We start from the raw sequence: 42,765 nt of genomic DNA on the forward strand, positions 1-42,765 counted from the left end.
GATGTCGCAGGCCTTCCACAGCGCCGCCGGGGTCTTGATGATCTCCACCCCCGCGGCCTCATAAGCCGCATCGGAAAACCCCGCCGCAGCCCCCGCCCCGGTCTCGATCGCGCAAGTGTACCCCAGCTTCTGCAGCTGCGCCGCAGACTCCGGCGTCATCGCTACACGGTTTTCACCTGGCGCCAGCTCTTTTGGCGTTCCAATCAGCACGGCCGTTCTCCTCCCATTGCGCCGGACCCGTCTCACGGGTGAGTCGGATGGCGTCATTCATCATGTTTCTTGTTTTTTACCAGCTAGTCAAATTTTTAGCATACAGTCAATTAAAATATACCGCCGCACCACGCAATGCGCATTGTTTCTTTTAATTTCATATTGTTAATAAGCATTCGGGTGATACTTTTTATCTAGTAGTCAAAAATTTTGTTGACAGAATCCGGGACTCCCACAAACCTAGATGCAGGAGGAGCCCATGAACATTCAACTGACCAAACCGAGTGAATCCTGGGCGGTGACCGGGGACCTGCACGCCTTGATGGCCCACGCCCGCCAGATCCGCGATGCCCATTGGGGGCGCACCGTCACCTATTCCCGCAAGGCCTTTGTGCCGCTGACCAACATGTGCCGTGACACCTGCGGCTACTGCACCTTCGTCAAGCATCCCGACTCGCCCGAGGCGAACATCATGACGCCGGAGCAGGTGCTGGCCACCGCCCGCCGCGGCGAACGGGAAGGCTGCAAGGAGCTGCTGTTCAGCCTCGGCGAGAAACCGGAACTGCGCTACGAGAAGGCGCGCAAAGCGCTGGAGAGGCTCGGCTATTCCAGCCTGACCGCCTATCTGGCCGAGATGTGCGCGCTGGTGCTGCGGGAAACCTCGCTGTTGCCGCACGTCAATGCCGGCACGCTGACCAGCGAAGAGATCGACCTCTTGCGGCCGGTGTCAGCCTCGATGGGCATGATGCTGGAAACCGTCAGCCGCCGCCTGACCCGCAAGGGCCAGCCGCATTATGCCTGCCCCGACAAAGTTCCGGTGCAGCGGCTGCGCACCCTGGAGCGAGCAGGCGAGAAAAGGGTGCCGTTCACCACTGGCCTTCTGATCGGAATCGGAGAAAACTTCGAAGAGCGGATCGAGGCGCTGCACGCGATCAATGACGCCCACGCCCGCCACGGCCACATCCAGGAAGTGATCATCCAGAACTTCCAGCGCAAGCCGGATATCGCCATGGCGAACCACCCGGAGCCGCCGCTGGAAGACATGCTGCGCACCATCGCGGCAGCCCGCATCATCCTGTCGCCGGACATCAGCCTGCAGGCGCCGCCGAATCTCAGTGCCCGCCACCTGGCCTACCTGGACGCAGGCATCAACGACTGGGGCGGGATCTCACCGGTCACCATCGACTTCATCAACCCCCAGCATGAATGGCCGGAGATCCGCCAGCTTGCCGCCTCCTGCACCCAGGCCCGGTTCCAGCTGCGCGAGCGGCTGACGGTCTACCCCAGCTACCTGGCCGCCGGAAGCGGCTTCATCGACCCGGAAATTCTGGCCCGCGCCTCCGGCATGGCGCAGGCCAACGGCCTGGCACGCGACCAGCAGCACATGGGAGAAACAGCATGACCATCCAGCCCCCCGCAGAGAAGTTTGCCGCAGTCCCGGCCGCCGTCAGCGCCGCCTCTGCCCCGGTCCGCGCCATTCTGGAGATGGCTCTGGAAGGCGGAGAGGTTTCCGAAGCCGAAGGCACAGAGCTGTTCCGCGCAACGGGCGCCGATGCAGAAGCGGTCTATGCCACCGCCGACGAATTGCGCCGCCGCGCCAACGGCGACCGGGTGTCCTTCGTGGTCAACCGCAACATCAACTTCACCAACATCTGTTACATGGGCTGCCGCTTCTGCGGCTTTGCCAAGCGCAGCGAGGACAAGGACGCCGAATGGCTGGAGCCCGCGCAGATCGTGGCGCGCGCGCAGCAGGCCTGGGACCGCGGCGCCACCGAGGTCTGCATCCAGGGCGGCCTGCACCCAAAGATGGAAGGCACCTATTACCGCGACATCGTCCGTGCCATCAAAGCGGCGCTGCCGGACATGCACATCCACGCCTTCTCCCCGTTTGAGATCTGGTACGGCGCCTCCAAGACCAAGATGTCCTATCATGACTTCCTGGCCGATCTGAAGGAGGCGGGCCTCGGCTCGATGCCCGGAACCGCGGCGGAAATCCTCGATACCGAAGTGCGGATGCAGCTGACCAAGAACAAGCTGAGCGCCGAGAAATGGGTCGAGATCATCCGCGCCGCGCATGAGGTTGGCATCCCGACCACCGCCACCATCATGTACGGCCATATCGACGGGCCCCAGCACTGGGCCGCGCACATCCGCCTGCTGCGCGACATCCAGAAGGACACCGGCGGCTTTACCGAGCTGGTGCCGCTCTCCTTCGTGCACACGGAATCGCCCCTCTGGGCGCAGAACCCGGACAAGGTGCGCCCCGGCCCCACCGCGCTGGAGGTGGACCTGATGCACGCGGTCTCGCGCATCATGCTGCACGGCTGGATCGACAACATCCAGGTTAGCTGGACCAAGCTGGGCGCGGCGCGGGCGCAAGAGATGCTGTCGCGCGGGGTCAATGACTTGGGCGGCACGCTGATGAACGAAAGCATCTCCCGCGCGGCCGGATCGGACCATGGCCAGGAAATCACCGCCCGAGAGCTGGTGCAGATCATCCGCGCCGCGGGCCGGGTGCCGGTGCGCCGCGGCACGACCTACGGTGTCCGCGAGGTTTATGAACACCACGACCCCGAGGTGATCGCGCCGCTGGTGGACCGCCAGGGCCGCGACCCGCTGGCCTTTCTCGAGATGTTCCCGGAGCGCCCAGCGCTGGAGGCCGCGGAATGAGCAGCGCAGGCAAACATATGGTGACGCTGCTGGCCGGCGGCGTTGGCGGTGCCAAGATGGCCGAGGGCCTGGCAGCTCTGCCGGACGTGGCACTGTCGGTCATTGGCAACGTCGCGGATGACGATAACTTTCACGGCCTCTGGGTGTCGCCCGATATCGACACCCTGACCTACAGCCTGGCCGATGTGATCGACCGCACCCAGGGCTGGGGCGTCGCGGATGAGGGCCACCGGGCGCTGGAAACACTCAATAAACTGGGCGCGGACACATGGATGTCGCTGGGCGACCGCGACTTCGGCCTGCACATCTACCGCACTATGCGGCGGCGGCGCGGCGACCGGCACAGCGAGATCGCCCGCGACGTTGCCCACGCTTTTGGCGTCGCGGCAGAGATCGTGCTGCCCACCGATGATACCGTGCAGACCCGGGTGCGCACCGATGCGGGCTGGCTGAGTTTCCAGGAGTATTTCGTGCGCGAACGCTGCGCGCCGGAGGTCCGGGAACTGGCTTTCGAGGGCCTCGGCCAGGCCCGTCCGACGCCGGAGGCGCTGGAAGCGGTCCGCGCGGCAGACCTGATCGTGATTGCGCCGTCCAATCCGCTGGTCAGCATTGCCCCGATCCTGGGCGTGCCGGGCATAGCGGACGCGGTGCAGGCCTCCGCCGCCCCCAAGATCGCGGTCAGCCCCTTCATCGCCGGCAAAGTCGTGAAAGGCCCCGCCGACCGGATGATGCAGGCACTGGGGGAGCGGGCAGATGCAATTGGCGTCGCCCGCCGCTACCGCGGTCTCGCCGCGACATTGCTCATCGACCACGCCGATGCTGCGCTTGGGGACGCCATCCGCGCCGAGGGGCTGGAGCCGGTCTGCAGCCGCATCCTGATGAAAACCCAAGAGGACAAGGCCCGGCTGGCCCGCGAAATCGTGGACCTAGCCTTTGCCCCGGCCCATCTGGAGGCAAGCGCATGACCCGCGGAACGAACAGCGGCAAGCGGCTGGCCGTGATCCCGATGAAAGACCCGTCAAAGGCCAAGACCCGGCTTGCGGTTGCCTTGACGCCGCAAGAGAGAAAGGTGTTGGCAGAGGGCCTTTTCCAGGCCACCGTCTCGAAACTTCAAGAGGCCCTTGCCCGGCTCCCCGGCGATGCGGTTGACATCGCCGTGGTTTCCCACAGCCCGGTGATTGCCCGGATCGCCCACCAGGCCGGCCTGATCTGCATCGACGACCAGGACCCCGGCTCGCTATCGCTGGCGGTGGAAGCCGCCGCCGGCTGGGCGGCGCAGCAGGGATACGGCGCGCTCTGCGTTCTGCCCGGCGACCTCGCCGCCCCGTCCGTGGACGACCTCACCCGCCTGCTGGCGCACCCGCTGGATGAGGCCAGTGCGGTGTTTTGCCCGGCCAAGGATCTGGGCACAAATGCGCTGCTGGCGCCCCTGCCCTGCCCCTTCCCGTTCCGCTACGGGCGGAAATCTCTGATCGCGCATCTGCAGGCGGCTGAGGCCGCCGGGCTTTGCCCCAAGGTACTGCCGCTGGCCAGCCTGCGGATCGACGTCGACACCGCCGAGGATCTTGATCACCTGCTGGCCCATAACCCGCGGGCGCTGGTGCGGGAGGGCGCGCAATGAGCCTCTCCGTCTCTCTCACCGCTATTCCCGGCGTTCCGGATATCCGAAACGGCGACGATCTGGCCGCGGTCCTGGGCGATTGCCTGGACCGGGCCGGTCTGCCGCTGAAACGCGGCGACATCCTGTGTGTCGCGCAGAAGGTATTTTCCAAGGCGGAGGGCTGCATCATCCCGCTGGCCTCGGTGACGCCCTCGGCAGAGGCGCTGAAATACGCCGAAGAGCTGAACAAGGACCCCCGCAAGGTCGAGATCGTGCTGCGCGAAAGCACCCGCGTGGTGCGCGCCTTCCGCCGCCCGGACCAGAACGAGGGCACGATGATCTGCGAGCACCGGCTCGGCTTCATCTCCGCCAATGCGGCGGTGGATGAATCAAACTTCGGCGAGGAGGACGCGGCGATGGTGCTGCCGCCCGATCCGGATGCCAGCTGCGCCCGGCTGCAGCAGGATTTGTCGCACCGTTTTGACGCCGAAATCGGCGTGGTGATGACCGACACCTTCGGCCGCCCCTGGCGGCTGGGCCAGGTCAATGTGGCGATCGGCCTGGCAAAGGTGCCCGCAACCATCCGCGAACAGGGCAATACCGACGCCTGGGGCAGGCCGCTGCAGGTGACCGAACCCGCACTGGCGGATGAAATCGCCGCCGCCTCGGGGCTGGTGGTGCGCAAGAACGGAAAGACACCGGCGGTGCTTCTGCGCGGGCTAGACTGGCAGCCCGCCGACAGCCGCGGCGCCGACATACTCAGGAAAAAACAGGAGGATATGTTCCGATGAGGATCGCAATCATTGGCGGCACCGGGCCGCAGGGACAGGGGCTTGCGTTGCGCTTTGCCCGCGCAGGGATCAAAGTGGCGCTCGGCTCGCGCGATGGCGAACGCAGCGCCGGCATCGCGGCAGAGCTGATGGCGAAGCTGCCCGCGGGCGCCGCCGAAATCACCGGTCTCGACAACGAAACCGCCACCGCGGCGGCGGATGAGATGGTGATCCTGGCGGTGCCGTTTTCGGCCCATAACGCCACGCTGGAGGCGCTGAAGCCGGGCCTCGCGGGCAAGATCCTGGTCGACATCGTGGTGCCGCTGAAAGAAGGCGACCCCAAAAAGGTGGAGATGCCCCCCGAAGGCTCCGCCACCGAGGCCGCGCAGGCGCTTCTGGGCGACGAAATCCCGGTGATCGGCGCGCTGCACAACGTCTCTGCCACCACGCTCAACAATCTGGACTGGCCGATCAACTGCGACATCCTGGTGTGCGGCAACAGCCTGCCTGCCCGAAAGAAGGTGATCGAGCTGGTCGGCGCGCTGGATGTCCAGGCCTACAACGCCGGCGACGCCGAGGCCGCCCGCTGCATCGAGGCGATCACCCCGATCCTGATCCGCCAGAACATTTCCAAGGCGGTGCCCTTCACCCATGCGGGCATCCGCATCTGGGCCCCCGATCACTGAGATTCCAACGAGGAGGAAACACACATGGAATTCGGTATTTGCTTCAAGGGCTTCGTTGAGCCCGAACGCGCCCGCGCCCTGGTCCGCCAGGCCGAGAACGCAGGCTTCACCTACTGCTGGTTCTACGACAGCCACATCCTGTGGCGCGAAAGCTTTGTCGCGATGGCGATGTGCATGGAGCACACCACCAACATGCGCTTCGGCCCGCTGGTGACCAACCCGAACTCGCGCGAATGGTCGGTTGCGGCCTCGCTGTTCGGCTCGCTGGCGAAACAGTCCGGCGGCCGTTTCGACATCGGCCTGGGCCGCGGCGACAGCGCCGTGCGGGTTATGGGCAAGAAGCCCTCGACCATCAAGCGGATGGAAGAATTCACCCATGTGGTCAAATCGCTGATCCGCGGTGAGGAAGTGCAGTACGGCGAATGCCCCGAACCGGTAAAATTCCCTTGGGCCCAGGGCTATGAGCTGCCGGTCTGGATCGGCGCCTACGGCCCCAAGGCGTTGGCCTCGGCCGGCAAGGTCGGCGACGGCGTGGTGCTGCAGATTGCCGAGCCCAAGATCATCAAATGGCTGGCGGATCAGGCCAAGGCCGGCGGTGAGGCCGAAGGCCGCGACATGTCGAACTACCGCGTGATGGCGGCAGCGCCCGCCCATACCGGTTCGATTGAGGAAGGCATCGAAAAGACCAAGTGGTTCCCTGCCATGGTCGGCAACCATGTCGCTGACATCGTTGAGAAATACGGCACCGGCGGCGATCACGTCCCGACCAGCCTGACCGACTACATCAAGAACCGCAAGGGCTACGACTACTCCAAGCACGGCCAGAGCGATAACCCGTATCTGGACTTCATCACAGAAGACATCGTCAAGAGCTTCTGCGTGCTGGGCACCCCGGATGAGCATATCGCCAAGATCCGCGATCTCGAAGCGGCGGGCACCACCCAGTTCAACATCTACCTGGACAGCGGCGACGAGGAGAAGATCATCGCCGACTACGGTGATCACATCATCCCGGCCTTCCGCGAGGACAGCACCTTGTCGTCCCCGATGTTGGCTGCGTCGTAACCATCTCCCCTGACGGCACAGCCTTCCGGCGGGCAGCCTCCCCTGCCCGCCGGTTCTGACTCCGGCGCCCTTCTTCGGACCGCCCAACCGCCCGGCCCGCTGGCCTTCGCTCTCGAGTTGTGCCAAGACAGCGCCGATTCAGATTGATATGAAATGGCGGATTCCGCATGGCGCGCATGGCATCAGAGAAACCGAAGACCAAGATTCAGCGTCAGAAAACGGAACAGATCATGGCCGCCGCGCTTGAGGTCTTTGCCCGGCACGGCTCCTCCGGCGCATCGATCAACATGATCGCCAAGACCGCCGGGCTGACCACCCCAAACCTGCTCTACTACTTCGAAAGCAAGGACGCGATCCGGCAGGAGCTTCTCGGCCGCACGCTGCAGCTGTGGATGGCCCCCCTCAGCATGCTCAGCCCGCGCGGCGAACCGATCGACGAGATCTGCGAATACATCCGCCGCAAGCTTGAGGTGTCGCGGAACTTCCCCCGGGAAAGCAAGTTCTTCGCCAATGAGCTGCTGAGCGGCCAGCCGCAAAACCGCAGCGAGATCTTCGGTCCGCTGAAGGACCTCTACAACGCCAAGATCCTGATGCTTGAGGACTGGATGCAGGAGGGCAAGATCGCAACCGTCGACCCGCATCATCTGCTGTTCTCGATCTGGGCCACCACACAGCACTATGCCGACTTCGATGTCCAGATTGAGGAAATTGCCCCTGCCAAGGCGGAAGACCGCTACGCAGAAGCGGAGGTATTTCTTCTGGAGATGTACAAGAAGCTGCTCACGGTCTGAGACTTAGGCGCTGCCGCGCCTTTCCCCTTGCAGGACGCATTTCCAAAGCGAGGAGTTCCCTTACCCTGCCGCTATGAAAGCAAGAGCACGGGTCATGATGCCTGCCGAACGCTGGCTGGCAGCGCTGCGTGACGCGGAATTGAGCTGCTTCCCAAAGTTTGGGCAGTATGATGCGTAACTTAGATTTTTCACTGCTCTTGCTGATCGGGTTTGGTTTCCTTCTCCCAGCCGGAGGACTGCAGTTGGCGGCCCGCCAACATGGCTAAGTGGCGGCGCCTTCGATTGCAGAACTCGATCCAGTGCGGAAACCTGCGTTGGCTTCCGAACCATACTCCCAGGCGTGCAGGTGGATCCGTTCGTACTTCAGAGAGCGCCACAGTCGTCTGGCAACGGTATTTCCCGCGGCCCGGCAGGCGTCTGCGAAGAAATCTGCTGAGAACCAGCAAACCGCTGCTAAACGGCTTCGTGTACAGCTGAAATGGCTGCCCTTGGTATGAGTAGGTGTGAATGAACACCTGTTTGCGACCCTGCGCCTTGCCTGGCAACTGATCCAGTCTGGCGCGGTGAGAAATATCACCACTACCCGCATCATCGTGAGCGGAGGCCTCGGAGAGGCCGGCACAGCGCGGACGAAGTGGAAACCCGCTGCATGCGTGAGCGCACCCCTTACGAGCTAGAAACGGTCGCTCACAGTGCAAGGGTAAATTTCCCAATGCTTCAGGACGTACTAAAAAAAGCAGTGGGCGATTTCCCTATGTCTGAATAGGAGGCTCGGCCAATGAATTGCGGGAAACAACTCTTGTATTGATGCAGATTGACCGGCCTTCCGACTTACCTTCCACCATAGCTGTCAGTTCGCAGGCTGCCTTGCGTCCCATTTCACGGTGGGGAACATGAACAGTGGTCAGGGCGGGGCTGACGATCTCGGCCAGTTCGATGTCATCGAACCCCGTCACCGAAACTTGCTCAGGCACCTGGACCCCCAGTTTGCGCGCCTCGCGCAGAGCGCCGGCGGCCAGCACATCGTTGCCGCACATGACTGCCGTCGGGCGTAGCGTCAGGGCCATCAAACGCCCGAAGGCCTCGGCGCCCTTGTCAATCTCGTAGGCTGTTTCGATCAGTGTCAAGGCACTGGGGTCCAGCCCGCATTCCGCCATCGCCTGCCTGACGCCCTGCACCCGGCCCTGCGCCCGGTCGTTGCCCTGTGTCATGCCCGAGATCATGGCAATCCGCTGGTGGCCGGCTGAAATCACGCTCCGCGCCAGTTCGCACATGGCGTCTGCGTTTCTGAATCCGACAGAGGGCCGCTGCGCCTCGGGATCGTAGGACCAGGCGACCAGTGACCGGACCTGGTGGCGCTCCAGATACTCGTAGATTTCTTCGTCGCGCGCGTGCCCGATCAGCAGCAGCCCGTCGGCGCCGCGGGCCACCAGGGTGCGGATCTGCTCGCGTTCCGCCTCAGGGTCGTAAGCCGAGCTGGACACCAGGAGCGTATAGCCGTTCTCGTGCAGCTGGTCCTGAAAGGCCTGCAGGCCGCGGGCAAAAATGGCGTTGTCCATGGTTGGAATGATGGCGCCGATTGTGAAGCTGCGCTTGGCTGCCATCACGCGGGCCGCGAAATTCGGCGTATAGCCCAGTGATTCGACCGCCTGCATCACCCTCTGGCGGGTAGCCTCGATCACCCGGTCCGGAGAATTCAGGCAGCGCGACACCGTGGCGGTGGAAACGCCCGCGGCCTTTGCAACATCGTTAAGTGTCGGAGCTGAGCGGGTTTTTCCCATGTGACGTCTGCCATTTCCTTTGCCCCTCGTCATACCACAAAATGCAGCGCTTGCCAGCTGCCGATGTAAGCGCTTGCATTATTGATGTAAGCGCTTACAAATAGGGTTGGGATAACAAACCGGGAACTTGCGATGTTTCTCTGGGCTGCCGCTGCCGTCTTTGCCGTGTTCTTTGCCAATGTCGCCATGGGCGCCTTTGGCGGCGGCGGCTTCCTGGGCGATGTCGGAGAGATGCTGGTTCTGTTCGCTGCCTCGATCCTGTTCGTGGCGGCCATTCTCAAGCGCGAGGCTGACCACAAGAACAAGAACGGCAGCTGACGGATCTTTAGGGAGGAAGACAATGACGAATGGCAAGGATGGCCTCAAATCTGCTGAGCGCCGCAACTTTCTGAAACTGGCCTCGGCCGGCTCTTTCACCGCGGCGCTGGTGGCCGGCGCCGGCGGGGTGCTTTGGTCGTCCGAAGCCGCCGCGCAAACCGCCAAGGAAGAGAAAGAGCGGGAGCGCGCGGCCGAGCATATCATGACCGTTGCCACGGCCTATGTGCTGGGCGCGTCGCGCAGCTATCCGATCATGCAGCTGGATCTCAAGGAGAACATCCAGAACGCCACCAACGGCAAGATCTATGTCAAACTGGCCCCTGGCGGACAGCTGGGTGCGGGCGGTGCGCTGGTGCAGAAGGTGCAGGGCGGCACCATTCAGGCGGCGCAGCATTCGCTGTCGAATTTTGCGCCCTTCGCCTCCACCGTTGACCTGATCAACATGCCCTATCTCTGCGGCTCCAACCAGCGGTTCACCAATCTGGTGAACTCCGACTTCTGGAAGGCGGAAGTGCACCCCAAGGTGGAGGCCGCCGGCTTCAAGGCGCTGTTCTATGTCAATATCGACCCCCGCGTGGTGGCGGTGCGCAAGGGCGGCAACGCGGTAATGTCGCCGGGTGACATGGCCGGTGTGAAATTCCGGGTGCCGGGATCCAAGATGCTGCAGCAGTATTACCGCATGGTCGGTGCCAACCCGACGCCAGTGGCCTGGGGCGAGACGCCCTCCGCCATCAAGCAGGGGGTGGCGGATGCGCTCGATCCGTCGGTCGGGGCACTATATGTCTTTGGCTTCAAGGACATCCTGAGCCATGTGACCTTCACCCAGGCGGTGCCGGACAGTCAGGTCTATTCCTGCAATCTGGAATGGTTCAACGCATTGCCTGCCGACGTGCAGGACGGTGTGATGTGGGGGTCGGAAATGACCGCGCATCAGAACCTGTCCAAAGTGCCCTCCGCCCGCGCCTATGCGATGGCGGAACTGACCAAGGCCGGTGTCGAATTCCATACCCTCAGCGACGATCAACTGGGCGAGTGGCAAGAGGCCGGCGGCTATCAGCGCAGCGAGTGGGATTCCTTCAAGACCGAGCTGGCAGGCTCGATGGAGAGCTTCGCCAAGCTGGAAGAGGCCGCAGGCACCCAGGGCAAATACTACGTCCACGACGCCTGAGCCTCAGAGGGCGGGGGCACCTTCGTCCGGCCCCCGCATTTTTCAACAGCCGCCTTTGCAACAGCCCGCTGGGCTGGCTGCGGGGGTGTGCCTGAACCCCGGGAATGGAAATGCACATCCTGCGAAACATCGACAAGAACGCAGAACGCTGGCTGCTCCTGGTGTTCTATGTGATGCTGGTCATCACCATGGCGATCGAGGTGATCCGGCGCGAGCTGTTTGCCTTTTCCTCGATCTGGGGCGAGGAGATCGTCCGCTATTCCTTTATCTACCTGGCCTGGATCGGCGCCGCGGCGGCGGTCAAGGAGCGCGCCCATATCCGTATCGACGTGATCCTGCATTACCTGGGGCCCCGGCCCAAGGCGCTGATCTATATCTTCGGCGACCTGGTGATGTTCATCGTGGCCTTGGTGGCGCTTTACTGGTCGTTCGAGACGGTGCTGGTCTCGGCCAAATTCGGATCGGTCAGCCACGGGTTGCGGGTGTCGATGGTCTGGTTCCTGATGGCGGTGCCCGCGGGCTTTGCCCTGATGATCTGGCGCCTGCTGCAATCCTTCCTGCGCGATTACCGCAGCCTTCGCGACGGCACGCCCGTCTTTGAAGGCGACAAGCTGTTTGATTGAGGGGCCTGAGCGATGCTGTGGAATTCACTCAATCATACGGTCGAACTGGGCTGGGACTTCTTTCTGCCGGTGATCATGTTCGTGGCGCTGATTGCGCTGGCGGTGCCGGTCTGGGCTGCCATCGGCGCGGCGGCGATCACCATGCTGGTGATGTCCGGCGACCTGCCGCTGAGCGCCATCGGTGAAAGCCTGTTCACCGGCATCGACGCCTTTGCGCTGACCGCGGTGCCCTTGTTCATCCTGACCGGCGACGTGCTGGTCCGGACCGGCCTCAGCAAGAAGTTCCTGGATGTGGCCGAGGCGCTGACCTGCTGGACACGGGGCGGCTTCGGCTCTGCCACGGTGCTGGTCTGCGGCATGTTCGCGGCGATCTCCGGCTCTGACGCCGCCGGCGCTGCGGCCGTCGGGCGGATGACCATCGCGCGGCTGGTCGAAAGCGGCTACCCGCGGCCCTATGCCTGCGCGCTGGTGGCAGCGGGCGCCTGCACCGGCATCCTGATCCCGCCCTCCATCGCCTATATCATCATCGGCCTGGTGCTGGGCATTTCCGCCTCCACCCTGTTCCTGGCGGCGCTGATCCCGGGTCTGGCGATCCTGGTGTCGATCCTGGTCACCAACATCATCATGAACCGGCTCTATACCTATGAGACCGGCGGCAACATGGGGGTGGGCGAATGGCTGGGCAACCTGGGCCATGCGCTGAAATCCGGCTGGTATGCCTTCATCGTGCCGGGCATCATCTTCTACGGCATCTTCTCCGGCCGCCTGACCCCGACCGAGGCCGGCGCCACCGCGGTGGTCGTCACCATCCTGATGGGTTTCCTGCTCGGCACCCTGAAGCTGTCGGACTTCCCGGCGATGCTGGTCAGCTCTGCCAAGGTAAACGGGGTGATCCTGCCGATCATCGCCTTTTCCGCCCCGCTAGCCGAGGCGCTGGCAATCATGGGCGTGCCGCAGGGTTTCGTGACCGCGGTGACCGGGCTGACCGATGATCCCTCGCTGCTGATCCTCCTGATGATCTGCATCCTGATCGCCGCCGGCTGCGTAATGGAGACAACCCCCAACATCGTGATCCTGGCGCCGATCCTGAAGCCCTTGGCGGACAACATCGGCATGAACGAAATCCAGTTCTGCATCATGATGATCACCGCACTGGGCGTGGGCTTCATCACCCCGCCGCTGGGGCTGAACCTGTTCGTCGTCTCCGGCATCACCGGCGAATCCATCCTCAAGATCGCCGCCCGCGCCGTGCCCTTCGTGCTGACCATGCTGATCGTGGTGCTGCTGATCGCCTACATCCCGCCGATCTCGACCACGCTGCTTCCTGATATCTACAAGTAGGACCCCCTGGAAATGACCCGTGAATATCTGAAAAATGCCGCCTTGACCCCCAAGTCGGATGCCTCCGAGACCCATAAGATCGTGCAAGGCATCCTGGATGATATTGAGGCCGGCGGCGATGCCAAGGCGCTGGAATATGCTGCCAAGTTCGACCGTTACGAAGGCAATGTCCTGCTGACGGCAGAGGAGATCGAAGCCGCCTGCGCCCTGGTGCCTGAAAAACTGAAGGCTGACATTCAGTTTTCCCACGACAATGTGCGCCGCTTTGCCGAGCTGCAGAAAAGCACGATGCAGAATGTGGAGACCGAAATCTCTCCCGGGTTTGTCACCGGACAGAAGGTGATCCCGGTGGATGCGGCGGGCTGCTATGTGCCGGGCGGCCGCTACAGCCATATTGCCAGCGCCATCATGACCGTGACCACCGCCAAGGTGGCCGGCTGCAAGCACATCACTGCCTGCTCGCCGCCGCGCCCCGGCGTCGGCGTGGCACCGGCCATTGTTTATGCCGCCCACATCTGCGGCGCCGACAAGATCATGGCGATGGGCGGCGTGCAGGGGGTTGCGGCGATGACCTTTGGCCTGTTTGGCCTGCCCAAGGCCAACATCCTGGTCGGCCCCGGCAACCAGTTCGTGGCAGAGGCCAAGCGGATCCTGTTCGGCCGGGTCGGCATCGACATGATTGCAGGCCCGACCGACAGCCTGATCCTGGCCGACGGCACCGCGGATGCGCATATCGTCGCCACCGATCTGGTGAGCCAGGCAGAGCATGGCTACAACTCCCCGGTCTGGCTGGTGACGGACGACCGCGCCCTGGCGGAAGAAGTGATGCGGCTGGTGCCCGGCTACATCGACGATTTGCCCGAGGTGAACCGCGAGAACGCCACCGCGGCCTGGCGCGACTATGCCGAGGTGATCCTTTGTGCGGACCGCGAAGATATGGCCGCCTGTTCCGATGAATACGCGCCCGAGCACCTGACCGTGCAGGCCGAGGACCTGGACTGGTGGCTGGAGCAACTGACCTGCTACGGTTCGCTGTTCCTGGGCGAGGAGACCACGGTCTCTTACGGCGACAAGGCGGCGGGCACCAACCACGTGCTGCCGACCTCGCGCGCGGCCAGCTATACCGGTGGTCTCAGTGTCCACAAATACATGAAGATCGTCACCTGGCAGCGCGCCACCCGCGAGGGCTCCAAGCCGGTGGCGGAGGCCACGGCCCGGATTGCCCGGCTGGAGGGGATGGAGGGCCACGCCCGCGCGGCCGACGTGCGGCTGGCCAAGTATTTCCCGGATGAAACCTTTGACCTGACCGCCAATGGCTGACCCGCGAACCCTGTTCGATCTGGCAGGCCGGACCGCCTGCATCACCGGCGCTAGCTCTGGTCTGGGCCGGCGGGCAGCGATCGCGCTGGCCGCAGCCGGGGCGCAGGTGGTGGTGGTGGCGCGGCGGGCGGAGGCTTTGGAAAGCCTCTGCGCGGAGATCGGCCCGACGGCCGCATATGCGGCCGCGGATGTGGCGGACCGCAGCGGGCTGGAAGCGCTGCGGCAGGCGGTCTCCGCCCCCTTCGGGGCGCCGGACATCCTGGTGCATGCGGCGGGCGTCAACACGCGGCAGACCGCGGATGAGGTGACAGCGGAGGGTTGGGATCAGACCCTGGCGCTGAACCTCTCGGCGCCCTTCTTCCTGAGCCAGGTGCTGGTGCCGGCGATGAAGGAGCGGGGCTGGGGGCGGATCGTCAATTTCGCCTCGCTCCAGACAACCCGCGCCTTTCCCGGCGGCATTGCCTATGGCGCCAGCAAGGGCGGGATCGGCCAGCTAACTCGCGCCATGGCGGAAGCCTGGTCGTCTCATGGCATCACCGCCAACGCGATCGGGCCGGGGTTCTTCCCGACTGAGCTGACCCAGGCGGTATTCGAGGATGACGCCCGCGCCGCCCGCAATGCGGCTCAGACCTGCATCGGCCGCAACGGGCGGCTGGAGGATATCGACGGGCCGCTGCTGTTCCTGTGCTCGGAGGCGTCGGCCTATGTCACCGGGCAAATCCTGATGGTTGACGGGGGGTTCACGGCGAAATGAAAGCCTTGGTTTATGAAGGGGTTGAGACGCTTGCGCTGCGCGATGTGCCGATGGCCGCGGGCCAGCCGGGCGAGCAGCTGATCCGCATCCGCGCCTCCGGCATCTGCGGCTCAGACATGCACGCCTATCTGGGCCACGACAACCGCAGGCCTGCGCCGCTGATCCTAGGGCACGAGGCCGCCGGCGTGATCGAGGACGGCCCTCATGCGGGCCGCCGGGTGACGATCAATCCGCTGGTGACTTGCGGCAGCTGCACTGCCTGCGCGTCGGGGCGCGAAAACCTCTGCGCCAGCCGCCAGATCATCTCCATGCCCCCGCGCGAGGGCGCCTTTGCCCAGTTCGTGGCGATGCCGGAGTGTAACCTTGTGACCGTGCCGGAGGCGGTGCCTCTGGAAAAGGCCGCTCTTGCCGAACCGCTGGCGGTCAGCTGGCACGCCGCCCGGCTGGCGCTGGAGGCGCTGCAACCAAGCACAGAGCGCTGCGCGCTGGTGATCGGCGGCGGTGCCATCGGCCTGGCTGCGGCATTGGCGCTCAGGGCGATGGGGGTGGCGGAGGTGACCATACAGGAGCCGAACGAAGCGCGCCGGGCCTTCCTGACGGACCGCTGCGGGCAAAAGGCGGTAGCAGAGTTCCAGGGTATGGTACCGCTGGTGGTGGACGCCGTGGGCTATGCCGCCACCCGTGCCGCGGCCTCAGTAACTGCCGCGCCCGGCGGGGTGATTGCCCATGTCGGACTGGGCGAGGACACGGGCGGCCTGGATATCCGCCGCATGACGCTGCAGGAAATCACCTTCATCGGCACCTACACCTATACCGCGCAGGATTTCCGCGACACCGCGCAGGCAATCTTCGACGGCCGTCTCGGCCCGCTGGACTGGCCCGAGCAGCGGCCGCTGTCGGACGGCGCAGCTGCCTTCCGCGACCTGCGGTCCGGCGCGGTGGCAGCCCCCAAGATCATCCTCGACCCCTGGGCCTAGGCCCGCGCACGGAGCAAACGGAGAGCAACCATGTATGACAAAATCCTGGTTCCCATGGCCCTGGATCACGGCGTATCTGAGACCACGCTGAAGGCCGCCGCCACCCTGTGCAATCCGAGAGGGCAGATCACCGCGCTGCATGTTTATGAGGCGGTGCACAGTTCGGTCACCGCCTACCTGGACGAAGACACAGTGCGAGAAGGCTTCGACAAGGCCCGCCAGCTGCTCGCGGCAAAGACCGCAGGCCTGGACAATGTGACGGCGGAAATCGTCAAGGGCCGCTCTTACCGCGCCATCATCGATTACGCGGAGCAGCACGGCGTGGACTGCATCGTCGTCGGCTCCCACAAACCGGGGCTCAGCGACTTTTTCCTCGGCTCGACAGCCGCCCGCGTTGTCCGCCACGCACCTTGCGCGGTGCATGTCTGCCGCACCGCCTGACTCAGAAACACGATACCCGAAGCAAAGGCTACCCACCATGAACATAGACAAGAGGATCGCTGACGATCTGGCCGCCAACGGCGTCTCCTTCGTCACGACCGTGCCCTGCAAGCAGCTGGCCGGCGTGATCGAGGAGATCGACCAGCGCGACGATATCTTCCACATCCCCTCCAACAAGGAGGATGAGGGCATGGGGCTCTGCGCCGGCGCCTGGATGGGTGGCAAGCGCCCGGCGATCATCATGCAGAATACCGCCATCGGGGTCACCATCAACACGCTGGCGACGCTGATCCAATACTACCGGATGCCGTTGCCGATGCTGATCTCCTACCGCGGCGAGCTGCGCGAGCCGGTGGCTTGCCAGGTGGAAATGGCCGTGCATACCAAGGCGTTGCTGGCCCAGCTCAACATCCCGACATACCACTTCCACTGGCAGAAAGATGTCGAGGAGCTGGACAACATCCTGAAATACACCTTCATGTGCAACAAGCCCGTTGCCATCCTGACCGACGCCAATTTCTGGGGAGGCTATGGCGACCAATGATCCGTTCTGAAATCCTGAAAAAGATCGCGCCGATCCTGCGCAACGAACTGGTGGTCTGCAACATCGGCATTCCGTCACAAGAGCTGCACGCCATCGACGACCAGCCCAGCAACTTCTACATGCTGGGCACCATGGGGCTGGCGTCCTCCATCGGTCTGGGGCTGGCACTGGCGCAGCCGAAACCGGTCATCGTGATCGACGGTGACGGCTCGATCCTCACCAACCTCGGCACCCTGCCCACCATCGGCAACAACGCGCCCGGCAACTACATCCTGATGATCATCGACAACGGTTCCTATGGCTCCACCGGCGATCAGCCGACCTATACCAGCCAGCGCACCGATCTGGCGGGCATGGCGCGCGCCGCCGGCTGCGCCCGGGTGGTGGAGGTGCAGGACAAGGACACCGGCCCGGCGCTGGAGGAAGCCCTATCCAGCGGCGAGGCAACGGTGCTGGTGGTCAAATGCGACAGCGGCAACGCCAAGATGCCGGTGATCACCATGGATCCGGTGGTAATCCGCGACCGCTTCATGAAGGCCGTGGCCGGCTGATGGGCGCAGGCGCCATCCATTCGGCCGAGGATGCCCGCCGCCTGGCCCGGCGGCGGCTGCCCTGGATGGTGTTTGACTATATCGACGGCGCCGCAGGGCAGGAAACAGGGGCGGCGCGCAACCGCGCTGCCCTTGACGCCATCACCCTGCGGCCCCGTATCCTGCGCGATGTCAGCCGGCGCTCGCTTGCCACCCGGGTTTTCGGCGCCGAGGCAGACCGGCCTTTCGGGATTGCCCCGATGGGCATGTGCAACCTCGCAGCCCCCGGCGCCGACCTGATGCTGGCCCGGCTGGCAGCACGCTACCGGGTGCCGCATGGGGTATCCACTGTCGCCTCGACCCCTTTGGAAACCATCCTGGAGGCGGCAGAGGGCTATGCCTGGTTCCAGCTCTATTTCAGCGGCGACGGCACCGGCACCTTCAGGCTGGCCGAGCGCGCCCGCGCGGCCGGCTATCAGACGCTGGTGCTGACGGTCGACGTGCCCGAGGTCGGCCGCCGCCCGCGCGAATTGCGCCACGGCTTCAAAATGCCGTTCCGCATCGGCCCGCGGCAGTTCCTCGACTTTGCCCTGCACCCGCGCTGGTCGCTGACGGCGCTGCTGAAGGGCAAGCCGGTGATGGCGAATTTCGAGATGGAGGGCTATGACTTCGACCGCACCGAAAGCCGGGCCCGTGCCACCTGGGACACGCTGGCCCGGCTGCGCGATCTCTGGCCCGGCAAGCTGGTGGTGAAGGGCGTGCTGGACGCCGAAGACGCCCGCGCGCTGGTGTCCGCGGGCGTTGACGCCATCCAGGTCTCCAGCCACGGCGCGCGGCAGCTGGAGGCTGCGCCTGCCCCGATAGAAAGGCTTGCAGAAATCCGTTCCGATCTTGGGCCGGAGTTTCCGGTTTTCTACGACAGCGGCATCCGGTCCGGCGAAGATGTTCTCAAGGCTCTGTCGCTTGGAGCGGACTTCGTGTTTGCCGGGCGAATTCTGCAATATGCAATCGCCGCCGCTGGAGAGCCGGGGCTGGAACAGCTGTGGGATGCTCTTAGTGAAGAATTGAGCATCGCCATGGCGCAGACCGGGCTGACGTCGTTGACCAGCAGCAGTCTGGAGGGCGCGGCAGCAGCCCAGTTAAAGTGAACTTTCCCTGCGACCGCGGCGGCTGCAGAGAAACCGCGGAAGGCAGTTCAGCCCTCGCTGCGATGCGTGAGGCTTTCGACATGCCGAAACGCGGTCTGTCCCTTTGAAGCTTGCTGCACTTTTGAAATACCATAAGTCGTCGAGAGGATAGCAGGAGCAGCACCCTCCCTTATTGATCATTCCACCGAACTTGCGCCGCCAAGTGCTGTAGCTCAAGCCGCTGAACCGCGCAGGTTGCCGGTCTTGCGGTAAATTTGCGCAACCTTAGTTTTGCGCTTTGAGTGGGCACCATAGGAATCCGGATCGAGGCCAATAAATTTACCCTTTCACGAACCAGCCTTGTTTACTGGCGGATGGAAATGTGCAGTGGTTCATGGAAGCGTCCTGGCAATAGACACTGTAAACTGATCATGAACGGTTCCTCCATCCAACGCAGGATCGACTTGCGCGTTCCTTAATCTGCCCGGCTCCGCGAAGAACTGCTCAACGGAGTAAACTTCCACAGCCTGCGAGAGGCTCAAATCCTGATCGAGCAATGGAGAAAACACGGCAACATCAAACGGCCTCACAGCGCTCTGGGGTATCGACCGCCTGCGCTGGAAACCATCGTTTCGGCGGATCGCAGGCCGGTCATGCACTAACAGTCAGACTGGACCACTCAAGTGAGGCTGATCAGTGATGCCAATTACCTCCAGGAGCTCCGCATTCCTCAGCTATTCAGAATCTGTACTGCCTAACTAGTCTGGCGGGTAATCAGTTCGCTGGCTTTTTCTCCGATCATGATTGCAGGCGCATTGGTGTTGCCCGAGACGATCTCCGGCATGATTGAGCAATCTGCCACCCGCAGTCCGCGAATTCCATGCACACGGAGCTCGGCGTCGACCACCGCATCCTCGCCCTGGCCCATCTTGCAGGTGCCGGTGGGGTGGTAGATTGAGGCGGTGTTGCTGCGCGCCCAGTCCAGCGTGGCTTCGTAATCATCCATTGGCAGGTCTGCACTGGGGCGGAACTCTTCCGAGATCTTCGAATTCAGCGGCGCGTGGCGGGCGATCTTGCGGGCGATGTTCACCCCGGCCACCAATGTGCGGCAATCGGTTTCAGTCGAGAGGTAATTCGGAAATATCTTTGGATAGGTGTTCGGGTCCGAGGACACGATCCGGATCTCTCCCTTGCTTTCCGGCCTCAGCTGGCACACCGACATAGTAAAGGCTGAGAAGGGATCCGCCCCCTTGCCAGGGTTCTCGGCCGACAGCGGCTGCACATGAAACTGGATGTCCGGGGTTTCCAGATCGTCGCGCGTCTTCATGAAGCCGGTAGCAAGGCTTGCAGCCATTGTCATCGGGCCGGCCCGGAACAGAGCATACTTCAGGCCAATCTTGGCCTGGCCGAACAGAGTGCGGACCTCGTCGTTCAGCGTCGGCTCGTTGCATTTGTAGACCAGACGTGCCTGCAGGTGGTCCTGCATGTTCTTGCCGACGCCATAGAGGTTCTTTTTCACCTCAATGCCGTGTTCGGCAAGCTGTGCGGCCTCGCCAATGCCCGACATCATCAGGACCTGTGGCGAGTTGATAGCGCCGCCTGACAGCACGATCTCGCGCCGCGCTGTTATGCGCTGGATCTGTCCTGCCCGGTCCTTGTACAGAACCGCCACGGCGCGGCCCTCCTGGATGTCGACCTTCTGCACCATCGCGCGGGTAATGATCTGCAGGTTCTCGCGGTTTTTCACCGGATTCAGAAAGGCCACGGCAGAACTGCAGCGACGGCCGTTCTTGGCAGTGAGCTGGAAGAAACCGACGCCTTCCTGGGTGGCGCCGTTGTAGTCAGGGTTGAAGGGGTAGCCCGCCGCCTGCGCCGCGGCGACCCAGGCATCTGTTATTGGGCGCTGGATGCGCATGTTGGAAACCGACAGCGGACCGCCGGTGCCATGAAATTCATCCGCGCCGCGTTCATTGTTCTCGGAGCGTTTGAACAGCGGCAGGACATCCTCCCAGCCCCAGCCGGCATTGCCCATCTGGCGCCAACGGTCATAATCCTGCGGCTGGCCGCGCACATACAACAGGCCATTCAGCGAGGACGAGCCGCCCAGGACCTTGCCGCGGGGCCATTCGATTGAGCGGCCGTTCAGACCCGGATCCGGCTCGGTCTTGTAGCACCAATCGACTGACGGATTGTGGATCGTTTTGAAGTAACCGACCGGGATGTGGATCCAGGGATTGATATCCCGCCCGCCAGCCTCCAGCAGCACCACTTTATTCCTTGGATCCGCACTCAGCCGGTTGGCAACAACACAGCCGGATGACCCTGCGCCGATGACAATGAAATCCGCGTCCAAAACCATCCCTCCCGAACTCTCGATGAAAAAACTTCTATACAGAATGTGTAAATTGGTCTAGCATTTTTTGATACGAAACGTCTCAATAATTGATCTTAGGGAGGAGAATTATGGGGCTGACCAATAAACTGAGCCGTATTTCGCGGCGGGATCTGTTCCGCGTGGCAGGGACTTACGGGATGAGTTCGACCCTGCTGGCGGCAGGCGGATTCGGCGGCGCGATGAGCCTGGCGAATCTCGCCTCGGCTGCGGAATCAACCTATGAGAAGCGCTACGCCAAGCCCGCCAAGCACACTCTGAAGTTCGGCGCTTCCGGCTTCAACGCGCGCAATCTTCTGATCGAGCGGGCAGGCGCGCTGGAGTTCGCCCGGGACCTCGAGGCCCGCACTGACGGTGAAATCCGTATAGAGTTCATCGGTGACAACCAGATTTGCGGCCAGCTGTCCTGCGTTGAGAAAACCCAGCAGGGCATCGTCGACATCTACGCCGCTTCGACCCAGAACTCGGCCGGCGGCGCACCATACCTGAACGTGCTGGACTATGCCTTCATGTTCCCAGGCCGCGCGTCCCAGTACCATTTCCTCTATCACCCGAAGAGCCAGGAAATCCTGCGCGACCCGCTGGAGAAGCGCCACGGGCTGAAGTTCCTGTTCAGCCATTGCGAGCTGCGGGGCATCCAGCTGGGCCTGAAATACAAGGACCAGCCGACCATCACCAAGCTGGAGCAGCTGTTCGGGACCAAGAACCGCGTTACCGGCACCCAGCTTGGCCGGATTGCGATGAATGCCCTGAACCTGAACCCTGTGCCTGTGGCATGGGAAGAGACCCTCGACGGGCTGAAGCAGGGCCTGATCGACGGCGCCGAAACCTGGGCCTCCGCAGTGGCCTATGCCAACATGGCGCCAGTGGTCTCGCAGTCCGTCGATCTCAAGTTCTTCTGCGGCACTGAGCACACCTCGATGTCGGCCAAGGTCTTTGACGGCCTCGAAGGCTATCTGCAGGACGCAGTGATGGAGAGCGCCTATTGGGCGCAGGCCCATGTGCAGGCGGCAAACGAGGCGGCGCTGGTCAAGACCGTCGGCTTCTCCGACCCGCAGCTTCCAGGCACGGTGTTTGCGGAACACGGCGTGCGCCCGGCCTTCCTGCCGGACAGCGAAATCCGCATGGCCGAGGAAATGTGCTCGCCCGAGTTCCAGCCGCAGCTGTGGGAGCAGTGGCGCGACCGCCTGAACAAATGGGCCGGCGGCATCGACACTTATCAGGAAATCTACAACATCGCGCGCGAAGTCGACAAAGACATGAAGCCCGAAAACGTGGAGCCGCGCCGCTGGTGGAAGGGCTGAAACAGGCCCGAATTGCGAGCAATAGGCCGGCGCCCGTCTGCGTCGGCCTTGTTTGCCCGGCATGATCCAGCAGGATCACAGGGCAATGAGGGGAGGATAACATGCAGCTTTGGCCGGACATCGGCGCCATTTTCAGCGCCTTCGCATCCCAGGACAGCTGGGAAATCCGCAATGCCTTGGAAAGCAACGCGGCCTGGGTTCTGGGAACAGTTGCCGCCGCGGTCGGCGGGTTGCTGGTGATGCTGATCTACCGGCTGGTGCCGCTATTGGACCGGCACCTAGAGCGCACCATCATGGTGTGGAGCTACCTGGCGATTGCCTTCATCATCTTCTGGGGGGTGATTGACCGCTTCGTCTTCAAGAACCAGCAACCCTGGTCCACGACAATTCCGCCGCTGCTGTTCATGATCATGGCTTGGTTCGGGGCAGCCTTCAACGTTCGGCTGCGGACACATCTGAGCTTCTCGGAATTTCGCACCATTATGCCCCGCTGGGCGCAGATGGGCTGCCTTACCCTGGATGCGGTGCTGTGGTTCGGCTTTGCAGTGATCGTCTTTGTCACCACAACCAGACTGACCGCGCTGTCGGCCTCTAACTTCCAGATTGTTCTGGGCACCGACAGCGTGCTGCAATGGTGGTTTCTGATCACCGCGCCCCTGTCTTTTGTCCTGATGATCGCCCGGGTGTTTGAAAACCTGGCCGACGACATCCGCAACTACCGCAGCGGCGCGCCGCTGATCAAACAGGCCGTGATCGGAGGAGACGTGTAATGGATACCGGAACCTGGGTCACGCTGATCTCGATTGGGGTCACCTTCCTGTTCATGCTGGGCGTGCCGGTGCTGCTGGTCATTGGCTATTGGGTGATCGGCTGTTCCTTCGTGCTGGGGCTGACTCTCGACAACATGGGCGCGGAGCTCTTGAATGTGTTCAACAAGGGCTTTGCGCTCTTGGCGATGCCGCTGTTCATCCTGACCGGCGACCTGATCAACCAGTCCGGCATCGCGCGGCGCCTGTCCGATTTCGCCTATGCCTGCCTTGGCTGGATGCGCGGCGGACTGGCGATGGCCTCGCTCGGTGCCTGCGGGCTGTTTGCCGCCATTTCCGGCTCCAACTCGGCAACAACCGCCACCATCGGCTCGATGCTGCACCCGGAAATGGTCAAGGGCGGCTATGACGAGCGCTTCTCTGCCGCCACTGCCGCGGCAGGCGGCACCGTCGGCATCATCATTCCGCCGTCGATCATCTTCATCGTCTACGGCTTCCTGATGAACCTGCCGATCTCGGATCTGTTCGTCGCGGGCATCCTACCGGGCGCGATGATGGTCATCGGCATGCAGCTCGCCTGCTGGATCATCTGCCGCCGCAACGGCTGGGGGTTCCTGATCCCCCTGCAGCTGAACCGGGTCCTGAAAACCGCCTTCGGCGCCTGGCTCGGCTTTTTTGCCATCGGGCTGGTGCTGTGGGGCATCTACACCGGCAAATTTTCCCCCACTGAGGCGGCGGGCGTAACCGTTGGCTTTTGCGTCATCGCAGGCGTGCTGTCCTGGGTGGTAACAAAAATCACCGGTGCCCGCAGCGGCAAGACATGGGAAGAGAAATCATATGCCGAAATGCTGGTGGTCGAAGGCTTCACCATCCCGCAGATCCCCGGCATCGTGGTGCGCTCGGCCCAGATCACCGGCATCCTGGCGCCGCTGATCGCGATTTCCGTGGTAATGCAGCAGATCCTGTCGCTCCTCGGTGCGCAGCAGGCGATCGGCGGGTTTGTCACCTCGATGGGCGGCTACCACGCGGTTCTGTTCACCTCGATGGTGATCGTTTTCTTCTCCGGCATGGTGCTTGAAAGCCTGCCGGTTACCATCATCCTCGCCCCGATACTGGCGCCAATTGCGGCCTCGGTCGGTGTGGACCCGATCCACTTCTCTGTAATCTTCCTGGTCGGTGCCTCCATCGGCTTCATCACTCCGCCCTATGGGCTGAACCTCTATGTCGCATCGGGTGTGACCGGTGTTCCGTATTTCCGCCTGCTTCGCTATACGGTTCCCTACCTTGCAGCCCTGATTGGTGTGTGGGTTCTGGTCTCGCTGGTTCCTGACTTCGCCTTGGCGCTGCTGCCCAACAAGTAGGGATGTGACGGTGATGGCAGAGGACACGTCGGAGAAGAAAGAAGGGCAGATACCCACCAACCTGCGCCTGTTGGTGCTGCTGGAGGAAGTGGCCCGCCGCGGAGAGGCGGTGAAACCGGCGGAAATGATTGAAGCCATGGGCCTGCCCAAGCCGACTGTCCACCGTCTGATGCAAACTGCTGAGGCTGAAGGCTTTCTGCAACGCAACCTCGACGGCCGGGCCTACGGGCCCGGTCCGCGGCTGCGAAAGCTGGCCTTCAACACCATGTCCTCCGAGCATCTCCGCACCGCGCGCCTCACCATCCTTAAAAGCGTCGCCGAGGAGCTGGGCGAGACCTGCAACCTTGCCACCCCTGACCGCGAGGGAATGATCTATCTTGACCGGGTGGAAACCAAATGGCCGCTGCGCATCCAGCTGCCGATCGGCACCCAGGTGCCGTTTCACTGCACCGCCAGCGGTAAGATGTACCTATCGACCCTGAAACCCAGCACGCTGGCAGCCGTGCTGCGCGCCCGAACGCTGGAGGCGGTGACAGGCAAAACATGCACCGACCCGGATGCGCTTAGCGCCGAATTGGAAGCCATTGCCAAGCGCGGTTATTCCACCGACGACGAGGAGTTCATCGCCGGCATGGTCGCCGTTGCCGTCCCAGTGCGTGACACCCGCAACAGGCTGCTTGCAACGCTCTCCGTCCACGCCCCGGTCCAGCGCCACAGCCTGCAAGAGCTGACGGAGTTCCTCCCATCTCTGCAGAAGGGAGCAGGGGAGCTGGCGAGCCTGACCTGAGGCGCTGCGACGGAAAATTCATCTCCCTGAAGTGTTCCCTGCATAGTCCGTGCTAATTCCTTCACCCTGTTCAAGCGGTATGTTTGCCCAAGGCGCTGTCGGCCGTTGCCAGAATTTGCCGTTCCATCAGGCGCATGGGCTGGTGTCGTGCTTTGGTTTCATCAAGTTTGCCAAGGCCTTGGTCCTATCAGCTCCGCGGGGCGTTCCTCATTGTGGTCTCAACGCCAGGCCTTTAATTCTCTGCAGCATCTTCAAGCCTCATGAACCAATGGCGGTTCGTCACCTGATCCTCCCCCACTGAAGTGCTCCGCCGTTATGTTTAAGAAAACGGAAGATCAGAATAGGAACGAAGCGACACAAGCCCAAAGAGATTGTCACTAGGTTTCGGCAGATTGAGGTGCTTGTCGGTCACGGGATGCAGCGCGTGGATGCGATCCGCGAAGTACGCATCACCGAGCAGACCTACTACTGCTGGCGCAAGCAATATGGCGGGATGGGAACCGACCAGCTCATGGAATTCAAACGGCTGCAGAAAGAAAACAAGCGGCTGCGTCGCGCCGTTCCGGATCTAACCCTGGACAAGCTCACCCTGTCGGAGGCCCCAAAGGGAAACTTCTGAGCTGCGCTCGCCGCCGAGCCTGCATTGAGCATGTGCGCAGTCAGTTCAGGGTGTCGGAACGAAAGGCCTGCCGTGTCCTGGGGCAGCATCGTTCCACGCAGAGAAAGTTGCCAAGAGGCCGGGCCGGCGAGGCGCGCCCGGTCGCGGACATAGTTGAGCTAGCGCACCAATACGGCCGCTACGGTTCCCGGCGGATCGCGGCCTTGCTGAGGGATGTCGGCTGGCAAAAGAACGACAAGCGTGTCGAACGCCTGTGGCGACGTGAGGGGCTGAAAGTGCCTGCGAAACAACCGAAAAAGGGACAGCTCTGGCTGAACGACGGATCATGTGTCCGGTTGCGGCCTGAGTATCGCAACCGCGTCTGCAGCTACGACTTCGTGCATTGCCGGACCGATGATGGAAAGGCCTTCCGCACGCCGCAGCGGGCGACTGCCATGACCGGCGGAAGGCCGCACACTCCCTAAAGAAGGTGGAGAGCCGGATACAATACATCCTGACGGCAATGGAGGACGGCATGTAGACTGCATCGATGGAGGGCAAGATGGCTGAGATGGACGGCGAGAAGGCCCGCCTAGAGGCGGTCATCGCTGCCAACCCGGAGCCCCCCGCCCTGCAGCTGCATCCGAGCCTCTCAGCCCGGTACCGGGAGCTGTTCGAGGATCTTGCTGGCTCTCTGAATGCGCTGGAAGTGAGGCGGGAGGCCACTTCGTCGTTGCGGGCGCTGATTTCGGAAGTTCGGATGGTTCCGGACACTGATGCGCCCAGCGGCCATCAGCTTGAACTTGTTGGGTAACTGGCGGGGATCATGGCATTGGGGATGCCGGAATCGAAAATGCCGCCCGCTGTCTGCATAGGCTTGGTCGGACACGGTGGCTGCGGGAGCAGGATTTGGACACTGTTTCATTCAAGCCCAATAGCTGGCGGTTGCGGTGCCAGCCGCCATCCGTTGCAAGCGCTACTTAGGTATCTTCTTACGTCCACTGTGCGCAGATAGCTGCCGCTGCAAAGTTGCGAACTGTGGCCGCCGTTCGGAACCTGACCGGGATATTGCTGACATTCGCCGTAAGTGCAGTATGGGCGAAAGTCAGCAAGACGCAGAATGTGACAACAGCAGCATGTATCGCCGGGCTCGTCCCAGAAACACCCTGAATACTATGAAAGCCTCTTGGTTTCGCAAGCAATAGACTCACTCAGAATTTCCAAAGAGCCGTCAGCAACCAATTCAGCAACAAGATCTGCGACTCGTGCTTGCGCCTTACCCACGGAATCCGCGGCTTCGTCGAGTTCGTCCGCGTATTGGTCAGGATTACCTGGGTTCTGGCGGCGCGACCGTGCCAGGCCCTTAGAGGCAACTGCAAATGCTTCGCGGGCCTCGGCATAGTCTTTGGCGGCGGCGATCACGGCTTGTATCCGCTCGAACTGCGTTTTTCTGTAGCTAACGGCATTGGCACTCATTTAAAACACTCCTGGAAAATTTTGGGCAGGCCCGGTCTGTCAAGCTCATCCCCTCTATTGTGAAGCCACTGCTCCACAGAAACGGCGCGATAGGCGTTAAGTCCTTCTGGCTGAAACACGAAACCGAAACCTTAGACATATACATCCGCTCAGCTCAGGATTATACATTTGCAACTCGAAGTATAATTCTAATTGCTGGCGGGGTAGTTCTATGTATGATGCTGGCATGACTGGACAAGATGTAAGCTCGCACCCCGCGAATGATGTGAAGGCTGAGCGTTGGAGGCAGCGCCTGCGGCAGGCGCTGGACATCCGCGGCCTCGACTATGGCGAGATCTCTGAAGCTGCAGGCAACAACGCCGAATACGTCAGCAAAGTGTTGAACGGGCGCTTCAATCCCACTGTGGTACGTATCATGCGGATTTGTGAAGCGGCGAATATCGACATGGCCTATCTCTTTTCTGAAGAAACGGATTCAGTTGATCGCAGTGTTCTAAGCAAGGCGGCGGAACTTACCGAGGACGACGCCAAGCTAGTCAGCCGGCTTATCAACAGCGCCCGCTCGCGCTAGCTCTATCCTTTCAATGATTTTTATAAACAAATGGGTTCCCTGACTTGGCCATTCCCGATTGGCGGCAGCAACTGAGTGCAAGAGCGTTTCAAGGGTGGATGCGGTAATTTTGTCTCTTTGCACGTCCCCCTCCGGCCTGAAGAAAAATTGTCATTTGTGATAATCGCCCAAAACGATATGTTTGAATTAAGTTGCATACTATGCGTGTGGTTCACAATATGAGAAGTGATATTCGGGGCGTTCTTTTAAGGTCATTGGATCAATTATCGGAATGCGGTTATTCCATCGGAGTCGGCTTTGACGGCGTAGAACCGGTCTTTGTTCACAGCACCTATAACCAGCGCTGGATAGACCGATATGTCGATCAGGGTTACCTGCTGATAGATCCGACTATTCAGTTCGGGCTGAGCAGCATCGGCCAGGCAACCTGGAAGGAGCTTGAACGCCTTTTCCCGTCATCCAGGGCATTTTTTGAAGATGCCGCAAACTATGGGCTGCACCACGGGAATACCCTGGCAATCAGCGCTGACGGGCGTGTCTCGGTTCTGAGCTGCTCCGGCCCTGAGTGGGGCAAAGAGGACCTGCGGATCGCGCGTACAGCCCTGCACGCACTCCACGCACTGGAGTACGAGCCGTCAAACCCGGTTACGCTGACGGAGCCGGTGAAGGATGTCCTCCGTCTGATGTGCGGCGGTTGCAAGGATCAGGAAATCGCGAACCGTTTGGGCGTAAAGCTGGAAACCGTCCGGGCAAGACGCAGAACCGCCCTGCAGGCGCTTGAAGCGAAAACAAGCGCGCAGCTCATATCACAAGTGATAAAATTCAAACTAATCTGAAGGTTGAATATTTCAAACGGCCAAGGCTGTTTCAACATGGCGCTGCAATTAGGAGAGCGCCATGCAATTACACATCTTTCCATTCGAACAGCGGTCCGCCTTCAAAGTGGAGTACCAAGGCTTCCTCGCGCTGCGCAAACAAAAGCTGGTAGACGAACTCGGCTGGGGATTGCATCACGACGGAACCTTCGAGCGGGATCAGTACGACCGGCCGGGAGCTATCTATTCCCTCGTGACGAGAGGCAGCCGGATCATTGCCGGAGCCCGCGCCGCCTCATGCGGCGATAGTGACGGATACTGGAGCTACATGCTCAAGGACGCTAGGGACGGCAAGATCCAGGGCATCCCCGGAGGGCTGCTCAGCGAGTACCCGGAGACAAACCGGACTTGGGAATGCACGCGGTTTGTCATGGACGAAACCCGGGCGGACACGGCAAAGCCTTCCATCGAAACCAAGCTCGTCGTCGCCGGATTGTGCATGACGGCGTTCAGCTTCGGGGCATCCGAAATGATGTCCCTGTCACCCCGAGGCCTGGGGTTGCTGCTGAAACGGTTCGGCTACAAGGTCCGGAAAGAGGCCGCCCGCTACATCTGCGGCGACGACGGGCGCGAGTACCGGACGTTTCTGATGGCCTGCAATCCCGCGGTCAACCAGGATCTGGCCGTTCACTACATTTCGCCTGGCTCCCTGCCCGTCGCACCGCTGCAACTACAAGGAGCCGCCTAACAAAAAATACTGGTTCAATGTCCCTGCTTAGCTTTTGACTGTTCGGCTTTAGGTGGCCGGGTTAGATCAGTACGGGTAGCCGGATGCTCCCGGACTCGAAAGCCGGATCACCCCGGAATACCCACCCCGCTCTGCAGCCAATCTAAGCCCCAAATTGAATGGCCGGTCAGTGCTGTTTGCCCCACGCTTCACGCGCTAAGGCTTGAGCACTGGCTGATGACCAGTATGGGCTACAGCTGATTTCAGCAACGATGCAGCATCCGCCATTTGGAATATCCCACCCGAGTGAAGGACGGCTCTTTGCAGACATTGGTCAAGAGTTCGATTTGCTGCGGTGCAGCCTGTCATCAAAGGCTTTCGCCACGTCCGTGAAATCGTGTTTGGCTCGTACCCGCGCCGCCGGAACCAAGCCTGTTCGTTCAAGAGTTCAAGAAGGCGGGCTGGCCCGTTTTGGCTGCCTAGTGCTTTACGGTCATCCGATAAAAGCGATTGCAATGTCCAGCGGCGCGGCTTTAGAACTCAGTCCTTCGGCAGTCCGAGGCTTTGAAGGGAATACAGCATTGGATGTCTCATCCCCTGCTTGGTTCCAGGCAGGGAATGGGGCTTCGGGCGAGATCAGACATCATGGCTGGAACGGTCGCCCAATGTCACGTTCAGGATCACTCCCTTGCCCTTGCTCAAGACCACGGGAAATTCCCGCTAGGTGACAGGACAGTCCCGGTCATAGCCTGGCTTGCAGAACTAATGCTGATCATAGGGGGCAATTCAGGCAGACTGCGGAAAGCGGTTTCTATCGGAAACTTAAAGTGCCGCGCCATTGGTTTTGGCAAGGCTTATGCCACTGTCCTGCAGCGCACTGCGCACGGCAACTGCAATTGCAAGGGCTGCCGGGGTGTCACCATGAAGGCAGATGGTGTCGATCCGGGTTCCGATCCGTTTTCCGCTGGCTGTTATTATGGCTCCCTCGCGCACCATCTCTACCATCCGCCGCCCAGCCTCTGCCGGGTCATGTATCACAGCGCCCGGCAGGCTGCGGTCCACCAGCGTCGCATCGTCGTTATAGGCGCGGTCGGCAAAGATCTCGCACGCAGTGTTGCACCCCACTTCCTGTGCTGCCTGCTGCTGGGCGGTGCCCGCCAGCACCATCACGATGATCTCCGGATCGACTGACAAGGCCGCCTGATAGCAGGCCCGCGCCATCCCAATGTCTTCCGAGGCCATGTTTGCCAGCGCCCCGTGCAGCTTCAGGTGCCGCACTGCACCTCCGGCTGCGCGCGCCATCGCCTGCGCTGCACCCAGCTGGTAGCGCACCATGTTGCCCAGCGTCCCATACGACACTGACATCCGGCGGCGGCCAAAACCCTGCAGGTCGGGAAAGCCCGGATGCGCGCCAATCCCAACATCCTTGACCACCGCATTCTTCATAGTCGCGGCCATCACATCCGGATCGCCCGCGTGAAAGCCGCAGGCGATATTGGCCGAGGTCACGATATCCAGCAGCCCGGTATCATCGCCCAAGGACCAGCTGCCAAAGCTTTCGCCCATGTCGGCATTCAGATCGACCGTCCTTGTCACGTCATCTCCTCACAAGACATCATCTTCACCGGCAATCGCGCCGCTGATCAGCTGATAGGACAGCAAGTTGGACATGGTGCGCGGGTCCCGGATCAGGGGAAAGCACAGGCTGCCCAGACCCTTGCGCCGCTCCGCCTCGGCCCGCTCCAGCGCCACGGCTTCCTCCAGCGCAATGAAACGGAACTTCAACGCCATTCCCGCCGCCGCCTGCGCCAGCACGGACAGATCGCAAGGAAGAACCGTGCCGATCCGCGGATAGCCGCCCGTAGTCTGGCATTCCGACAGCAGAACATAAGGCGTGCCATCGCCGGTCACCTGGATATCGCCAGGCACGATCACCTCCGACACCACCGTGCGCGCGCCTTCAGGGCGGAAGCCCACGCCACTGCCCTCCAGCGGCACACCCATGCGGTTGCCTCGGGCGCCGCGGCGGAAGGTTGACTGCTCGAACCGCGAAAGCTCAGCTTGAGGGAACAACGCCGTCTGCAGACTGGGCACAACCCGCACCGTGCCGCCCTCGAACCGGTTCTCGGGCGCCAGCCCAAGCCCGGTGGTGCGGCCGCTGTCAGGACCGGTTTCCAGCACATCCCCTTCTGCCAGCGGCGCGCCAATGCCCGCCGCCAGATGCGCCGAGCGCGCGCCCAGATGCACTGGTGTCTGAATGCCGCCGCCCACATGCAAGTAGCCATAACAGCCGCTGCGCGCAGCCCCGATGGTCAAACGCGCGCCGACGGGAAGCAGGTGGCTGGCGCTCCACGCCACGGCGGTTCCGTCAATGCTCGCCCGCATCGGCGCGCCAGTCAGCGCGATGCGCAGATCGCTGTTCGCCTGAAACTCGCCGCCCATGCCGGCCATCTCGACCGCCGCCAGATCCGCGCCCTGCCCCAGCAGCGCCGCGCCCTCGGCCAGCGCCAGCCGGTCGGCAGCGCCGCCGCGCGAGACCCCGTATTCCAGCCAGCCCGGGCGGCCGCCGTCCTGAAAGGTCACCCCCGGTCCGGCGCGTAAGACGATCAATGTACCGCTCATGTCAGCGCCTCCGCCTTGGCGCCGCCCAGCGGATCGCGCCGCAAGCCTTGCAGTTCTTCCGGCGTCACCGGTGTGAATTGCACCTCATCGCCGGGGCGCAGCAGGAACGGCTCCTGTGCATCGGGGCGGAACAGCCGCACCGCGGTCTGGCCCGCATGCATCCAGCCGGTGGGCGCGGTAACCGAGAACAGCACCAGCTGCCGGATCGCAACCGCCAGCGCACCTTCGGGGATGCGGGTGGTCAGCTGGCTCTGGCGTGGAATGTCCCAGGCCTCCGGCAGTTCACCCAGATATGGCTGGCCGGGGGCAAAGCCGATGGTCTGCACCCGAACCCGCGCCGCCGACAGCGAGGCCACTGCCTCTGCCTCCGTCATGCCCGCGGCCTCTGCGGCCTGCGGCAGCTGCGGCGCCAGCTCTGTGCCGAACACCGCCGGAATCCGCCAAAGGCGGCGCTGGCGGGGCAGCGCGGCCGCACACCAGTCGCGCTGCGCAAGCAACGCCTCCAGCCGCGCCCGCAAGCCCGCATGGTCCAGGTACCGCAGGTCGAACCGCACATAAGCTGACACCAGCGAGGTTGAGACTTCCTCGATCCCGTCCCAGCTTTCCTCCGCCAGCGCCGCGCGGAACGCCAGGGCGGCGCGGTTGGCAGGCTCGCTCAGACGGCTGCCAAAGCTCACCAGCATCCCGTCCACACCTACCGTGCGGATTTCGGGGACGGGCGTTGCTGCGCTCTCCTGTGCCATCACATCTGCTCCGGCAGGTAGGTCACGATGGACGGGAACAGCACGATCAGCACCAGCGCCACGATCATCAGGAAGAAGAACGGCAGCGCCGCCTTGGCCACGGTCAGGATGTCCCGCCCGGTCAGCGACTGCAGCACAAACAGGTTGAAGCCGACCGGCGGGGTGATCTGCGACATCTCCACCACGATCACCAGGAAGATGCCGAACCACAAGGGATCAATGCCTGCCTCCAGCACCATCGGCATGATCACCGACGCCGTCAGCACCACCACGGAGATCCCGTCGAGGAAACAGCCCATGATCACAAAGAAGATGGTCAGCGCCGCCAGCAAGGTGAAGGTCGACAGGTTCAGCGAGCCAATCCACTCCGCCAGAATGCGTGGAATCCCGGTGAAGCCCATCGCCACGGTCAGGAACGAGGCGCCTGCCAGGATAAAGGCGATCATGCAGGAGGTGACGGTCGCCCCCATCAGCCCCTCGGTGAAGCTCTGCCGGGTCAGCGAGCCGCTCTGCCACGACAACAGCAGCGCCAGCACTACGCCAACAGCGGCGGCATCGGTGGGCGAAGCGATGCCTGCATAGATGGAGCCGACCACCCCGCCGATCAGCAGCACCACCGGCAGCAGCCTGCGGGCGCGCTTCAGCTTCTCGCGGAAGGTGGCGGCGATATCCTCGGTCGGCAGCTTGTTGCGGTTGAGCAGCGCCCAGACCACCACATAACCCACGAACAACCCGACCAGCAGCACGCCGGGCAGCACGCCCGCGACAAACAGCCGGGCGATGGATTGCTCGGTCGCCACGCCATAGACGATCAGGATGATCGACGGCGGGATCAGCAGCCCCAGCGTTGCAGAACCGGCAAGCGTGCCGATCACCAGCTTCTCAGGGTAGCCGCGGCGGGCCAGCTCCGGGATCGACAGCTTGCCGATGGTGGCGGCGGTTGCAGCGGACGACCCCGACACCGCGGCAAAGATCCCGCAGGCAAAGACGTTCACATGCAGCAGCTGCCCCGGCAGCCGGTTCATCCAGGGCGAAAGCCCGGTGAACATGTCCTCCGACAGGCGCGAGCGGAACAGGATCTCGCCCATCCAGATGAAAAGCGGCAGCGCCGCCAAAGCCCAGGAGTTGCTGTGGCCCCACATGGTGGTGGCCATCACCAGCCCCAGCGGCGCCTCGGTGAACAGCGCCATGGCGGCAATGCCTACGCCCAAGAGGGCAAAGGCCACCCACAGGCCGGCACCCAGGAACAGGAAAAGAAGGACCAGAAGAATGATGGAAAGCGCGGCAACCGACATGATGATCCCCTATTCGCTCAGAAGGTTTTCGCCCTTGCCCTCCCAGGAGGGCAGTGCGCCGCGCAGCATGCAGACCAGCTCGTCCGCCAGCGCCAGGGTGAGGATGCCAAGGCCCAAGGTAACCGGTGCCTGCGGCAGCCACAGCGGCACCGATACCATGCCCGCGCTTCGGTCGCCGAACTCCAGCGACTCCAGCAGCAGCAGACCCATGTACCAGGTGGCATATCCGCTCATCGCCAACGCCAGAAAGGTCACGGCGATCTCCACAGCCCCGCGGGCGCGCATTGGAAGGCGGTTGGTCAGCAGCGTCACCCGGATATGGCCGCCTGCACGCAGCGCATAGGCCAGCGCCAGAAAGGTCGAGGCTGCCAGGAAAAAGCCGGTGAAGTCGGCATAGGACGGGATCGTCAGCCCTATACCGCTGCCAAGCAGTGCCACCGCGACCTTGTCGGCCAAGTTCAGGCACACCTGTGCAAATACCAGTGCCACGATAGAGACGATGAAAAGTGCTGCCAGCCCCCCGGCCGCACGGTAGATGAAATCGAGCACAGTCCGCATGGCGGCTCCTCCTCCCCAGGAAACCGGACGCCGCAGCCGGCGTCCGGCCGTTATGCAGTTACTGCTGGTAAGCGTTCAGCAGGGTGGCACCCGCCTCCCCGGCCTCACCTTTCCAATTCTCCAGCATCTGGGCGCCAATGGCGCGCAGGCCTTCCATCAGCTCTTCCGACGGCTCGGACACGGTGATGCCGTTTGCCTTCAGCACCTCAATCTGGCCGCTGGTTTCAGCCCGGCTCATCTCCCAGCCGCGCGCCTCTGCCTCAGCCGCGGCATCCAGGATCGCAGTCTGGGTAGCCTCATCCAAACGGCGGAAAGCGCGCTTGTTGACCACCACGATATTCTTAGGGATCCAGGCCTGGATGTCGGTGTAGTGGGTCAGGAAGTCCCAGGCCTTGGAATTCACACCAGTGGAGGGCGAGGTGATCATCGCCTCGACCCGGCCGGTGCTGAAGGCCTGCGGGATGTCCGGAACTTCAACTTGGGTTGGCGCGGCGCCCGCCAAGTTGGCGAACTGCTCGAGCGTCGCGTTGTAGGTGCGGAACTTCAGTCCCGCCAGATCGTCAACGCTGCTGATCTCTTTGGTGGTGTACAGCCCCTGCGGCGGCCACGGCACCGCATAAAGCGCCATCAGTCCCTGCTCGTCCAGCAACCCGTCGATTACGCCCCTTTGCGCCGCCCAAAGGCGCTCGGCCTCTTCATAGCTGGTGGCCAGGAACGGCAGCGAGTCGGCGCCGAACGCCGGGTTGTCATTGGCGAGCAGTGACAGAAAGAACTCACCCGCAGGCACCTGGCCGCTGCGCACCGCCTTGCTGATTTCAGGGTGTTTGAACAGGGAGCCGGCCGAATGGACCTTGATCTCCAGCCCGCCAGCAGTGGCCTCGGCGACGTCACCGGCAAACTCAGCAATGTTCTTGGTGTGGAACGTGGCGTCCGGGTAAGGGGTCGGCATGTCCCAGGTTGCCGCCTGCGCCGAAACCGACAGCCCGGCAATCAGGACAGCAGCGCTGCCCAGCATACGCGTGATCTGCATTTTCTCCTCCCAATGCGATATACTCATATTTCGTACTCATAACGCTTACATTTTGTCAACGTTATGCAAGCACATCCCAAATACCTGCTTGATCCCCTTGAAATCTTGCCCTTTTATATTCAGACATAGGCAAAACACCGGGGTTTTACTGACAAAGAAAGGGCATTCAGTGAGTGAAAAATTGCCAAAATCCCGCCGAATCGTCTCCTCGCGCCATCTGGCCGAAGGTGAAGGCTGGGAGCTGTCGGAACTGGAATACGGCCTGATCGTGGCCTATAACGCCTTTTCGCGTTGGATGACCCGCTGCATGACAGCTGCCGGGCAACCCAACCTCAGCGCGCTGGAAATCCTGATCCTTCACAACGTCAACCACCGCGGCAAGGACAAGCGCCTGTCCGACATCTGCTTCCTGCTCAACATTGAAGACAGCCACACGGTAAACTACGGGCTGCGCAAACTGCTGAAGGCCGGACTGCTGGACTCGGAGAAACGCGGCAAGGAGGTTTTCTACCGCACCTCGGCAGAGGGCGCGGACCTCTGCGCCGCCTACCGTGACATCCGCCGCCATTGCCTGCTGGATGGACTGGACTCGGCTGAACTGCCGGGCAAGGATCTGCGCGAGCTGGCCCGCAGCCTGCGTGCACTGTCTGGCCACTACGACCAGGCCAGCCGCGCAGCGGCGTCACTTTAGGTCCGGACCCATTGGTTTCACGTGTTCGGCATTGTTCAACGGCAAAAAAAACGAGTGGTGCTTGGCTCAACCTTCTCTGGCGGACCGATGTGCTGGTACCGTACGATGCTGCCACGGCTTTCCAATGAGGAAGACATTGGGTTACGCCAAAGCCTCTCAGATCCGGATTAATCACCTGAGCGTCAGGTTCGCCGTATGTGCTGCAATCCACTCAAACACCAGGTTCGGACCGCGCAGGCGGCTTGAGTAATCGCGCGACATCACATAGCCGGCATCGCTGGCCACGACATCCCCGGTCACCTGCACCAGCCTGCCGTCGGCCAGTAGGTTGTCGATCAGTCCCAGCCATCCCAGCGCGATGCCATCGCCGGAGACCGCCGACTGCACCACCATGTCGTAGTTGTTGAAGCTGATGTAATTCTTGGACCGTTCCCCCGCGATGCCAAGACTGTCGAACCAGCCCTGCCAGGTCTGCCATTCCGCCGAGGCCGGTTTCGACAGGCTGAGAAGGTGACAGTCCAGCAGCTTGGCTGACGCCTTGATTGGGCCGTGGGCATCAAGATAAGCGGGGCTGCAGACAGCCGCGACCCTTTCCTGCAGCAGCATGACATCGCCGTCCGCCATGCTGCCGCGCGGGGCGACGTGAATCTTGATGTCGCAATCTTCGCCGTAGTCGGCCGGGGGCACCTGCGAGGCCAGGATCTGGATTTCAATCTCATCCCCCAGTTCAGACCGCAGGTGCGACAGCCGGGGCAGCAGCCAGAAACTGGAGAAGGCGAAATCGGCCGAAATCCGCACCCTCGGCTTCGACTTCCGCTCCAGCAGCGAGGCCACGGAATTTCCCATCTGCGTCATTGCCGGGCGGACAACATTGAGCAGCCGGACGCCCTCGTTCGTCAGCGACACGCCACGGTGCTCGCGCTTGAACAGGGCAATTCCCAGTTCCGTTTCCAGCCCCTTGATTTTCTGGGATACTGCAGACTGCGTCAGCCCCAGCGCTTCGGCGGCACCGGTGAAGTTGCCATACCGGGCGACCAGGTCGAAGGTGTGCAGCGCAACCAGGCTGTAGCTCAGCTTCCTATTAATTCCGCTAATGTCGTTCATAAATTATTGCCTACTGCAAAAGGGCGAATTTTTATAACAGAAAATGCCCTGCGTAAGTTCTGCTAAGGCCGCAGCCCCGGCGGCATCTCCTGGCAGATCAGAAAAGACAGGGAAACTGCATGTCAATAAAACCTCCTTTAACGGATCTGCCGATCGGCACGTCCGACAGCGGATTTTACCGGGGCTTCAGCCAGATCGTCACCATTTCATCAAAGCTGATGATCGGCGGGCTGGTGGTCTGGGCGATTGCCTTCCCGGAACAATCGGGTGCGGTCTTGAACTCGATCAACGGCTTCATCCTCGCTTCCTTCGGCGCCTGGTACATCTGGACCGTGGCGCTGTTTGTGCTGTGCTGCATCGCGCTGGCGATCTGGCCCACCGCCGGGCGGCTCAAGCTGGGCCAGCAAAGCGACGCGCCGGAATTCTCTAACTTCTCCTGGTTCTCGATGATGTTCGGTGCCGGCATCGGGGTCGGCATGCTGACCTGGGCGGTGGCCGAGCCTATCTACCACTGGAACAACAACCCGGAAGTGATCCAGGGGCTGACCAACGGCGGCACCGCCGACAATATCCGTATGGCGTATAAGTGGTCGTTCCTGCACTGGGGCCTGGGCGCCTGGGCCTGCTATGCCATTGCCGGGCTGGCGCTGGGGTTCTTCAGCTACCGCCGCGGCCTGCCGCTAACCATGCGCTCCTCGCTGACACCGCTGTTCGGCGCCCGCCTGTCCGGATCGATCGGTCATCTGGTGGATATCGTCGCCGTTGTCGCCACCATTCTTGGCGTTGCGCAAACCCTTGGCTTCGGGGTGGAGCAGTTTGTCTCCGGCCTTACCCGGATCGGTATCACAGGTCTGACCAATGAGGCAGGCACCGCTAACACCACCGGTGTATTGGTTGCCATCGTGGTGATTATGGCGGCGTCCACCGCCTCGGCACTGTCGGGGGTCGGCAAGGGCATCAAGTGGCTGTCCAACCTGAACATGGTCCTCAGCATCGCGCTCCTGAGCTTCTTCTTGCTGTTCGGCTCCACCTTCTTTGGCCTGCAGGCGCTGGTTGTCGGCCTGTGGGATTATCTGGCGGCGCTGCCGGATATGAGCTTCCGCGTCTGGACCGGCGACGGCAACCCGGACAGTGTGGCATCGAAACTGGAAGGTTGGCAGGGCGGCTGGTCGGTGTTCTACTGGGCTTGGTGGATTGCCTTTGCGCCTTTTGTCGGGTTGTTCCTGGCCCGGATCTCCAAGGGCCGCACTATCCGCGAGTTCGTGCTGGGTGCCATGATCGTGCCCTCGCTGATGTGCTTCGTCTGGTTCACCTGGGCAGGCGGCACCGCTATCGACCTGGAATTGTACGGCGGCGCAGGCGGCCAGATCTCCAGCGCGCCGGATGGCGACAAGATCTTTGCTATGGTACAATACATGCTGTCGCCCTGGCTGGGCTGGGCGATGTCGGTGATGATCGTGGTTCTGCTGATGACCTATCTGGTGACCACTGCAGACAGCGCCGTGCTGATCGTCAACACCATCAACGCCGCCGGTGATGAAGGCCCCAAGGCTCGCCCGCATATCCTGTTCTGGGGTGTGGCGCTGGGTGCGGTGGTCACAGCGCTGCTGCTGGTCGGTGGCCTGAAGGCAATCCAGACCGCGATGGTGATCGGCGCACTGCCCTTTTCGCTGGTAATGGTGCTGCAATGCGCCGCCCTGATCAAGGCGATCTACAACGACGGCCGCCGCGCGCAGGCAGGCGTGGCCGCCACCATCACTCAGGAGCCCGCTGAATAAGGTTCTCCCCGGGGATGGCGGCCAGCGGGCAGGGCTGCCGTTCCAACCACCGTACCTCTGCCCGCACCCTTTCTGGCGCTGAGCACAGCAACAAAGGAAGCAAAATGACACAATATTACAACAGGGAAACCCTCCACCCCGCAGTCCGGATGCACGCTGAGGAAGCGGCTGAAGGCAAGCTGGACCGCCGCGAATTTCTGAGCCGGGCCACCGCGCTGGGGGTGACCGCCTCTGCCGCCTACGGCATGATCGGCCTCAGCCAGCCGGTGCAAGCCGCGGCCAATGTGCAGGAAGGCGGCACCATCCGCATCCAGCAGGTGGTGCGCGCGCTGCTGGATCCGCCGCTTTTCAACTGGCCGCAACTGGGCAATCTTGTGCGCGGCTACCTGGAATATCTGGTGCAATACAACGCCGACGGCACCTTTGAACCCCGGCTGCTGGAACGCTGGGAGGTTAACGAGGATGCCACCGAATACCTGTTGCACATCCGCCCGGGCGTGAACTGGAACGACGGCCGCGGCACCCTGACCGCCAAGGATGTCGCCTATAACTTTGCCCGCTGGTGCGATGGCAAATGGGAAGGCAACTCAATGGCAGCCCGCATGGGCTCGCTGCAGAACGAGGCGGGCGACGGCCCGGCCGAGGGCGCGCTGGAGATCATCGACGACCTGACGCTGAAACTGAAACTGACCCGCCCGGACATCACCATCATCCCGGCGGTGACCGAATACCCCGCCGCCATCGTGCCGGACGGCTGGTCGGGCGATCCGGGCGCCGATCCGGTTGGCACCGGGCCTTACAAGCTGGTCGAATACGAAGTCGGCGTGAAAGTTGCGCTGGAGAAGAACACCGATCACGAATGGTGGGGCGAAGGCGCCCATCTGGACCGGATCGAATTCATCGACTTCGGCACCGACGGTGCCACCCACCTGTCCGCCGCCGAGGCCGAAGAGATCGACATGGTCTATGAGACCGTGGGCGAATATGTCGACATCTTCACCGGCATCGGCTGGAACGTGAGCGAGTCCGTCTCGGCCAATACATTGGTGCTGCGCACCAACCGCGACGCCATTGTGGAAGGGACCAGTCCCTATGCCGACGCCCGGGTGCGGCGCGCGCTGGCGCTGGCCTGCGACAACCAGGTTCTGTTGGAGCTGGGGTACGATGGCCGCGGCACCCTGGCCGAGAACCACCATGTCTGCCCGATCCACCCGGAATACGCCGACATCGGCGCCCCGGTGCGCGACGCCGAGGCCGCGCGCAAGCTGATGGAAGAGGCCGGGATGCTCGATTTCGAACACGAGCTGATCTCGATCGACGATGACTGGCGGCGTAATACCACCGATGCGCTGGCGGCGCAGATGCGCGATGCCGGCCTCAAGGTCAAACGAACCGTGCTGCCCGGCAACACCTTCTGGAACGACTGGGACAAGTACCCGTTCAGCTCCACCGACTGGGGCCACCGCCCGCTGGGTGTGCAGGTGCTGACGCTAGCCTACAAGACCGGGGTGGCCTGGAACGAAACCGGCCTTGCCAGCGCCGAGTTCGACAGCATGCTGGAAACCGCCTCGGCCATTGCCGACGCCGATACCCGCCGCGGCCATATGGAAAAGATCGAGCAGTTCATGCGTGAAGACGGGACCATCATCCAGCCTTACTGGCGCTCGCTATACCGCCATGCGCGCCCCGGCGTCATCGGCGCCGAGAGCCACCCGATCAATGAAATCCACGTCCACAAGTTGGCTCTTGAGGCCTGACCACTGCCTCTGACCATTTTCCTGAAAGCAACAAAGCGTGCGCCGGTAATGGCGCGCGCTTTCTGCGTGAGAACGGCGGTGAGAAAGTCGACCACGGGGCGGAGCAAAAGTCTGCCAGTCCGGGCGTGACCGGCGCCTTGGTCAGGAAGGACCAAATCCGGGGCTGGGACGCCCGCACCACGTTGCCCTCTACGCAAGCTACTCCACCGACATGCAGAACCCGATGTCGGTCGAGGATCAGTTCCGGCTGATCGAGCGCTACGCCAGAGAGCGCGGCTGGGAGGTTGCAGACCATTACGCTAACAGCGCCATCAGCGGGACCGTGAGCCGCGCACGATCAGACTTCCAGCGTCTATCGGCAGACCTCGCCAGCGGCAGTTTTGATGTGGTTCTGGCCGAATCCATCGACCGCATTTGCCGAGACCCGGAGCATATCGCCGTCTTCTACAAAAGCGCCCGCTTCCACGGCGTTGAGATCCACTCTTCCAAACGGGGAAAGGCCGACGCGCTGACGCTGGGCCTCTCCGCCATGTTCTCGGCGATGCACGTGGAAGAGCTGTCTCAAAAGACCCATCGAGGGCTGGAAGGCCGCGTCGAACAAGGCTTTAGCGCCGGCGGGAAGGTCTATGGCTACCGGCAGGGCACTGACGAGCGCGGCGCGCCGGTCAAAGGCAAACGCGCGATCGACGAGATCGAAGCCGCCGTGGTGCTCAACATCTTCCGAGACTATGCCGCAGGGCTCTCGCCGATCGCCATCGCCAATCGCTTGAATGAAGAGGGCATCCCCTCCCCCTCTGCGCGCACCAATCGCCGGTCGTCAGGACGCTGGAAACAGAACGCAATCAACGGAAACCGGGAGCGGGGCAACGGCATCATCAACAATGAACTCCACATCGGCTGGCTGGTGTGGAACCGGCAGACCTTTGTGAAGAACCTTCAGACAGAGAAGCGCGTTGCTCAATCGAACCCGAAGAACGAATGGCGTACCGCCGAGGTACCTGAACTGCGCATCATCGATCAGGACCTCTGGAATGAAGTGAAAGCCCGGCAAGCCGCCCTGTCGAAGCGCAGCGCAAAGATCAAAGCCAGCGACCGCAACAAGCTCTCGGCCGGGCAGACCCTTCGCCGGAGGAAGTACCTCCTGTCCGGCCTCCTGCACTGCGGCCTCTGCGGCGGCAAGATTACCGTCGCCGGGAGCGGCAAATACAAGACCTACTACTGCGCCAACGCCAAGGAGATGGGTCCCAGCGTCTGCACCGGGTTTCGGGGCCTTCGGGAGAGCGTAGCCCAGCCTCTCGTCCTGTCAGGCCTGCGGGGCGAGCTGATGAAGCCCGAGGCCTACGAGCACTTCCGGAAACGGTTCCATAAGCGTCTCGTCGAGAGCCAGGGCGCCGCCGAGGAAAGGCTGCGCATCCACGACGCCCGCCTGCACGAACTGGAGACGAAGGAACGCAACCTCCTGCAAGCCATTGAAGACGGGGCCTTCTCACCGGTGATCAATGAGCGCCTGAACGCCGTGCATGAGGAACTGACAGCAATGACGGACAAACGCGCTGAGTATGTTCGCCGCAGGTGGAGCTGCCCGAGGAACTGCCGGAACTCAACCGGGCGATGGTGGCGGACCTGGCAGCATCGCTGTCGGACGAGGCTGTTGCCGGCCGGGCCGCCGATGA

At 62.4% G+C, this 42,765-nt stretch carries 41 protein-coding genes and 3 pseudogenes; 33 read left to right on the forward strand and 11 right to left on the reverse strand.

Annotated elements, in window-relative coordinates:
• Positions 1–210, reverse strand: a pseudogene (locus tag LHL23_RS21400) (Re/Si-specific NAD(P)(+) transhydrogenase subunit alpha); the annotation flags it as partial.
• A 259-nt stretch (positions 211–469) separates the two neighbouring features.
• Here LHL23_RS21400 and cofG point away from each other — a divergent pair.
• From cofG to LHL23_RS21440, 8 genes are all read left to right on the forward strand, one after another.
• Complete coding sequence (cofG, locus tag LHL23_RS21405) at positions 470–1,612, forward strand: 7,8-didemethyl-8-hydroxy-5-deazariboflavin synthase CofG (RefSeq protein WP_226431482.1); 1,143 nt, start codon at positions 470–472, stop codon at positions 1,610–1,612.
• Positions 1,609–2,880, forward strand: a complete 1,272-nt coding sequence (gene cofH, locus LHL23_RS21410) for a 5-amino-6-(D-ribitylamino)uracil--L-tyrosine 4-hydroxyphenyl transferase CofH (protein WP_226431483.1) — start codon at positions 1,609–1,611, stop codon at positions 2,878–2,880. The genes cofG and cofH overlap by 4 nt, the downstream gene beginning before the upstream one ends.
• Positions 2,877–3,845: a 2-phospho-L-lactate transferase gene (gene cofD, locus LHL23_RS21415; protein ID WP_226431484.1), complete on the forward strand. Its 969-nt coding sequence runs from the start codon at positions 2,877–2,879 to the stop codon at positions 3,843–3,845. The genes cofH and cofD overlap by 4 nt, the downstream gene beginning before the upstream one ends.
• Positions 3,842–4,501 carry a 2-phospho-L-lactate guanylyltransferase gene (gene cofC, locus LHL23_RS21420; protein ID WP_226431485.1) on the forward strand — a complete coding sequence of 220 codons (660 nt, stop codon included), beginning with the start codon at positions 3,842–3,844 and terminating at the stop codon, positions 4,499–4,501. The genes cofD and cofC overlap by 4 nt, the downstream gene beginning before the upstream one ends.
• Positions 4,498–5,271, forward strand: coding sequence for a coenzyme F420-0:L-glutamate ligase (gene cofE / locus LHL23_RS21425; protein ID WP_226431486.1), 774 nt, complete (start codon positions 4,498–4,500; stop codon positions 5,269–5,271). Before cofC ends, cofE begins: the two co-directional genes overlap by 4 nt.
• Positions 5,268–5,936: an NADPH-dependent F420 reductase gene (gene npdG, locus LHL23_RS21430; protein WP_226431487.1), complete on the forward strand. Its 669-nt coding sequence runs from the start codon at positions 5,268–5,270 to the stop codon at positions 5,934–5,936. The genes cofE and npdG overlap by 4 nt, the downstream gene beginning before the upstream one ends.
• Before the next feature lie 24 nt (positions 5,937–5,960).
• Positions 5,961–7,001, forward strand: a complete 1,041-nt coding sequence (locus LHL23_RS21435) for a TIGR03842 family LLM class F420-dependent oxidoreductase (protein ID WP_226431488.1) — start codon at positions 5,961–5,963, stop codon at positions 6,999–7,001.
• Between the two features lie 167 nt (positions 7,002–7,168).
• Entirely contained in the window at positions 7,169–7,792 is a 624-nt protein-coding gene (locus LHL23_RS21440) for a TetR family transcriptional regulator C-terminal domain-containing protein (protein ID WP_226431489.1), read from the forward strand.
• Positions 7,793–8,544: 752 nt separating this feature from the next.
• Here the strand turns inward: LHL23_RS21440 and LHL23_RS21445 are convergent.
• A complete protein-coding gene (locus LHL23_RS21445) occupies positions 8,545–9,573 on the reverse strand; it encodes a LacI family DNA-binding transcriptional regulator (protein ID WP_226431490.1) in 1,029 nt (342 codons plus the stop codon).
• Positions 9,574–9,705: 132 nt separating this feature from the next.
• Between LHL23_RS21445 and LHL23_RS21450 the strand changes: the two genes are divergently transcribed.
• The 12 genes and pseudogenes from LHL23_RS21450 to LHL23_RS21505 form a co-directional block, all read left to right on the forward strand.
• Positions 9,706–9,891, forward strand: coding sequence for a hypothetical protein (locus tag LHL23_RS21450; RefSeq protein WP_019296365.1), 186 nt, complete (start codon positions 9,706–9,708; stop codon positions 9,889–9,891).
• Positions 9,892–9,913: 22 nt separating this feature from the next.
• A complete protein-coding gene (locus tag LHL23_RS21455) occupies positions 9,914–11,059 on the forward strand; it encodes a TRAP transporter substrate-binding protein (RefSeq protein WP_226431491.1) in 1,146 nt (381 codons plus the stop codon).
• Positions 11,060–11,169: 110 nt separating this feature from the next.
• Positions 11,170–11,682 (forward strand): TRAP transporter small permease, encoded by a 513-nt coding sequence (locus LHL23_RS21460; protein ID WP_065266141.1) that lies wholly within the window; start codon positions 11,170–11,172, stop codon positions 11,680–11,682.
• Between the two features lie 12 nt (positions 11,683–11,694).
• Positions 11,695–13,023, forward strand: a complete 1,329-nt coding sequence (locus tag LHL23_RS21465; RefSeq protein WP_226431492.1) for a TRAP transporter large permease — start codon at positions 11,695–11,697, stop codon at positions 13,021–13,023.
• A gap of 12 nt (positions 13,024–13,035) precedes the next feature.
• The gene (gene hisD / locus LHL23_RS21470; RefSeq protein WP_226431493.1) at positions 13,036–14,343 is read left to right on the forward strand and encodes a histidinol dehydrogenase; all 1,308 of its coding nucleotides are present in this window, start codon (positions 13,036–13,038) and stop codon (positions 14,341–14,343) included.
• Positions 14,336–15,097, forward strand: coding sequence for an SDR family NAD(P)-dependent oxidoreductase (locus LHL23_RS21475; protein WP_226431494.1), 762 nt, complete (start codon positions 14,336–14,338; stop codon positions 15,095–15,097). The genes hisD and LHL23_RS21475 overlap by 8 nt, the downstream gene beginning before the upstream one ends.
• Positions 15,094–16,074 carry an alcohol dehydrogenase catalytic domain-containing protein gene (locus tag LHL23_RS21480; RefSeq protein WP_226431495.1) on the forward strand — a complete coding sequence of 327 codons (981 nt, stop codon included), beginning with the start codon at positions 15,094–15,096 and terminating at the stop codon, positions 16,072–16,074. Before LHL23_RS21475 ends, LHL23_RS21480 begins: the two co-directional genes overlap by 4 nt.
• Positions 16,075–16,104: 30 nt before the next feature.
• Positions 16,105–16,515: a universal stress protein gene (locus LHL23_RS21485; protein ID WP_226431496.1), complete on the forward strand. Its 411-nt coding sequence runs from the start codon at positions 16,105–16,107 to the stop codon at positions 16,513–16,515.
• Between the two features lie 37 nt (positions 16,516–16,552).
• The gene (gene comD, locus LHL23_RS21490; protein WP_027256510.1) at positions 16,553–17,059 is read left to right on the forward strand and encodes a sulfopyruvate decarboxylase subunit alpha; all 507 of its coding nucleotides are present in this window, start codon (positions 16,553–16,555) and stop codon (positions 17,057–17,059) included.
• Complete coding sequence (comE, locus tag LHL23_RS21495) at positions 17,056–17,610, forward strand: sulfopyruvate decarboxylase subunit beta (RefSeq protein WP_226431497.1); 555 nt, start codon at positions 17,056–17,058, stop codon at positions 17,608–17,610. The genes comD and comE overlap by 4 nt, the downstream gene beginning before the upstream one ends.
• Entirely contained in the window at positions 17,610–18,737 is a 1,128-nt protein-coding gene (locus LHL23_RS21500) for an alpha-hydroxy acid oxidase (RefSeq protein ID WP_226431498.1), read from the forward strand. The genes comE and LHL23_RS21500 overlap by 1 nt, the downstream gene beginning before the upstream one ends.
• Positions 18,738–19,195: 458 nt before the next feature.
• Positions 19,196–19,378 (forward strand): annotated as a pseudogene (locus tag LHL23_RS21505) (integrase core domain-containing protein); the annotation flags it as partial.
• 92 nt (positions 19,379–19,470) lie between these two features.
• Here LHL23_RS21505 and LHL23_RS21510 read toward each other — a convergent pair.
• On the reverse strand, positions 19,471–21,075 hold the full coding sequence (locus LHL23_RS21510; RefSeq protein ID WP_226431499.1) for a GMC family oxidoreductase: 1,605 nt from the start codon (positions 21,073–21,075) through the stop codon (positions 19,471–19,473).
• A gap of 104 nt (positions 21,076–21,179) precedes the next feature.
• Between LHL23_RS21510 and LHL23_RS21515 the strand changes: the two genes are divergently transcribed.
• The 6 genes and pseudogenes from LHL23_RS21515 to LHL23_RS21540 all read left to right on the forward strand — a co-directional run bounded on the left by LHL23_RS21515 (position 21,180) and on the right by LHL23_RS21540 (position 26,739).
• Positions 21,180–22,412: a TRAP transporter substrate-binding protein gene (locus tag LHL23_RS21515; RefSeq protein ID WP_226431500.1), complete on the forward strand. Its 1,233-nt coding sequence runs from the start codon at positions 21,180–21,182 to the stop codon at positions 22,410–22,412.
• A gap of 101 nt (positions 22,413–22,513) precedes the next feature.
• A complete protein-coding gene (locus tag LHL23_RS21520) occupies positions 22,514–23,182 on the forward strand; it encodes a TRAP transporter small permease (RefSeq protein WP_226431501.1) in 669 nt (222 codons plus the stop codon).
• The gene (locus LHL23_RS21525; protein ID WP_226431502.1) at positions 23,182–24,540 is read left to right on the forward strand and encodes a TRAP transporter large permease; all 1,359 of its coding nucleotides are present in this window, start codon (positions 23,182–23,184) and stop codon (positions 24,538–24,540) included. Before LHL23_RS21520 ends, LHL23_RS21525 begins: the two co-directional genes overlap by 1 nt.
• A 13-nt stretch (positions 24,541–24,553) precedes the next feature.
• Positions 24,554–25,327 carry an IclR family transcriptional regulator gene (locus tag LHL23_RS21530; RefSeq protein WP_226431503.1) on the forward strand — a complete coding sequence of 258 codons (774 nt, stop codon included), beginning with the start codon at positions 24,554–24,556 and terminating at the stop codon, positions 25,325–25,327.
• 340 nt (positions 25,328–25,667) lie between these two features.
• Positions 25,668–26,359 (forward strand): annotated as a pseudogene (locus tag LHL23_RS21535) (IS3 family transposase); the annotation flags it as partial.
• A gap of 128 nt (positions 26,360–26,487) precedes the next feature.
• Complete coding sequence (locus tag LHL23_RS21540; protein WP_226431504.1) at positions 26,488–26,739, forward strand: hypothetical protein; 252 nt, start codon at positions 26,488–26,490, stop codon at positions 26,737–26,739.
• Positions 26,740–27,098: 359 nt separating this feature from the next.
• Here LHL23_RS21540 and LHL23_RS21545 read toward each other — a convergent pair whose 3' ends face one another.
• On the reverse strand, positions 27,099–27,401 hold the full coding sequence (locus tag LHL23_RS21545) for a hypothetical protein (protein ID WP_226431505.1): 303 nt from the start codon (positions 27,399–27,401) through the stop codon (positions 27,099–27,101).
• 226 nt (positions 27,402–27,627) lie between these two features.
• Here LHL23_RS21545 and LHL23_RS21550 point away from each other — a divergent pair, with 226 nt between their 5' ends.
• From LHL23_RS21550 to LHL23_RS21560, 3 genes are all read left to right on the forward strand, one after another.
• On the forward strand, positions 27,628–27,972 hold the full coding sequence (locus LHL23_RS21550) for a helix-turn-helix domain-containing protein (RefSeq protein ID WP_222482507.1): 345 nt from the start codon (positions 27,628–27,630) through the stop codon (positions 27,970–27,972).
• A 218-nt stretch (positions 27,973–28,190) separates the two neighbouring features.
• On the forward strand, positions 28,191–28,808 hold the full coding sequence (locus tag LHL23_RS21555) for a helix-turn-helix transcriptional regulator (protein WP_226431506.1): 618 nt from the start codon (positions 28,191–28,193) through the stop codon (positions 28,806–28,808).
• Positions 28,809–28,869: 61 nt separating this feature from the next.
• Positions 28,870–29,535, forward strand: coding sequence for an acyl-homoserine-lactone synthase (locus LHL23_RS21560; RefSeq protein ID WP_226431507.1), 666 nt, complete (start codon positions 28,870–28,872; stop codon positions 29,533–29,535).
• An 801-nt stretch (positions 29,536–30,336) separates the two neighbouring features.
• On the opposite strand, the gene LHL23_RS21565 is transcribed toward LHL23_RS21560, so the two are convergent.
• Genes LHL23_RS21565 through LHL23_RS21590 form a run of 6 tightly spaced genes read right to left on the reverse strand, consistent with a single transcriptional unit; the run spans position 30,337 to position 35,762 of the window.
• Positions 30,337–31,110 carry a LamB/YcsF family protein gene (locus tag LHL23_RS21565; RefSeq protein WP_226431508.1) on the reverse strand — a complete coding sequence of 258 codons (774 nt, stop codon included), beginning with the start codon at positions 31,108–31,110 and terminating at the stop codon, positions 30,337–30,339.
• Positions 31,111–31,119: 9 nt separating this feature from the next.
• Positions 31,120–32,136, reverse strand: a complete 1,017-nt coding sequence (locus tag LHL23_RS21570) for a biotin-dependent carboxyltransferase family protein (protein ID WP_226431509.1) — start codon at positions 32,134–32,136, stop codon at positions 31,120–31,122.
• On the reverse strand, positions 32,133–32,879 hold the full coding sequence (locus LHL23_RS21575; protein WP_226431510.1) for a 5-oxoprolinase subunit B family protein: 747 nt from the start codon (positions 32,877–32,879) through the stop codon (positions 32,133–32,135). Before LHL23_RS21575 ends, LHL23_RS21570 begins: the two co-directional genes overlap by 4 nt.
• Complete coding sequence (locus LHL23_RS21580; RefSeq protein WP_226431511.1) at positions 32,879–34,174, reverse strand: TRAP transporter large permease; 1,296 nt, start codon at positions 34,172–34,174, stop codon at positions 32,879–32,881. Before LHL23_RS21580 ends, LHL23_RS21575 begins: the two co-directional genes overlap by 1 nt.
• A 9-nt stretch (positions 34,175–34,183) precedes the next feature.
• Complete coding sequence (locus tag LHL23_RS21585) at positions 34,184–34,732, reverse strand: TRAP transporter small permease (RefSeq protein WP_226431512.1); 549 nt, start codon at positions 34,730–34,732, stop codon at positions 34,184–34,186.
• A 58-nt stretch (positions 34,733–34,790) separates the two neighbouring features.
• On the reverse strand, positions 34,791–35,762 hold the full coding sequence (locus LHL23_RS21590; RefSeq protein WP_226431513.1) for a TRAP transporter substrate-binding protein: 972 nt from the start codon (positions 35,760–35,762) through the stop codon (positions 34,791–34,793).
• Between the two features lie 169 nt (positions 35,763–35,931).
• On the opposite strand from LHL23_RS21590, the gene LHL23_RS21595 reads away from it, so the two are divergent.
• Positions 35,932–36,453, forward strand: a complete 522-nt coding sequence (locus tag LHL23_RS21595) for a winged helix DNA-binding protein (RefSeq protein WP_226431514.1) — start codon at positions 35,932–35,934, stop codon at positions 36,451–36,453.
• Between the two features lie 171 nt (positions 36,454–36,624).
• On the opposite strand, the gene LHL23_RS21600 is transcribed toward LHL23_RS21595, so the two are convergent.
• Entirely contained in the window at positions 36,625–37,557 is a 933-nt protein-coding gene (locus tag LHL23_RS21600) for a LysR family transcriptional regulator (protein WP_226431515.1), read from the reverse strand.
• 119 nt (positions 37,558–37,676) lie between these two features.
• On the opposite strand from LHL23_RS21600, the gene LHL23_RS21605 reads away from it, so the two are divergent.
• From LHL23_RS21605 to LHL23_RS21615, 3 genes are all read left to right on the forward strand, one after another.
• A complete protein-coding gene (locus LHL23_RS21605) occupies positions 37,677–39,335 on the forward strand; it encodes a BCCT family transporter (RefSeq protein WP_222482518.1) in 1,659 nt (552 codons plus the stop codon).
• A gap of 104 nt (positions 39,336–39,439) precedes the next feature.
• Complete coding sequence (locus LHL23_RS21610; protein WP_226431516.1) at positions 39,440–41,092, forward strand: ABC transporter substrate-binding protein; 1,653 nt, start codon at positions 39,440–39,442, stop codon at positions 41,090–41,092.
• A gap of 211 nt (positions 41,093–41,303) precedes the next feature.
• Positions 41,304–42,765 (forward strand): recombinase family protein (locus LHL23_RS21615; protein WP_264181309.1); only part of this gene is annotated, 1,462 nt, incomplete at its 3' end.

It is taken from the genome of Leisingera sp. McT4-56, assembly GCF_020514995.1.
Taxonomy (GTDB): domain Bacteria; phylum Pseudomonadota; class Alphaproteobacteria; order Rhodobacterales; family Rhodobacteraceae; genus Leisingera; species Leisingera aquaemixtae_A.

What these genes read in the sequence shown, in the direction of transcription:
- cofG (WP_226431482.1), top strand. Translation starts at nt 470, where the DNA reads ATGAACATTCAACTGACCAAACCGAGTGAATCCTGGGCGGTGACCGGG.
- cofH (WP_226431483.1), top strand. Translation starts at nt 1,609, where the DNA reads ATGACCATCCAGCCCCCCGCAGAGAAGTTTGCCGCAGTCCCGGCCGCC.
- cofD (WP_226431484.1), top strand. Translation starts at nt 2,877, where the DNA reads ATGAGCAGCGCAGGCAAACATATGGTGACGCTGCTGGCCGGCGGCGTT.
- cofC (WP_226431485.1), top strand. Translation starts at nt 3,842, where the DNA reads ATGACCCGCGGAACGAACAGCGGCAAGCGGCTGGCCGTGATCCCGATG.
- cofE (WP_226431486.1), top strand. Translation starts at nt 4,498, where the DNA reads ATGAGCCTCTCCGTCTCTCTCACCGCTATTCCCGGCGTTCCGGATATC.
- npdG (WP_226431487.1), top strand. Translation starts at nt 5,268, where the DNA reads ATGAGGATCGCAATCATTGGCGGCACCGGGCCGCAGGGACAGGGGCTT.
- LHL23_RS21435 (WP_226431488.1), top strand. Translation starts at nt 5,961, where the DNA reads ATGGAATTCGGTATTTGCTTCAAGGGCTTCGTTGAGCCCGAACGCGCC.
- LHL23_RS21440 (WP_226431489.1), top strand. Translation starts at nt 7,169, where the DNA reads ATGGCGCGCATGGCATCAGAGAAACCGAAGACCAAGATTCAGCGTCAG.
- LHL23_RS21445 (WP_226431490.1), bottom strand. Translation starts at nt 9,573, where the DNA reads ATGGGAAAAACCCGCTCAGCTCCGACACTTAACGATGTTGCAAAGGCC.
- LHL23_RS21450 (WP_019296365.1), top strand. Translation starts at nt 9,706, where the DNA reads ATGTTTCTCTGGGCTGCCGCTGCCGTCTTTGCCGTGTTCTTTGCCAAT.
- LHL23_RS21455 (WP_226431491.1), top strand. Translation starts at nt 9,914, where the DNA reads ATGACGAATGGCAAGGATGGCCTCAAATCTGCTGAGCGCCGCAACTTT.
- LHL23_RS21460 (WP_065266141.1), top strand. Translation starts at nt 11,170, where the DNA reads ATGCACATCCTGCGAAACATCGACAAGAACGCAGAACGCTGGCTGCTC.
- LHL23_RS21465 (WP_226431492.1), top strand. Translation starts at nt 11,695, where the DNA reads ATGCTGTGGAATTCACTCAATCATACGGTCGAACTGGGCTGGGACTTC.
- hisD (WP_226431493.1), top strand. Translation starts at nt 13,036, where the DNA reads ATGACCCGTGAATATCTGAAAAATGCCGCCTTGACCCCCAAGTCGGAT.
- LHL23_RS21475 (WP_226431494.1), top strand. Translation starts at nt 14,336, where the DNA reads ATGGCTGACCCGCGAACCCTGTTCGATCTGGCAGGCCGGACCGCCTGC.
- LHL23_RS21480 (WP_226431495.1), top strand. Translation starts at nt 15,094, where the DNA reads ATGAAAGCCTTGGTTTATGAAGGGGTTGAGACGCTTGCGCTGCGCGAT.
- LHL23_RS21485 (WP_226431496.1), top strand. Translation starts at nt 16,105, where the DNA reads ATGTATGACAAAATCCTGGTTCCCATGGCCCTGGATCACGGCGTATCT.
- comD (WP_027256510.1), top strand. Translation starts at nt 16,553, where the DNA reads ATGAACATAGACAAGAGGATCGCTGACGATCTGGCCGCCAACGGCGTC.
- comE (WP_226431497.1), top strand. Translation starts at nt 17,056, where the DNA reads ATGATCCGTTCTGAAATCCTGAAAAAGATCGCGCCGATCCTGCGCAAC.
- LHL23_RS21500 (WP_226431498.1), top strand. Translation starts at nt 17,610, where the DNA reads ATGGGCGCAGGCGCCATCCATTCGGCCGAGGATGCCCGCCGCCTGGCC.
- LHL23_RS21510 (WP_226431499.1), bottom strand. Translation starts at nt 21,075, where the DNA reads ATGGTTTTGGACGCGGATTTCATTGTCATCGGCGCAGGGTCATCCGGC.
- LHL23_RS21515 (WP_226431500.1), top strand. Translation starts at nt 21,180, where the DNA reads ATGGGGCTGACCAATAAACTGAGCCGTATTTCGCGGCGGGATCTGTTC.
- LHL23_RS21520 (WP_226431501.1), top strand. Translation starts at nt 22,514, where the DNA reads ATGCAGCTTTGGCCGGACATCGGCGCCATTTTCAGCGCCTTCGCATCC.
- LHL23_RS21525 (WP_226431502.1), top strand. Translation starts at nt 23,182, where the DNA reads ATGGATACCGGAACCTGGGTCACGCTGATCTCGATTGGGGTCACCTTC.
- LHL23_RS21530 (WP_226431503.1), top strand. Translation starts at nt 24,554, where the DNA reads ATGGCAGAGGACACGTCGGAGAAGAAAGAAGGGCAGATACCCACCAAC.
- LHL23_RS21540 (WP_226431504.1), top strand. Translation starts at nt 26,488, where the DNA reads ATGGCTGAGATGGACGGCGAGAAGGCCCGCCTAGAGGCGGTCATCGCT.
- LHL23_RS21545 (WP_226431505.1), bottom strand. Translation starts at nt 27,401, where the DNA reads ATGAGTGCCAATGCCGTTAGCTACAGAAAAACGCAGTTCGAGCGGATA.
- LHL23_RS21550 (WP_222482507.1), top strand. Translation starts at nt 27,628, where the DNA reads ATGACTGGACAAGATGTAAGCTCGCACCCCGCGAATGATGTGAAGGCT.
- LHL23_RS21555 (WP_226431506.1), top strand. Translation starts at nt 28,191, where the DNA reads ATGAGAAGTGATATTCGGGGCGTTCTTTTAAGGTCATTGGATCAATTA.
- LHL23_RS21560 (WP_226431507.1), top strand. Translation starts at nt 28,870, where the DNA reads ATGCAATTACACATCTTTCCATTCGAACAGCGGTCCGCCTTCAAAGTG.
- LHL23_RS21570 (WP_226431509.1), bottom strand. Translation starts at nt 32,136, where the DNA reads ATGAGCGGTACATTGATCGTCTTACGCGCCGGACCGGGGGTGACCTTT.
- LHL23_RS21575 (WP_226431510.1), bottom strand. Translation starts at nt 32,879, where the DNA reads ATGGCACAGGAGAGCGCAGCAACGCCCGTCCCCGAAATCCGCACGGTA.
- LHL23_RS21580 (WP_226431511.1), bottom strand. Translation starts at nt 34,174, where the DNA reads ATGTCGGTTGCCGCGCTTTCCATCATTCTTCTGGTCCTTCTTTTCCTG.
- LHL23_RS21585 (WP_226431512.1), bottom strand. Translation starts at nt 34,732, where the DNA reads ATGCGGACTGTGCTCGATTTCATCTACCGTGCGGCCGGGGGGCTGGCA.
- LHL23_RS21590 (WP_226431513.1), bottom strand. Translation starts at nt 35,762, where the DNA reads ATGCAGATCACGCGTATGCTGGGCAGCGCTGCTGTCCTGATTGCCGGG.
- LHL23_RS21600 (WP_226431515.1), bottom strand. Translation starts at nt 37,557, where the DNA reads ATGAACGACATTAGCGGAATTAATAGGAAGCTGAGCTACAGCCTGGTT.
- LHL23_RS21605 (WP_222482518.1), top strand. Translation starts at nt 37,677, where the DNA reads ATGTCAATAAAACCTCCTTTAACGGATCTGCCGATCGGCACGTCCGAC.
- LHL23_RS21610 (WP_226431516.1), top strand. Translation starts at nt 39,440, where the DNA reads ATGACACAATATTACAACAGGGAAACCCTCCACCCCGCAGTCCGGATG.